The organism is Phaeobacter italicus (genome assembly GCF_019801785.1).
In the GTDB taxonomy this organism is placed as follows: domain Bacteria; phylum Pseudomonadota; class Alphaproteobacteria; order Rhodobacterales; family Rhodobacteraceae; genus Phaeobacter; species Phaeobacter italicus.
In genome coordinates, this window is sequence record NZ_JAHVIJ010000001.1 from 226167 (window position 1) to 282106 (window position 55940).

Annotated in this window: 53 protein-coding genes and 1 tRNA gene (1 of these 54 only partly in view); 19 read left to right on the forward strand and 35 right to left on the reverse strand. The window is 62.1% G+C overall.

All coding sequences use genetic code 11. The features are described from left to right. Nucleotides 1-35 precede the first annotated feature (35 nt). The 4 genes from nagZ (at nt 36) to KUV39_RS01095 (ending at nt 2903) form a co-directional block, all read left to right on the forward strand. Nucleotides 36-1040: a beta-N-acetylhexosaminidase gene (gene nagZ, locus KUV39_RS01080; RefSeq protein WP_222458705.1), complete on the forward strand. Its 1005-nt coding sequence runs from the start codon at nt 36-38 to the stop codon at nt 1038-1040. Then, on the forward strand, nt 1033-1824 hold the full coding sequence (locus tag KUV39_RS01085) for a segregation and condensation protein A (RefSeq protein WP_008562210.1): 792 nt from the start codon (nt 1033-1035) through the stop codon (nt 1822-1824). Before nagZ ends, KUV39_RS01085 begins: the two co-directional genes overlap by 8 nt. Continuing rightward, on the forward strand, nt 1824-2486 hold the full coding sequence (gene scpB / locus KUV39_RS01090; RefSeq protein WP_008562046.1) for an SMC-Scp complex subunit ScpB: 663 nt from the start codon (nt 1824-1826) through the stop codon (nt 2484-2486). Before KUV39_RS01085 ends, scpB begins: the two co-directional genes overlap by 1 nt. A gap of 189 nt (nt 2487-2675) precedes the next feature. Beyond that, a complete protein-coding gene (locus KUV39_RS01095; RefSeq protein WP_008561385.1) occupies nt 2676-2903 on the forward strand; it encodes a hypothetical protein in 228 nt (75 codons plus the stop codon). An 86-nt stretch (nt 2904-2989) separates the two neighbouring features. Here the strand turns inward: KUV39_RS01095 and KUV39_RS01100 are convergent, their stop codons facing one another. The 8 genes from KUV39_RS01100 to KUV39_RS01135 form a co-directional block, all read right to left on the reverse strand. Beyond that, on the reverse strand, nt 2990-4096 hold the full coding sequence (locus KUV39_RS01100; RefSeq protein ID WP_222458706.1) for a 2'-deoxycytidine 5'-triphosphate deaminase: 1107 nt from the start codon (nt 4094-4096) through the stop codon (nt 2990-2992). Between the two features lie 111 nt (nt 4097-4207). Then, nucleotides 4208-4284 (reverse strand) — tRNA-Pro (locus KUV39_RS01105). 102 nt (nt 4285-4386) lie between these two features. After that, nucleotides 4387-7512, reverse strand: coding sequence for a MerR family transcriptional regulator (locus KUV39_RS01110; RefSeq protein WP_222458707.1), 3126 nt, complete (start codon nt 7510-7512; stop codon nt 4387-4389). Nucleotides 7513-7541: 29 nt separating this feature from the next. Further along, nucleotides 7542-7844 carry an integration host factor subunit alpha gene (gene ihfA, locus KUV39_RS01115; RefSeq protein ID WP_008207184.1) on the reverse strand — a complete coding sequence of 101 codons (303 nt, stop codon included), beginning with the start codon at nt 7842-7844 and terminating at the stop codon, nt 7542-7544. A gap of 152 nt (nt 7845-7996) precedes the next feature. Beyond that, nucleotides 7997-8968 (reverse strand): beta-ketoacyl-ACP synthase III, encoded by a 972-nt coding sequence (locus KUV39_RS01120; RefSeq protein WP_008563073.1) that lies wholly within the window; start codon nt 8966-8968, stop codon nt 7997-7999. Between the two features lie 14 nt (nt 8969-8982). Continuing rightward, a complete protein-coding gene (gene plsX / locus KUV39_RS01125) occupies nt 8983-10110 on the reverse strand; it encodes a phosphate acyltransferase PlsX (protein ID WP_037302473.1) in 1128 nt (375 codons plus the stop codon). A 39-nt stretch (nt 10111-10149) separates the two neighbouring features. Beyond that, nucleotides 10150-10356, reverse strand: a complete 207-nt coding sequence (rpmF, locus tag KUV39_RS01130) for a 50S ribosomal protein L32 (protein WP_008561999.1) — start codon at nt 10354-10356, stop codon at nt 10150-10152. Nucleotides 10357-10572: 216 nt separating this feature from the next. Then, nucleotides 10573-11118: a YceD family protein gene (locus KUV39_RS01135; RefSeq protein ID WP_222458708.1), complete on the reverse strand. Its 546-nt coding sequence runs from the start codon at nt 11116-11118 to the stop codon at nt 10573-10575. An 88-nt stretch (nt 11119-11206) separates the two neighbouring features. Here KUV39_RS01135 and KUV39_RS01140 point away from each other — a divergent pair, with 88 nt between their 5' ends. The 3 genes from KUV39_RS01140 (at nt 11207) to KUV39_RS01150 (ending at nt 14466) form a co-directional block, all read left to right on the forward strand. After that, nucleotides 11207-11677, forward strand: a complete 471-nt coding sequence (locus KUV39_RS01140) for an outer membrane protein assembly factor BamE (RefSeq protein WP_008561981.1) — start codon at nt 11207-11209, stop codon at nt 11675-11677. A gap of 134 nt (nt 11678-11811) precedes the next feature. Beyond that, a complete protein-coding gene (locus tag KUV39_RS01145; RefSeq protein ID WP_244998187.1) occupies nt 11812-12612 on the forward strand; it encodes a GNAT family N-acetyltransferase in 801 nt (266 codons plus the stop codon). Nucleotides 12613-12654: 42 nt separating this feature from the next. Then, on the forward strand, nt 12655-14466 hold the full coding sequence (locus KUV39_RS01150) for an ABC-F family ATP-binding cassette domain-containing protein (RefSeq protein WP_074964217.1): 1812 nt from the start codon (nt 12655-12657) through the stop codon (nt 14464-14466). A gap of 274 nt (nt 14467-14740) precedes the next feature. Here KUV39_RS01150 and KUV39_RS01155 read toward each other — a convergent pair whose 3' ends face one another. The 3 genes from KUV39_RS01155 to tyrS form a co-directional block, all read right to left on the reverse strand. Beyond that, the gene (locus KUV39_RS01155; protein WP_008561310.1) at nt 14741-15496 is read right to left on the reverse strand and encodes an SDR family NAD(P)-dependent oxidoreductase; all 756 of its coding nucleotides are present in this window, start codon (nt 15494-15496) and stop codon (nt 14741-14743) included. 129 nt (nt 15497-15625) lie between these two features. Further along, nucleotides 15626-16570: a GNAT family N-acetyltransferase gene (locus KUV39_RS01160; RefSeq protein ID WP_168578786.1), complete on the reverse strand. Its 945-nt coding sequence runs from the start codon at nt 16568-16570 to the stop codon at nt 15626-15628. A gap of 282 nt (nt 16571-16852) precedes the next feature. Then, the gene (gene tyrS, locus KUV39_RS01165; protein WP_008559444.1) at nt 16853-18109 is read right to left on the reverse strand and encodes a tyrosine--tRNA ligase; all 1257 of its coding nucleotides are present in this window, start codon (nt 18107-18109) and stop codon (nt 16853-16855) included. A 232-nt stretch (nt 18110-18341) separates the two neighbouring features. Here tyrS and KUV39_RS01170 point away from each other — a divergent pair, with 232 nt between their 5' ends. After that, entirely contained in the window at nt 18342-19532 is a 1191-nt protein-coding gene (locus KUV39_RS01170; protein WP_222458709.1) for an anhydro-N-acetylmuramic acid kinase, read from the forward strand. Nucleotides 19533-19602: 70 nt separating this feature from the next. Here KUV39_RS01170 and KUV39_RS01175 read toward each other — a convergent pair whose 3' ends face one another. Beyond that, the gene (locus KUV39_RS01175; RefSeq protein ID WP_222458710.1) at nt 19603-20034 is read right to left on the reverse strand and encodes a cupin domain-containing protein; all 432 of its coding nucleotides are present in this window, start codon (nt 20032-20034) and stop codon (nt 19603-19605) included. 62 nt (nt 20035-20096) lie between these two features. Here KUV39_RS01175 and KUV39_RS01180 point away from each other — a divergent pair, with 62 nt between their 5' ends. Beyond that, complete coding sequence (locus tag KUV39_RS01180) at nt 20097-21536, forward strand: protein adenylyltransferase SelO (protein WP_222458711.1); 1440 nt, start codon at nt 20097-20099, stop codon at nt 21534-21536. 10 nt (nt 21537-21546) lie between these two features. On the opposite strand, the gene KUV39_RS01185 is transcribed toward KUV39_RS01180, so the two are convergent. Then, entirely contained in the window at nt 21547-22467 is a 921-nt protein-coding gene (locus KUV39_RS01185) for a DMT family transporter (protein ID WP_244998188.1), read from the reverse strand. Between the two features lie 157 nt (nt 22468-22624). On the opposite strand from KUV39_RS01185, the gene KUV39_RS01190 reads away from it, so the two are divergent. Continuing rightward, a complete protein-coding gene (locus KUV39_RS01190) occupies nt 22625-23353 on the forward strand; it encodes an endonuclease/exonuclease/phosphatase family protein (protein WP_222458712.1) in 729 nt (242 codons plus the stop codon). Between the two features lie 97 nt (nt 23354-23450). On the opposite strand, the gene KUV39_RS01195 is transcribed toward KUV39_RS01190, so the two are convergent. After that, nucleotides 23451-24794 (reverse strand): DEAD/DEAH box helicase, encoded by a 1344-nt coding sequence (locus KUV39_RS01195; protein ID WP_008561959.1) that lies wholly within the window; start codon nt 24792-24794, stop codon nt 23451-23453. Between the two features lie 421 nt (nt 24795-25215). Here KUV39_RS01195 and KUV39_RS01200 point away from each other — a divergent pair, with 421 nt between their 5' ends. Beyond that, on the forward strand, nt 25216-25629 hold the full coding sequence (locus tag KUV39_RS01200; RefSeq protein ID WP_008559180.1) for a Fur family transcriptional regulator: 414 nt from the start codon (nt 25216-25218) through the stop codon (nt 25627-25629). A gap of 7 nt (nt 25630-25636) precedes the next feature. On the opposite strand, the gene KUV39_RS01205 is transcribed toward KUV39_RS01200, so the two are convergent. Continuing rightward, nucleotides 25637-26965 (reverse strand): NAD(P)/FAD-dependent oxidoreductase, encoded by a 1329-nt coding sequence (locus tag KUV39_RS01205; protein WP_222458713.1) that lies wholly within the window; start codon nt 26963-26965, stop codon nt 25637-25639. A 229-nt stretch (nt 26966-27194) separates the two neighbouring features. On the opposite strand from KUV39_RS01205, the gene KUV39_RS01210 reads away from it, so the two are divergent. The 4 genes from KUV39_RS01210 to KUV39_RS01225 all read left to right on the forward strand — a co-directional run bounded on the left by KUV39_RS01210 (nt 27195) and on the right by KUV39_RS01225 (nt 30443). Next, entirely contained in the window at nt 27195-28103 is a 909-nt protein-coding gene (locus KUV39_RS01210; RefSeq protein WP_222458714.1) for a DMT family transporter, read from the forward strand. A 160-nt stretch (nt 28104-28263) separates the two neighbouring features. Further along, nucleotides 28264-29538, forward strand: coding sequence for a phosphopyruvate hydratase (gene eno, locus KUV39_RS01215; protein ID WP_222458715.1), 1275 nt, complete (start codon nt 28264-28266; stop codon nt 29536-29538). 106 nt (nt 29539-29644) lie between these two features. Next, complete coding sequence (locus tag KUV39_RS01220; RefSeq protein WP_222458716.1) at nt 29645-30097, forward strand: MEKHLA domain-containing protein; 453 nt, start codon at nt 29645-29647, stop codon at nt 30095-30097. A gap of 133 nt (nt 30098-30230) precedes the next feature. Further along, entirely contained in the window at nt 30231-30443 is a 213-nt protein-coding gene (locus KUV39_RS01225; RefSeq protein WP_037302470.1) for a hypothetical protein, read from the forward strand. Between the two features lie 519 nt (nt 30444-30962). On the opposite strand, the gene KUV39_RS01230 is transcribed toward KUV39_RS01225, so the two are convergent. From KUV39_RS01230 to KUV39_RS01320, 19 genes are all read right to left on the reverse strand, one after another. Next, nucleotides 30963-31412 (reverse strand): GNAT family N-acetyltransferase, encoded by a 450-nt coding sequence (locus KUV39_RS01230; RefSeq protein ID WP_222458717.1) that lies wholly within the window; start codon nt 31410-31412, stop codon nt 30963-30965. Then, nucleotides 31409-31972: a GrpB family protein gene (locus tag KUV39_RS01235; RefSeq protein WP_222458718.1), complete on the reverse strand. Its 564-nt coding sequence runs from the start codon at nt 31970-31972 to the stop codon at nt 31409-31411. Before KUV39_RS01235 ends, KUV39_RS01230 begins: the two co-directional genes overlap by 4 nt. After that, nucleotides 31969-32928 (reverse strand): nucleoside hydrolase, encoded by a 960-nt coding sequence (locus tag KUV39_RS01240; protein ID WP_222458719.1) that lies wholly within the window; start codon nt 32926-32928, stop codon nt 31969-31971. Before KUV39_RS01240 ends, KUV39_RS01235 begins: the two co-directional genes overlap by 4 nt. Nucleotides 32929-33109: 181 nt before the next feature. After that, nucleotides 33110-34330 carry a DegT/DnrJ/EryC1/StrS family aminotransferase gene (locus KUV39_RS01245; protein WP_222458720.1) on the reverse strand — a complete coding sequence of 407 codons (1221 nt, stop codon included), beginning with the start codon at nt 34328-34330 and terminating at the stop codon, nt 33110-33112. A 118-nt stretch (nt 34331-34448) separates the two neighbouring features. Continuing rightward, on the reverse strand, nt 34449-35759 hold the full coding sequence (locus KUV39_RS01250; protein WP_046210056.1) for an NAD(P)/FAD-dependent oxidoreductase: 1311 nt from the start codon (nt 35757-35759) through the stop codon (nt 34449-34451). Between the two features lie 113 nt (nt 35760-35872). After that, the gene (locus tag KUV39_RS01255; protein WP_222458721.1) at nt 35873-37231 is read right to left on the reverse strand and encodes a glutamine synthetase family protein; all 1359 of its coding nucleotides are present in this window, start codon (nt 37229-37231) and stop codon (nt 35873-35875) included. Continuing rightward, nucleotides 37231-37911 (reverse strand): type 1 glutamine amidotransferase, encoded by a 681-nt coding sequence (locus tag KUV39_RS01260; protein ID WP_222458722.1) that lies wholly within the window; start codon nt 37909-37911, stop codon nt 37231-37233. The genes KUV39_RS01255 and KUV39_RS01260 overlap by 1 nt, the downstream gene beginning before the upstream one ends. Before the next feature lie 134 nt (nt 37912-38045). Continuing rightward, entirely contained in the window at nt 38046-39365 is a 1320-nt protein-coding gene (locus KUV39_RS01265; protein WP_008560326.1) for a glutamine synthetase family protein, read from the reverse strand. Nucleotides 39366-39575: 210 nt separating this feature from the next. Further along, a complete protein-coding gene (locus KUV39_RS01270; protein WP_008560387.1) occupies nt 39576-40382 on the reverse strand; it encodes an ABC transporter permease in 807 nt (268 codons plus the stop codon). Further along, nucleotides 40379-41260, reverse strand: coding sequence for an ABC transporter permease (locus KUV39_RS01275; protein WP_222459037.1), 882 nt, complete (start codon nt 41258-41260; stop codon nt 40379-40381). The genes KUV39_RS01270 and KUV39_RS01275 overlap by 4 nt, the downstream gene beginning before the upstream one ends. Before the next feature lie 111 nt (nt 41261-41371). Further along, the gene (locus tag KUV39_RS01280; protein ID WP_222458723.1) at nt 41372-42079 is read right to left on the reverse strand and encodes a transporter substrate-binding domain-containing protein; all 708 of its coding nucleotides are present in this window, start codon (nt 42077-42079) and stop codon (nt 41372-41374) included. Nucleotides 42080-42115: 36 nt separating this feature from the next. Continuing rightward, entirely contained in the window at nt 42116-42895 is a 780-nt protein-coding gene (locus KUV39_RS01285) for an ABC transporter ATP-binding protein (protein ID WP_046210060.1), read from the reverse strand. A gap of 249 nt (nt 42896-43144) precedes the next feature. Further along, entirely contained in the window at nt 43145-43924 is a 780-nt protein-coding gene (locus tag KUV39_RS01290; protein WP_222458724.1) for a phosphate/phosphite/phosphonate ABC transporter substrate-binding protein, read from the reverse strand. After that, nucleotides 43921-44361 (reverse strand): tellurite resistance TerB family protein, encoded by a 441-nt coding sequence (locus tag KUV39_RS01295; protein WP_008560818.1) that lies wholly within the window; start codon nt 44359-44361, stop codon nt 43921-43923. The genes KUV39_RS01290 and KUV39_RS01295 overlap by 4 nt, the downstream gene beginning before the upstream one ends. Further along, a complete protein-coding gene (locus KUV39_RS01300) occupies nt 44358-44870 on the reverse strand; it encodes a tellurite resistance TerB family protein (protein ID WP_222458725.1) in 513 nt (170 codons plus the stop codon). Before KUV39_RS01300 ends, KUV39_RS01295 begins: the two co-directional genes overlap by 4 nt. 42 nt (nt 44871-44912) lie before the next feature. Further along, complete coding sequence (locus KUV39_RS01305; RefSeq protein ID WP_046210062.1) at nt 44913-45206, reverse strand: DUF1330 domain-containing protein; 294 nt, start codon at nt 45204-45206, stop codon at nt 44913-44915. A 306-nt stretch (nt 45207-45512) separates the two neighbouring features. Then, nucleotides 45513-45944: a YHS domain-containing (seleno)protein gene (locus KUV39_RS01310; protein WP_008562008.1), complete on the reverse strand. Its 432-nt coding sequence runs from the start codon at nt 45942-45944 to the stop codon at nt 45513-45515. Between the two features lie 311 nt (nt 45945-46255). Further along, nucleotides 46256-49333 carry a valine--tRNA ligase gene (locus KUV39_RS01315; protein ID WP_222459038.1) on the reverse strand — a complete coding sequence of 1026 codons (3078 nt, stop codon included), beginning with the start codon at nt 49331-49333 and terminating at the stop codon, nt 46256-46258. 482 nt (nt 49334-49815) lie between these two features. Further along, nucleotides 49816-50253, reverse strand: a complete 438-nt coding sequence (locus KUV39_RS01320; protein ID WP_008562940.1) for an Lrp/AsnC family transcriptional regulator — start codon at nt 50251-50253, stop codon at nt 49816-49818. Between the two features lie 110 nt (nt 50254-50363). Here KUV39_RS01320 and KUV39_RS01325 point away from each other — a divergent pair, with 110 nt between their 5' ends. The 4 genes from KUV39_RS01325 to KUV39_RS01340 all read left to right on the forward strand — a co-directional run bounded on the left by KUV39_RS01325 (nt 50364) and on the right by KUV39_RS01340 (nt 55628). Further along, entirely contained in the window at nt 50364-51515 is a 1152-nt protein-coding gene (locus tag KUV39_RS01325) for a type III PLP-dependent enzyme (protein ID WP_222458726.1), read from the forward strand. A 131-nt stretch (nt 51516-51646) separates the two neighbouring features. Continuing rightward, entirely contained in the window at nt 51647-53944 is a 2298-nt protein-coding gene (locus KUV39_RS01330) for a xanthine dehydrogenase family protein molybdopterin-binding subunit (protein WP_222458727.1), read from the forward strand. Further along, nucleotides 53922-55085, forward strand: a complete 1164-nt coding sequence (locus KUV39_RS01335; RefSeq protein WP_046210064.1) for a DUF2235 domain-containing protein — start codon at nt 53922-53924, stop codon at nt 55083-55085. The genes KUV39_RS01330 and KUV39_RS01335 overlap by 23 nt, the downstream gene beginning before the upstream one ends. Before the next feature lie 30 nt (nt 55086-55115). After that, on the forward strand, nt 55116-55628 hold the full coding sequence (locus KUV39_RS01340) for a GNAT family N-acetyltransferase (RefSeq protein WP_222458728.1): 513 nt from the start codon (nt 55116-55118) through the stop codon (nt 55626-55628). Between the two features lie 53 nt (nt 55629-55681). On the opposite strand, the gene KUV39_RS01345 is transcribed toward KUV39_RS01340, so the two are convergent. Beyond that, nucleotides 55682-55940, reverse strand: the 3' portion of a protein-coding gene (locus KUV39_RS01345; protein WP_222458729.1) for a PaaI family thioesterase. The gene runs 278 nt beyond the window's last position; 259 of the gene's 537 nt are visible here — the last part of the coding sequence; its start codon lies off the right edge, out of view; it ends in the stop codon at nt 55682-55684.

Consider the following 55940-nt stretch of genomic DNA (forward strand, 5'->3'; position numbering starts at 1 on the left):
CTGATGTATCAGCGCCCCAGCACAAGAGGACAGCAATGCCATACGGAGCCACAATTCTAGATGCCGAAGGCACCCGCCTCAGCGCCGAGGAAAAGGCGTTGTTTCAGCGGGTCAATCCCTTTGGGTTCATCCTGTTTGCCCGCAACATCGAAAGCGCTGCGCAAACGCAAGCGCTGTGTGATGAGCTGCGCGAGGCGGTTGGGCGTGACTGCCTGATCACCGTGGATCAGGAAGGTGGACGTGTGCAGCGCCTGCGCCCGCCACTTGCGCGCCAGTGGCAGCCCGCTTTGGATCACGTGCAGGCCGCAGGCGAGGGGGCAAGCCGCGCCATGTATCTGCGCGCCCGGCTGATCGCACAAGAGCTGCGCGAGGTGGGGATCGACAGCAATTGTGCACCCTTGGCGGATGTCGCCAGCGAGGACACCCATCCCTTCTTGCAAAACCGCTGCTACGGTCGCGACCTTGCAGCCGTTGTCGCCAACGCCCGCGCCACCGCTGACGGTCTGCTGGATGGCGGTGTGGTGCCGGTGGTGAAACACATCCCCGGCCACGGTCGCGCCAGCATGGACAGCCACTTTGATCTGCCCCGGATCAGCGCACCACTTGATCAACTGCGCCAGGAGGATTTCGCAGCCTTCCGCGCTCTGAACGATCTGCCGATGGGGATGACGGCCCATCTGGTCTATGAGGCCCTTGATGAACGCCCCGCCACGCTCTCTCCGACGGTGATGCAGGTGGTGCGGGAGGATATCGGTTTTGACGGCCTCATCATGAGCGACGACATTTCGATGAAGGCGCTGCAGGGGACAGCCGCAGATATTGCCCGCGACACCATCGCGGCTGGCTGTGACGTTGTGTTGTTCTGCAATGCCCCACTCGATCAACGCACCGCCGTGGCCGAGGCCGCAGGCGAGATGACACCGGCAGCTCAGGCGCGCGCTGAACGTGCCGAAGCAGCCCGCCGCAGCCCCGCCATGCTTGACACAGCGGCGGCTGAGGCCGAACTATCAGCCCTCATGGGCGGACAGGTATATGGCTGAAACACTGTTTGAAGACGACGAGGTCAGCGTCGAAGAGCGGCTCGCCGCCGAAGCGCTGATCGTGGATGTGGACGGGTATGAGGGGCCGTTGGACGTGCTCCTGTCTCTGTCGCGCACGCAAAAGGTCGACCTGCGCCGCATCTCCGTGCTGGAACTGGCCCGCCAGTATCTTGCGTTTGTGGAAAAGGCGCATGAGCTGCGCATTGAGCTGGCCGCCGATTATCTGGTGATGGCGGCCTGGCTTGCCTATCTGAAATCCCGGCTGCTGCTGCCACCCGACCCGACCGAGGAAGGCCCCTCAGGCGAGGAACTGGCCGCGCATCTGGCCTTTCAGCTGGAGCGTCTGCAGGCGATGCGCGACTGCGCCGCAAAGCTGATGGCGCGCGACCAATTGGGGCGCAACTTCTTTGCGCGCGGTCAGGGCGAGGATGTGACCCGCATCCGCACCGTCAGCTATTCGGCCAATCTTCTGGATCTGATGCAGGCATATGCCCGCATTCGCACCCGCGATGATTTCCGCCCGTTCGTGCTGGACCGCGAGGCGATCTTTACGATGGAACAGGCGCTTGACCGGATGCGCCATCTGATCGGCTACACCGGCAGCTGGACCGACATGCTGACCTATCTGCCCGAGGGCTGGCACTCCGACCCGATGAAACGCCGCTCCGCCACGGCCTCCACCTTTGCGGCCTCGCTGCAATTGGTAAAGGAAGGCCACCTGGAACTGCGACAGAGCGAGACCTATGCGCCCATCCAGCTGCGCATTCGTGACAAGGATACCTGATGGACGACCACAGCCAGAACACCGCTGGGGAAGAAACCCAAACCCTGTTTGAGGCACCGCCGATGGCCGAACAGGAGCGCATGGTCGAGGCGGTGCTGTTTGCCAGCGCCGAACCGGTCACCATCCGCGATCTCGAAGCCCGCATGCCCCACGGCTGCGAACCGGGCACCGCGATGGAGCATCTGCGCAAACGCTACGAAGGGCGCGGCGTGCATGTGGTCCGCATTGGTGACGCATGGGCAATGCGCACCGCCGCCGACCTCGGCTTTCTGATGCAAAAGGAAACGGTCGAGACCCGCAAACTCTCTCGTGCGGCGATCGAAACACTGGCGATCATCGCCTACCACCAGCCCGTCACACGCGCCGAAATCGAAGAGGTGCGCGGCGTCTCGGTATCGCGTGGCACCATCGACCAACTGCTGGAGATGGACTGGATCCGCCTTGGCCGCCGCAAAATGACACCGGGCAGACCGGTGACATTTGTCGTGACGCCCACTTTCCTTGATCACTTCGGACTGGAAAGCGCCCGCGATCTGCCCGGCCTCAAGGAGTTGCGCGCCGCTGGTCTGTTGGAAAACCGCCCACCACCGGGCAGCCTGCCGCTGGGTGGACGCGGCGACAGCGACGAGATCGAGGAACAGCCAGAACTGTTCGAAGACTAGGGTCTGCCATCAGACCCCTCAGACAGGCGGGGCCCTCAACAGGGGCCCCGTTTTGCATCTGGGTAGGGGCGGGCAGAGCGGATGACGCAGCCGTGCCTGGAAATCACCACATTTCTGGGCTAGGTCGCCTGACAGAGCCCGTCACAACGACCCGCATCAGCGGGCAGAGCAGACCAAGGAGCCCGCATCATGAACATTGAGCAGATTTTCCGCATGATCCTGCGCCGCGTTGTCGGGCGTGCCGTGAACGCAGGCGTTGATGCAGGGCTTGATGCCGTCAGCAAACGTGCGCGGGGCAAGGGGCGTGGCAAAAGCCAGCCCATGACCGAAGAAGAACGCGCCGCCATCGAAGAGCGCGAGCGCATCCGCGCGATCCGTCAGGCCCGCCGCGCCAAACGGGATCAGGGTTCTGACTGATTGCACAGCAGCCTGTAGCCAGTCGGCTGTCTCAGTAGCCTATCTCAGTAAATTGTCCCGGGTGCGCTGTCAGCTGTCAGGACCGCTCAGCTGCGAAAATGCTTCGACAGTTTCAGCCCCTGACCCTGATAGTTGGATGCAATCTCTGCGCCATATAGCTGCTGTGGCATCTCTGACATCCGCTCGTAAACCAGACGTCCGACAATCTGCCCATGCTCCAGCACAAAGGGCGCATCGTGGCAGCGCACTTCCAGAACACCGCGCGACCCGGCACCGCCAGCAGCCGCATAGCCAAATCCGGGATCGAAGAACCCCGCATAATGCACCCGGAACTCTCCCACCATAGCGAGATAGGGCGCCATCTCCGCGGCATAAAGCGGCGGGATCGCGATCGCTTCACGGCTCATCAGAATGTAGAACGCACCGGGATCCAGAATGATCTGCCCCTTGGTTGTGCGCACCTCTTCCCAGTATTCCGCCGGATCATAATGTCCCAGCCGGGAAAGATCGACGACGCCGGTGTGGTGCTTTGCTCGGTAGCCCACCAGATCGCCGCTTTCGGGGCGCAGATCGACAGAGAATCCAAGACCATCCGAAATCACCGGCGTGCCCGAGACGATCGGGGTGTCATCGTGAACGGCGCGCAAATCCGCATCGCTCAGAAAGGTGCGCCCCTGGCGAAAGATGATCTGCGTCAGCAGCTGTCCGGGCTGCACCACGACAGAGAAACTCTGCGGGCAGATCTCGGCATAAAGCGGGCCGTCATAGCCATCCGGCACCCGGTCGAACTCGACCCCCTGGTCGGTGATCACCCGTGTCATCACATCCAGCCGCCCGATCGAGGATTTGGCGCTGGCTGCAGCGGTCATGCCTTGGGGCAGGCGGATCCGCTCCATCAACGGCACAACATAAACGCAGCCTTTTTCCAGCACAGCGCCCCCTGTCAGGGCCACCTTATGCATGGTCAGATCTTCCAGCCGCTCTGCCACAGTGCGCCCGCGGCCCGGCAGAAAGGAGGCCCGCACCCGGTAGGCGCAGTCGCTCAGCCGCAAATCAAGGCTCGCAGGTTGGATCTGATCGTTCAGGATCGGGGAAGAGGCGCCAATCGCACCCTCGGTGATCATCTGCCGGATTTGCCGGTCCGACAGCACGCCCTGTGTCAGGCCGCTGCTCGTCTGTCCCTCAGATGTCATCCCATCCTCCCAACGCTTAATTATCAACACCTTGCACGAAAGGCAGATACAAAAACACCCACCCCAGAAAGGGGCGGGCGTTTTTTAGCCCCTTGCGAGGGCGGGGTATTTTGGTCGGGCTAGCAGGACTCGAACCTGCGACCTTCCGTCCCCCAGACGGACGCGCTACCAGGCTGCGCTATAGCCCGTTGCGCTGGTTTCTACCCTTTTTTCCGGCAGTGGCAAGCGAAAAACCCAAATTTTTTCGCCACATCTGCAAGTTTCTGGGCAGCACCCGCGCGCTGTTGGGATCAGCCGCGCAATGCGCGCAGGCAATTGGCAATCTCGTCCTGCAGATGGGCAGGCACGCGCTCCAGGCCGGCCAGATGGCTCAGCACGGCTGCGCGCGGTTCTGGCACACCGTCGCGAAGGTCCGGCACAATCACCACACGCGCCCGCAATGGCTGGGCCTGGGATTGGTCGCCCTGCGAATCCATCGACTCCTCCGCCGCGTCGTCCGCGACGGTCGCATCCAGTGTCTGCTCTTGCGGGGCAGGTTCTGCCGCGATGGTCTCAGGTTCCGGGTCTGACACAGGCTCAGACAGCGGCGCCATATCCGCCAGCGCGTCTGACGCAGGTTCTGCCACCAGCTCTTCGCCCAGCCCGTCTGCGAGGGTATCACCCGCGTCAGTCTCAGCCGCGTCCACCGCAACCTCACCCGTCTCGGCCTCAGCTGCCACACCCTCATCTGCGAGAGGCGCTGACATGTCGTCCTGCAGATCGCCCTTTAGATCGTCAGGCAGATCGATGGACACCTCATCGGACAGGGGTGCATCATCAGATGCGCCCGCAGGCTCTGTTGCCATATCCGCAGACATGTCTTCTGCCGGGATTTCCTCCACCGGTGCCTCGACCTCGGCCACGTCCTCAGACAAGGGCGTCACAACGGGGGCTTGGGTCTCTGCCTCGGCGTCTTGCTGCTCAGCGCCTGCCTCTGTCAGGTCAGTTTCGAACGCAACCGCGTCAGACGCCACATCCGCGCTATCGCCGAGCTCCTGTGTGGGCTCCTCTGCCGGACTGCCCGCATCCTCTGCACCTGCGATGGGCTGGCTGATCTCTGCCACCTGCTCCATCGGGGCGGCCAGATCCTGCGCAGCATCGTGCAGCGCATCATCCGGGGCAAAAGTCTCTGCCTCCGCCGTTTCTACCGGATCAACAGCAAGCACATCCTCTGCCGCGCTGTCATCCAGTGCGCTGTCCTCAGCTGCCATCGGCTCGGCTGCCGCTTCCATGTCGGCCGCGAACTCCGCTTCCGGTTCCTGCGGCGCGTCAAACATATCAAGCGGCGCATCCTCGGGCGTCGGCTCTTCGCTTTCATAGGGCGCGTCGTGAAGCGCTTGGTCCACGTCCACCCCATCAAGGGCTGCGAGATCGGGCAGGTCTTCTGCTTCGGCAAGCGGTTCGGCAAGGGGGTCCGCATGGCCGCCAAGATCATCGCCCAGTTCGTCAACCAGCGCGGCTGCGGGGGCTTCGGCCACATCCAGCGGCGCAACATCTGCCGGTTCCTGATCCAACGCGCCCGCTACAGCAAGCGGGTTGTCGTCCAGGTCGGCCTCGGCGTCAAATACCGGCGCGTCTGTGTGATCCGCCAGATCAATCTCCACCTCGGCCGGATTGGCTCCCAGATCGGGATTCATAGCCGGTGCCTGCGTGAAATCTGAACCCTCATCAACAGGTTGCGCCGCCTCAGTCAGGTCGGCTGGCGCATCCACTGCGGTCTCAGCCGCAAAGATATCTGTGGCCGGAGCCTCCTGCGGGGCAGTCTGCGCAGGCATGTCCGCCGCAAAGGCGGGCGCATCCGTGACATTGGGGGCCGGGGTCTCATCTACCGCATCGGCAAAGGGCGTCGCCGGGGCGGTATCCTGAGGCAGGGGGCTCTGCGGTGCAGACGGGGCCTCGACCGCGGCGGCCTCCACGTCCTCGGGCGCAGGGGCCAGCTTGTCCACCTCAGCCACGGGGGGCAGATCCGAAGGCAGGCTATCTGCGGCTTCGATCAGGTCGGCAGGCTCTTCGATCTGCGGCAGGTCGCCCAAGAGATCGGGCTGCAAATGTTCGCCCGCACCGTCAGACGTGGCCGGTTGCGCAGGCGGCGTGGCAACAGGTTCAGCAGAAGTGGGTGCAGCAGACACGGGTACAGCGGCGGAAGGCGCAGCAGAAACGGGTGCTGCGGGGGAGGGCGCGGGCGCCTCGGTGCTCTCGCCAAACAGGGTGCTTTGCGCAGGCTGCGGCGCGGTTGGTGCGCTGTCATAAGCAGGCACCGCAGCAGACGAGCCCGCCGCCGCGCCAAAGCTGGTCTGTGGCAATGCGGTTTCGCTCTGCGGCTCTGGCGGGTGGATGTCTCCGGTCTCGGACACCGCTGCCTGCACCGGATCCACAGAAACCGAAGGCGAAGCCGTCGGAACACTCGGCGCGGGGCCGGGCGCGGCTGGGGGTGTGACAGCCGCTGCGGGTGCCTGCGGCGCTGGTGTGTCATCGCCGGTGCCAGCAGCTGTAGGTGCTGTGGCCCCATGTGCCAAGGCGGACGGGGCTTGCGGTTGATAGCTCGGCGCGGGATCTGCAGGCGCCTGCGTGGGCGCAGCGGCCTGTGTCACGCCATCTTGAACCGGGGCGGCATAGGTCGGCGCGGTGGGCGCTGGCGTTGCTGTTGGCTGGGCCTGCTCTGCCGCATCACTTGCAGCAGCAGGAGGGGCCGCCGGGGGCTGCACTGTGGGTTGCACCTGTGGCTGCGCCTGCATCTGCGGCTGGGTCTGTACCGGCTGGGGCTGTACCGGTTGGGTTTGGACTGGCTGGGTTTGTACTGGCTGGGCCGGATCTGCCTGCACTGGAGTTGGCGCAACTTGCGGCGCCTCAGCGGCCGGGGGCATCGCCTGAGGAGCAGAAGCAGGAGCAGCGGTTGCCGGGGCGGGGGATGCGGGCTCTGCCCATGCGCCGGGGGCTGCCGCAGGGGCAGAGGGCGTTGGGGCGGGCGCTGCGGGTGGCTCAACTGGCTCGAATGTGGCCTCAACAGTGGCCTCGATCACATCACCTTGGACTGGATCAGCTGACGCATTCTCGATCGGCTCTACATCCGATGCCGCCGCACTACCCTGCGCAGCGGACGGGGCATCCGGATCTGCGAGAGAGGCAACATGCGCCGCACCATGTTCGCGCAGCAGCGCCTGCACGTCCTTGATCGCCATGCCCTGATCGTGCAGCAGCACCTTGATGCTGCCCAAGAGGTCCACGTCGGCGGGCCGATAATACCGTCGCCCGCCTGCACGCTTCACCGGTTTGATCTGGGTGAACTTGCTTTCCCAGAAACGCAGAACATGCGCCTGGATCCCCAGCCATTCCGCGACTTCACTAATGGTGCGGAAGGCGTCCGGTGATTTTGACATTGGAAATATTGTCCTGTGGTTTCAGACCGTTACTTACGGTTGCCGTCAGCCACCCGGTCCTTCATCAAATGCGAGGGCCGAAAGGTGAGAACACGACGAGGCTGAATAGGCACCTCTTCGCCGGTCTTCGGGTTACGTCCGACACGGGCTGATTTATCACGTACGCTGAAGGTTCCGAAAGAGGAAATCTTGACCTGCTCGCCGCGCACCAGTGCGTCGGACATGTGTTGCAGCATGCTCTCTACCAGCTGTGCGCTCTCGTTTCGCGACAGTCCAACCTCACGGAAGACGGCTTCGCTCAGATCCATACGTGTAAGTGTTTTTTCGCCCATGACTATCCCCATTGTTTGGTAAACCATATGGCGTGGGGAATTTAGCTGTCAATATCAATGAATTGCATCACGGCGCTGGATCGCCTGATCCAACCGTCAAATCACAATCAAAGGATGAGTGGGGCGCCAACCCCGATTTCGCGGTCTGGCGCTTACCAGCGCAGAACGACAGACCCCCAGGCAAGACCGCCGCCGATGGCTTCGGTCACGATCAGATCGCCCTGTTTGATCTGGCCCCGTGCCTTGCCCACGGACAGCGCCAGCGGAATTGACGCCGCCGAGGTATTGCCGTGGTCCTGGACGGTGACAACCACCTTGTCCATCGGCAGGCCCATCTTCTTGGCGGTGCCCTGAATGATGCGGATGTTGGCCTGATGGGGCACGATCCAGTCGACATCATCGGCGCCAAGACCTGCCCGTTCGAGCGAGGTATGGGCGGTTGAGGCGAGTTTCTCGACAGCGTGGCGGAACACCTGATTGCCCTGCATACGCAGATGACCGGTGTTCTGGGTCGATACGCCGCCATCGACGTACAAAAGATCCTTGAACCGCCCGTCAGAGTTCAGATCGGTTGCGAGGATGCCGCGATCATCACTGGTGCCTGCGCCCTCTTGGGCCTCCAGCACCAGCGCGCCTGCGCCATCGCCAAACAACACGCAGGTAGAGCGGTCGGTCCAGTCCATGATCTTGCTGAAGGTTTCCGCCCCGATCACCAGAACCTTGTCTGCCTGACCGGATGCAACCAGCGCGTTGGCATTGCTAAGCGCATAGACAAAGCCCGCACAAACCGCCTGCACATCAAAGGCAAAGCCCTTGGTCATGCCCAATTGCGCCTGCACCATGGTCGCAGCAGAGGGAAAGGTCAGATCAGCAGTTGATGTGGCCACGACGATGGCGTCGATGTCATCCGCGGTCATGCCTGCGTCGGCCAGCGCGTTTTGCGCGGCTTTGGTGGCCATGTTCGATGTGGTTTCACCCTCCGCAGCGAAATGGCGGCGCTCGATCCCGGAGCGGCTGCGAATCCATTCATCGGAGGTGTCTAGCGTGGCTTCGAATTCCGCGTTCTCAACAATGCGTTCTGGGAGGTAGTGCCCGATCCCGGCAATAACTGCGCGTCGCGTCATTCTGCTGCCTGCCTTTATAAGTCTTTTTTGGTGGTCGCCTTGTCCGCTGCTGTGTCGGACGTTTGCGCTACGTCATCTTGGGTAAGCGCAACGGAGGATGCAACCCGTGCCGCGAGTTTTTCTGCAAAGCCCTGCTGCGCCAGGCGAAAGGCCAGTTTGACCGCAGCAGAGACGCCGGTTGCATCGGCGCCGCCATGGGATTTGACCACGGTGCCATTCAGGCCGAGGAACACACCACCGTTGACACGGCGGGGGTCAAGCCGCTTGGACAGCCGCTTGAGCGAGGTCATCGCCAGAAGGGCCGCGAATTTGGACAGGATCGAATAGGAAAACGCATCCCGCAATGCAGTGCGCATCAGGCTTGCGGTGCCTTCACCTGTCTTGATCGCGACATTGCCGGTAAAGCCGTCAGTGACGATCACATCGGCCACATCACCGGGAATATCACTGCCTTCGACGAAACCCACGAAATCAAAACTCGCATCCTCAGCATAGGACGCGATCAGCCCATGGGCTTCTTTCAGTTCGGCATTGCCCTTGTGCTCTTCGGTGCCGACATTCAGCAGACCGACGCGGGGGCGGGCAATATCCATTGAGTTGCGAACATAAGAGGTGCCCATCAGGGCATATTGCAGCAGATCCTGCGCATCCGCGCGCACATCGGCCCCCACATCCAGCATGACGTTAAAGCCCTGCGGATTGAGAGACGGCCACAGAATCGCAATGGCCGGACGATTGACGCCAGGCAGCTTGCGCAGCCGCAGCATGGACAGCGCCATCAGCGCACCGGTGTTGCCGCAGGACACGGCGCCGGCCGCTTCGCCCTGCTTTACGCTATCAAGGGCCGACCACATGGACGTGCCCTTGCCGTTGCGCATCACCTGGCTTGGCTTGTCATGCATGGTCACCACATCCCGGGCGTCCCGGAACTCCACGCGCCCATCCAGGACGCGTTTCTTGGCAACCAGCGCTTTCAGCTCATCTTCCGGGCCATGCAGGATGAACCCGATGTCCGGGTTCTTGTCCGCAGACATGGCAATACCGGCCACCACAACCGCGGGGCCGGCATCTCCGCCCATGGCGTCAACCGAGATGATTATGCGGCCGGCATTCTTCTGATTTTGATGGGCATTACCCGCCATGAAAAAGCCTGCCTGACATAACTCTGATTCAGACGCAGCTTAGGCTGCGTCTTCGTCCATGTCGATCTCGTTGGCTGCTGCAACGATCTCTTTGTCGTCGTAGTGGCCGCAGGAGGGGCAAACGTGGTGGGGACGACGCAGCTCACCGCAGTTGGAGCATTCGTTCGGGTTTGCAGCAACCAGTGCATCGTGCGCGCGGCGGTTGTTGCGGCGCGACTTGGATACTTTGTTCTGTTGGACAGCCATGTCTCAACCTTTGTAACTTGGGGCCTTGGGGCTGTTCCCGCGGCGCGTTTCGTTTGTGTTTCGATCGGTCTGCCGAGCGTTTAGGCCCAGGCTAAGCCGATGTCCAACCAAAATTCCGATGAGCGCGCGAAAATACTGGGAATTATCGTCTGCGCAAGCGGTTTTTTGTCCGAACCCGCCGGGTTGGCTCGTCGGAATCGACTTCCCGCTCTCTTTTCAGTCTTCACGCCCGCCGTCAAGCTGGTCGCGCAGGGCGGCAAGCCCGGCAAAGGGGCGGGTGTCTTCGTCTCGCATCGGCGCAACGCCCGGTTCGGCGTGGACCGATTCTCCCAGAACGGCACCGTCCTTGCGGGGGTATTGCGGCACAAACAGCGCCAGCGCCTCTTCCATGATCTCCTGCACGTCAATGTGACTGCCCAGAGGTTCGCTGCTGTCGTCCTCGGGCATCTCTACCTCTTCTTCGCTTTCGGCATATTCCATGCCCGCGATAAAGCTGCGGCGCAGTTTCTGGTCGATGCGGGTGGTGACCGGATCAAGCGTGACAACGCAATCCTGCACCACTGTGGCCCCCAGTTCGGCCACGACTTCCCAGTCGCGTTTGCCCATTGCGCGGATCTCGCCGGCAAAGCGCAACTTGCGCAATTCGTTCAGCCCAAGCTCCTGTGCGAGGGCCGCCATTGCGGGGGCATCAGGGCGGATTTCAAACCGGGTCGGGCGGTTCTGGGGCAGGTCAGCGACGCGAAAAGCGGTGCTCTCAGACATTTGGGGGACTTTCGTTTCTTGAACCGGAGGCTGGGTTTAGGTAATCCGGTTGCAAGGCGTATTCAAGCCGGGGGGCATGAGAGTAGTTATGGTATCCAAACACGCACGGTCGCTGAAGGCAGCGGCAAAGGTCACGGTCTTCCTTGTTGCCGGCTTCGCCGTTACGGCCTGTGCGCCGATGTATCGCAAACACGGCTATGTCCCGACAGAGGAACAGCTGGCCGAGGTTGTGGTGGGTGTCGACACCAAGGATACAGTGGCCGAAACCATCGGCGTTCCCGCCGCAGAGGGCGTGCTGAGCGATGGCGGCTACTATTACGTCTCTACCCTGATGCGCCGTCGCGGGCCGTCCGCGCTCAAGCCGGTCTCGCGCGAACTGGTGGCCGTGACCTTCAACCAGCAGGGCGTGGTGTCGGGCATCGAACGCTATGGTCTGGAGCAGGGCAAGGTGATTCCGCTGCAGCGCCGCGTGACCAGCTCCAACATTCAGGACAAAACCTTCCTGCGTCAGCTTCTGGGCAGCCTTGGCAACTTTGGCCCCGGTGGTCTGGTCGAGTAAATCGGCCTGCCATCCCCCGTCATTTGCCTGACATGCGCTCTGTGCTAGCTGCAGGAGACCCCGCTGCCCGCGCCACGGCGTGATGGGTTGCGGTTTTCTGTGGATTTATGTGTCAGAGCCAGACCAGCGCCACCATGACCCGATCAAAGCCCGAATATTCCCTGTCTGCCTCCCTGCCATCCCCACAGGGGCGTCAGCTGCTGGCGCGCGGGCGCTACCGGCTGCGCCTGATCCCTGCCACTGCGGGCGAGGATCTGGCGCGCGCGCAGGATCTGCGGGCGCTTTGCTTTGGGCTCGCCCAGCGGGACACGGATGCGTTTGACGCCACCTGCCTTCATCTTCTGGTGGAGGAGGCGGAGACAGGCCAGCTGGTCAGCTGCTGTCGGCTGAGCCTTCTGCGCGATCGCACGGCGCTGCTGCGCAGCTATACCGGCACCCGCTACGATCTGAGCCGCCTGACCCTGGGAGAGGGCCCGGTGATGGAGCTGGGCCGCTTTTGCATCCATCCAGACTGGCGGGACGCCGATATTTTGCGACTGGCCTGGGGCGCGCTGACACAGCTTGTGGACGAAGAAGGGGTTGGGCTGCTTCTTGGGTGCAGTTCCTTTGCAGGCGTTGATCCAGGCCCCTATGCCCATGCATTGGCGCAACTGTCCCTGCGCCATCAGCCACCCGGCGGGCAGGTGGTCAGCCCGCAGACGGCAGAGCGGCGGATGCTGTGCGATCTTGACCTTCCGCCAACCCCCGATCCCAAACTGGCGGCGCTGCAGATGCCCGCCCTCTTGCGGACCTATCTGATGATGGGGGGCTGGGTTGGCGACCATCTGGTGGTGGACCGCGCGCTCAATACCCAGCATATCTTTACCGCGGTCGATATCGCCGCCATCCCCGACAATCGCAAGCGTCTGCTGCGTGCGGTCAGCGCCACGGGCTGAGCCATTCTTGACGCGCTGCCCTTGCCGGTTTAGCTGGCTTTCATGGCACGTATTCCTCTCTTACAGATGTCCGGCATTTCCCTCACGTTTGGGGGCGATCCGGTGTTCGCGGATCTTGATCTGGTGGTGCAACCTGGCGACCGGGTCGCTTTGGTCGGGCGCAATGGATCGGGCAAATCCACCCTGATGAAGGTGATGGCCGGTCTGGTCGAAGCCGATCAGGGCAGCATTGTCATCCCGCCGGGAAAATCCGTGGGCTACATGGAGCAGGATCCCAAGATGGAGGGGTTCGCCACATTGGGGGATTTTGCCGCCAGCGGGCTGGAGCCGGGCGAGCTGTACAAGGTGGAGCGCGCAGGCGAGGGGCTGAAGTTTGACCCCGCCCGCCCGGTAGAAACCGCATCAGGGGGTGAACGTCGCCGTGCGGCTCTGGCCAAGCTGATGGCCGAGGCGCCGGATCTGATGCTCTTGGACGAGCCGACCAACCACCTGGATATCGAGGCGATCACCTGGCTTGAGGACGAGCTGAAATCCACCCGCGCGGCCTTTGTGCTGATCTCGCACGACCGGGCGTTTCTGCGGGCCCTGACCCGTGCGACGCTTTGGGTGGATCGGGGGCAGGTGCGCCGGCAGGACAAGGGGTTTGAGGATTTCGAGGCCTGGCGCGACAAGATCTGGGACGAGGAAGACCAGCAGCGCCACAAGCTGAACCGCCTGATCAAATCCGAAAGTCGCTGGGCTGTCGAAGGCATCTCTGCCCGTCGCAAACGCAATATGGGCCGGGTGCGCGCGCTGCAGGATCTGAAGGCCGAGCGCGCCAGCCAGATCAAACGGCAGGGGACAGCGGAACTGGCACTGGAGTCCGGTCCGAAATCCGGCCGCAAGGTGATCGAGGCGGAGGGGCTCTCCAAGGCGTTTGGTGACAAGCCCATCGTGCGGGACTTTTCGATCAAGGTGCAGCGCGGCGACCGCGTGGCCTTTGTCGGACCAAATGGCGCGGGCAAGACCACGCTGTTGAAGATGCTTTTGGGGATGGAGCAGCCGGATACGGGCAGCGTGCAGCTGGGAACCAATCTGGAAATCGCCCTGTTTGACCAGACCCGCGACCAGCTGGATGGCGATGCGAGCCTATGGGAAAACCTGACCTCTGATCCCTTGCTGGGGATTTCCGGCAAGGCCGATCAGGTGATGGTGCGGGGCCAGCCCAAACATGTGGTGGGCTACCTCAAGGAATTCCTGTTTGACGAGGCGCAAGCGCGCGCGCCGGTGCGATCGCTGTCGGGGGGCGAAAAGGCGCGGCTTTTGCTGGCGCGGCTGATGGCGCGGTCCTCGAACCTTCTGGTGCTTGATGAACCGACAAACGATCTGGACGTTGAAACGCTCGATCTGTTGCAGGAGCTGTTGGACAACTACGATGGCACCGTTCTCTTGGTGAGCCACGACCGGGATTTTCTCGACCGGGTTGCGACCACCACAATCGCCATGGAAGGGGGCGGGCGCGCCACGGCCTATGCGGGCGGGTGGAGCGATTATCTCTCGCAACGTGGCCCTGTGGCGGGGGCGGCTGAAAAGGCTGAAAAGGTCAAAACGGCCAAGCCCAAACCCAAGCAGGAGCAGGCCCCGAAAGAGGGTTTGAGCTTTAAGGAAAAGCACCGGCTTGAGGCGCTGCCGGGCGAGATTGAACGCCTGGAGGCAGAGATCGCCAAGTTGCAGGAGCTGATGGCGGATCCCGAGCTGTTCACGCGCGAGCCGGTCAAGTTCAAGAAAGCCACCGAAGCCCTTGTGGAGCGTCAGGAAAAGCTGTCGGCTGCCGAGGAAGAGTGGCTGGAGCTGGAAGACAAAGCCGCTGGCTGAGGGCGGATAAGGGTAAACCTGTCTGACCCAATGTTTCGCACGCGAAACATTGGGTCAAAGAACGTGCCGTAAATAGCTGATAAATAACGAAACCCTGCCGCAATATGTTGCGCGGCGGTTAACGCGGCGCATGCAATGGGGCGACAGGGTATCTTGTGGCGCGGGGCCGCGTTCTACCGGATTTAGTAGCGCAGCCTGCGCCATTTGGGGGCGGGGCAGAAAGGGTTAACAATCTGCCCGGCTCCGCACGCTATGTTTTGCGGCTGGTGATGGCTCAGCGCATCCGCAATGCGCCATCAAGGCGGATCACCTCGCCGTTGAGATAACCCATCTCCACGATGAAGCCTGCAAGCCGGCCGTATTCGGCAGGATCGCCAAGGCGGGCGGGGTTGGGCACATCGGCGGCCAGCTGTTGTTGCACCTCTTCGGGCAGACCTGCGAGCATCGGCGTCATGAAGATCCCCGGAGCGATGGTCATGACCCGCACGCCCGAAGACGCCAGATCGCGCGCCATCGGCAGGCACATGCCCACAACACCCCCTTTGGAGGCCGCATAGGCGGCTTGGCCCTTTTGTCCGTCAAAGGCGGCAATTGAAGCTGTGTTGATGATCACACCGCGACCGCCATCTGCCTCGGCCTCGCATTTGGCGATTTCCACGGCTGCGAGACGGGCAACATTGAAGGTGCCGACGAGGTTGATGTCGATGGTGCGCTGATAGGCATCAAGCGGATGGGCGCCATCACGGCCAACGGTTTTGATGCCAAGCGCGATGCCTGCGCAGTTCACACAGGCATTGATCTTGCCCATCTTCTCGCTGGCCAGAGCAATGGCAGCGGCCACCGAATCCTCGCTGGTGACGTCGGTTTCGGCAAAATGCCCGCCGATTTCTGCGGCAACGGCCTGCCCGCGGTCCACATCGCGGTCCAGCAGTGTGACCTGTGCGCCATTGGCGGCAAAGTGGCGGGCTGTGGCCTCTCCGAGGCCCGACGCGCCGCCGGTGATGACGGCGGCGGTTTGCGACAATTTCATGAGGCTGTCCCCTCCCAAGGATCAATGCATGAGAACATCAGTATCTGAACGTGTGTTCAGATAATCACGTCCCCCCGGCAGTGTCCAGAGAGAGTTCCGCAGCGCCATTGGCGCCATCGGTCCCCTGGATCAGCAGTAGCCGGAGATGCCCGTGCTCATCAGGCGTTTGTCCAGCGCGGCGATGGGGCGGAGCAGGCGCCCCATCGGGGCCCAATAGGCCCATGTTCCGCCCAGCTGATGCAGGCGGGCGCCGCTGCCCAGTTTGAACCGGGCAAGTCCGGGGGCGTCTTCGGTGTTGATGACGCCAAGATCCAGCTGTTCGCAGCCCTGTTTGGCGAGCCAGTTCATTGCTTCCCACATCAACAGGTTATGTGCCGACAGCGCCTTGCCGCGCTCGGTTGTGTGGGCGATGTGATAGGTCGCACCGCGTCCGTGGCGCAGAACAAGAATGCCTGCGACGATATCCTTGCCTTCATGGGCTTCAAAAACCTTGGCCATGCCCTTGTTTTCACGGGCATAGGCGAGGGTCAGATCGACGGGCCAACTGCGATAGCCACGGCGGGCCTGTTGTGCGGCATCCGCAGCAAACAGCCAATGCGCCGGGGTTTGCGGCAGCGACTGGCGGGTGACGCGCAGGCCCTGGCGTTCTGCATGGACCAGACGGTTGCGCCATTTCTGATGCAGCCGTGCGCGGCGCTGGTCGTGGTCACCGGTCAGATCGACAAGGCCGACATATGCGGGGCTGACCAGCGGAACGGCACCATGGCGGGCGAGCGCGGGTGTGGGGGTTTCTGGCGACAGGATCACCGGGGTGCGGTGCAGGCCCTGTTCGCTGATTTGTTCGATCAGGCGCAGCGGTTTGTCGATGCGGGCGCGGTTTACCATGGCCACGTCGATGCGGCCCAAGAGCTTGCGGCGCATCACGACGGTGTCCTTCAGCTGGCTGAGCACCATCGGCTCCTTGCCGGTGGCAGCAAGGGCGCGGGCGAATTCCGGGGTTTGGGGCAGCGCGGAGATGGTCTCGTCGCGCAGAACTGGGCGGGGCATGACATCAGCAGGCATAAAATCGAACATGGCGCCATTAACCGCAGGGAAACCTAAATGATGGTTAATGGAGATATGAAAAATGCGAATAAAATTTTGAAGCAACATGCACCCGGTGCCCGAATGACACGATCCGCCGCTTTTCTGCTGGCTGTTGCGCTGTCCGTTCCGGTTGGGCTGGTCCTGCTTTTGGTTGATCTGCTGCTGATTTGAGCGGGGTCCAGCGGGGATCTACCGGGGATATGCCCATGAAAAAGGGGGCCGCTGGCCCCCTGATCCGAGTGTTGTGTGTGTCTGAGTGCGAGAGCGGCCTTAGCCGTCCAGCTGCACCAGCGCGTGGCGTTTTTTGCCCGCAGACAGTTTGATCGGGGAGGCGAGCGCGGCAGCGTCGATCATGAGGCCCGCATCTGTCAGCGGTTTGTCATCGATCTTGGCGCCATTCTCGGCGATCAGGCGCTTGGCGTCCTTGCCGGACTTCGCAAGACCCGATTTCACGATCAGCTGCACGATGGAAATACCATCGCCCAGATCCGCAGAGGACAGCGACAGGGTGGGCAGGTCGTCGCCAACGCCGCCTTTTTCAAAGACCTCGCGGGCGGTGGCCTCTGCGGCTTCGGCAGCGGCGCGGCCGTGCAGAAGGGCTGTGACCTCATTGGCGAGGATCACCTTGGCGGCGTTCACCTCAGAGCCTTCGAGCGCGCCAAGGCGGTTGCATTCATCCACCGGCAGCTCGGTGTACAGCTTGAGGAAGCGGCCCACGTCTGCGTCGGTGGTGTTGCGCCAGAACTGCCAGAATTCATAGGGCGACAGCATGTCGGAGTTGAGCCAGATCGCCCCGTTCTGGGACTTGCCCATTTTCTTGCCGTCCGACGTGGTCAGAAGCGGCGAGGTGAGGCCATAGATTTCGTGGTCCAGAACCCGGCGCGTCAGGTCGATGCCGTTGACGATATTGCCCCATTGGTCCGATCCGCCCATCTGCAGCACACAGCCATAGCGACGGTTCAGTTCAAGGAAGTCGTAGGCCTGGAGAATCATGTAGTTGAATTCCAGGAACGACAGGGACTGTTCTCGGTCCAGACGCGATTTCACGCTTTCAAACGACAGCATCCGGTTCACCGAGAAGTGGCGGCCGATGTCGCGCAGGAAGGTGAGGTAGTTCAGATCATCCAGCCATTCTGCGTTGTTGAGCATCATGGCTGAGTTTTCGGCGCCGGTGTCGTAGTCGATGTAGGCGGCAAAAACCTTCTTGATGCCTGCAATATTGGAATCGATCTGATCATCGGTCAGCAGCGGGCGTTCGTCCGCGCGGAAGGAGGGATCCCCGACCTTGGTGGTGCCGCCGCCCATCAGGGTGATCGGCTTGTGACCGGTTTTCTGGAACCAGCGCAGCATCATGATCTGGATGAGCGAGCCGACATGCAGCGAGGTCGCGGTGGCGTCAAAGCCGATGTAGGCGGACTGGCCGGGGGTCATCAGTGCCTCGTCCAGGCCCTGATAATCGGTGCAGTCGGCCAGATAGCCGCGTTCCATCATTACAGAGATGAAGTCCGATTTCGGGTGGTAGGTCATGACGTGCCTCGGCTTTCTAAATTGCGCGGTGCTGTATAAAACGCAATTTGCGCGGGGGAAAGCAGTCTGAACCGCTTTGCGGCAGAAAATCCCTGCGGTATCTTTAGGGTGTGGCGACGGGGTTGCGCTGGCGGGGGGATCTTCCGTTCATTTGTCCCCCGTGTCGCTTTCCAATGATGCGATGAAACCGCGATCCGTGAAACCGGTCGCAATGCGAGCAGGCAAGAACAGCATGTCCAGAACCTCAAACCGAGCCATTGCGAAAACCGGCCCTCTGCGGGCTCTTGGCACGATGAGCGGCACCTCGCTGGATGGTGTGGATGCGGCCATCGTGGTCACTGATGGTGTGTCGATTCACGGATTCGGAGCCAGCTGCTATCATGCCTATGAGCCGGTTGAACGCGCGCAGCTGGCCTCGGCGCTGGGGCAGTGGCATGGCCCGCAGGTGGACGCGGCGGGTGAGATCGTGACCCGCGCCCATGCGGATCTGCTGACACGCTTTCTGGCGGAACAGGTCGATGAAGATCAGGCCGAAGCAGAGGCGGGCGTGGATCCGTCGCGCAGCGCGCCTGTCGACGTGATTGGCTTTCACGGCCAGACCCTGGCCCATGCGCCACGGCAGCAGGGGACGTTGCAGGTGGGCGATGGTGCGGCGCTTGCGCAGACCTTGGGTGTGCCCGTGGTCTGGGATTTCCGCAGTGACGATGTGCGCCTGGGCGGAGAGGGGGCGCCGCTGGCGCCGTTTTTCCACTTTGCCTGCGCCAAATACCTGAAGCGGGACAAGCCCTTGTGTTTCCTGAACCTCGGCGGGGTTGGCAATATCACCTATGTCGATCCGCGTTTTGATGCGCCTGAAGAGCCCGGCGCGCTGCTTGCGTTTGATACCGGGCCAGCCAATGCGCCGATCAATGATCTGGTGCAGGCGCGCTGTGGCCAGCCGATGGACGAGGGTGGCCGGATCGCGCTTGGCGGTGAGGTGGAGACGGGGGCGTTGGAGCTGTTTCTGGCCGAACCCTATTTTGCCAGGATGCCGCCCAAATCGCTGGACCGAAACGATTTTTCAGAGATGATCGACCTTGTGTCCGAGCTGAGCGACCGCGACGCCACCGCCACGCTGACGGGCATGTGCGCCGCCGCCGTGGCGCAGGGAATGGAACATTGCCCCGAGGCGCCGGAGGTGGTGCTGGTCACGGGTGGCGGGCGCCATAATCCGGTGCTGATGGAGATGCTGCGCGTTTCACTGGATTGCCCGGTCGCCCCGATTGAAAGCGCCGGACTGGACGGTGACATGCTGGAGGCGCAGGCCTTTGCCCATCTGGCGGTGCGGGTGGCGCGGGGTCTGCCGACGTCCTGTCCCGGCACCACCGGCGTGCGCGCCTGCGTGGGCGGCGGCGTGGTGAGCGTGCCGGGATCATCGGACTGAGCCGGGGAGCTGAGCCGGGGACTGGAAACGTCTGAGTTTCTTGGCAAATGTCCCGGGGAAAAATCCGGGGTCAGGCGCGGGGGATATCAAAACCGGGTGCGGCCAGTTCAAAGCCTTCGAACTGAAATCCGGGTGACACCGTGCAGCTGACCAGCGTGTAGTCCCCTGTTGTGCGGGCCGCCTGCCAGTGGCCTTCCGGCACAATCAACTGGGGCTCTCCCTTTGTCAGGTCGGGGGACAGGAGGTGATCCTGCGCCGGGCCTGCGTCGCTGGCGGCGAGGGACAGCACCAGCGGCGCGCCTGCGTGATAAAGCCAGATCTCGGTGGCATCGACCCTGTGCCAATGGCTGCTTTCACCGGCCTTCAGCAGAAAGTAGATGCAGGTGCCGGTCGCGCGGCCTTTGTGGCTACCTGCGTTTTCGGCAATCCATGTCTGGCGATAATAGCCCCCTTCGGGGTGCGGCTGGAGGTTCAGCTTGGCGATGATCTCGTCAGCGGTCATGTCCGGGCTCCGTTTTGTCTGTTGGCTCTGGCAATTTGGTATCTGCCGCATATGTTTGGGCCATGACATTGCATATCCCCTTTGACAATACATATGCCGCGCTGCCGCCGGTGTTCTACACGAAACAGGCCCCTGTGCCGGTCAAGGCGCCTGAGCTGCTGGCCTATAACGCTGCTCTTGGGGCGGAGCTGGGCATCACGGTGGGCGAGCAGGCCGAGCTGGCAGAGGTCTTTGCGGGCAATCGTGTGCCGGAGGGGGCCGCGCCCCTGGCGCAGCTCTATGCCGGGCATCAGTTTGGCAACTACAATCCGCAGCTTGGCGATGGGCGCGCGATCCTGCTGGGCGAGACGGTTGGCGCTGACGGCGCGCGTCGCGATATCCAGCTGAAGGGATCGGGGCGCACGCCCTATTCGCGCGGTGGCGATGGGCGGGCCTGGCTGGGGCCGGTCCTGCGGGAATATGTGGTGAGCGAGGCGATGCATGCGCTTGGCATTCCGACAACCCGCGCGCTGGCAGCGGTGACAACGGGAGAACTGGTCTGGCGCGAACAGGGCGGGCTTCCGGGCGCGGTGCTGACGCGGGTGGCCTCCAGCCACTTGCGGGTCGGGACGTTCCAGATCTTTGCCGCGCGCGGTGAGACGGCGGCGCTGCGCCAGCTGACGGATTTCGCTATCCAGCGCCACTATCCAGAGGCAGAGGGTCCGATGGGGTTGCTGCGGGCGGTGCGCGATCGCCAGTCAGAGCTGATCGCGGCCTGGATGTCGGTGGGGTTCATTCACGGGGTGATGAACACCGATAACTCGTCCATTTCCGGCGAGACGATCGACTACGGGCCATGCGCCTTTATGGATGTCTACCATCCCAGCACGGTGTTCAGCTCAATCGACCGCATGGGGCGCTATGCCTACTCCAACCAGCCCGATATTGCGGTCTGGAACCTGGCGCAGCTGGCGACCGCGTTGATCCAGCAGGCCGAGGATCCGCAGGCGATGGTGGAGGAGGCAACCGAGATCGTGCATGCGATGCCCGCGCTGACAGAGGCCGCCTGGTTGCGCCGCTTTGGCGCCAAGATCGGCATTGCCGAGGCAACCCGCGAGGATATGGGGCTGATCACCGACCTGATGCAGCGCATGGCTGCGGGGCAGGCGGATTTTACCAATACGTTCCGGGCCTTGGTGGATACTGTGTCGCCAGATGGCGGACCGGCGCGGGATGAGTTTCTGGAGCCAGAGGCCTTTGATAGCTGGGCAAGCGGCTGGCGCGCGCGCCTGGAGCAGGAGGCGGATCCGGCGGCGGTGATGGCGGCGGCCAACCCTGTTTACATCCCGCGCAATCACCGGATCGAGGCCATGATCGAGGCGGCGGTGGCCGGTGACATGGCGCCATTTGAGCGGCTCAATACGGTTCTGGCGGACCCTTACACCGTGCAGGACGGCGCCGAGGATCTGCGTCGCCCGCCAGCGGAAAGTGAGATCGTCACCGCGACCTTCTGCGGGACCTGACGGCGCGCGGTTATTTCCGGTTGATCAGCACGATACCGACGGCGACCAGTGCCAGCGCGGCCCAGACCTGAGGGTAGATGACTTCGTTCAAGAGCAGCCAGCCGAGGATGGCGGCAATCACCGGTGACAGGAAGCTGAAGGAGGCGACGGCGTTGGCGCGGTAGATGCTGATCAGCCAGAGCCACAGAAGATAGCCGAGGCTGGCAATGGCGACCGACTGGAACAGAACGCCCGCGATATGCAGTGCGGTGGGGTCGCGCAGCAGTGGGCCAAACAGCGGCGAGATCGCAAGCAGGACAACGGCAGAGGTGGCAAGCTGATAGGTCAGCTGACGGATGGGCGGCACGGCCGCCAGCGGCGACAGGCGCGCACAAAGCGCAATGCCCGCCCAGGCCAGCGTTGAGATCAGCGCCAGCACATCCCCCAAAAGCGAGGCATCACCGCTGCCCCGGTGCAGGACTGCCAGCACGACGCCACCCATCGCCAGCACCAGACCAAGCATCCGGATCGGGCTCAGCCGTTCCCCTGGCAGCAGCAGGTGACCTGCCAGTGCCAGCCAGACGGGCATTGAGTTGAAGATGATCGTCACCCGTGACACCGATGACAGATCGAGGGCGATGTAGAGGCAGATGAATTCAGCCGTGAACAGAGATCCGGACACCAGCCCCCAGAAATGGACAGAGCGGCTCCAGTGGACCGGTGTCGCAGCGGTTTCAGGCGGGGTTGGCGCGGTTGCACGCTTTAGCTGGCCGCGAAACCCCAGCCATGCAAGCAGAACCGCAAGCCCGATCAAAGAGCGCAGGCCAGCCTGAAACACCGGGCCAAAGCCGCCGTTGGAGACCTTGATCACCACCTGATTGAGCCCCATCAGCCCGCTGAAGCCGATCAGCATCGCGGCGCCAAGGCCGTCCATTGCGCGTTTTTCACTCATGGCGCCACAGGAAATCCCGCCGCTGGCAGAGTCAAGGTGGCAAAACAGGTGCTTAGGCCATTTGCGGTGTGACGGGGCGTCCTCTGGTCCGGGCTTGCGATTTGCGCCATGCTGTGACCGTATCCCGCACCAAATGGCGGGGGCGGAAGCAGGTGAGATGACCAGGAAACCGGGGCAGGGCAACGAGATGGGACGGCTGAGGCTGGCCACATACAACATCCAGAAATCAGTGGGGATGGACCTGCGTCGACGGCCGCGTCGCACGCTCAAGGTGATTGAGGGGACAGGCGCGGATCTGGTGTTGCTGCAGGAGGCGGACAAGCGTCTGCCGCCGCGCCCTGCTGCGTTGCCTCATTTCGTGCTGGATGAGGCCGGCTGGCATATCGTGGATCTGGGCGGCGCGGGGTCGCTGGGCTGGCATGGCAATGCGGTGATCTGGCGGGGCGATGCGCTGCGGCTGGTGGATCAGGGCCATATCCCGCTGCCGGGGCTGGAGCCACGCGGTGCTGTCTGGGCCCGGTTTGAAACAGCGCTAGGCCCGCTGAGGGTGGTGGGGGCGCATCTGGGGCTGACCACCAGAGCGCGGCATGAGCAGGTGCATCATCTGGCGCGTCATATCGCAAGCGAGCCGGATCTGCCCACCGTCTGCGCCGGCGATTTTAACGAATGGTCGCGCCAGCCGGTGCTGGACCATATGGCGCCGCAGCTGCGGTTTGTGCCCCCAAAAGCCAGCTTTCCCGCGCTGCGCCCGATTGGTGCGCTGGACAGGATTGCTGTCAGCCGGGGATTGCGGGTGGTCGAAAGCGGGGTCTACCGCGCTCGGCCTGCGCATGTCGCCTCGGACCATTTGCCGGTCTGGGCAGACCTTGAGGCCGAGAGCGGCTGAGGGGATGCGCATTGCCTGACAGGGCATATGAAAACGCCGGGGCGGTCGTATCCACCCCGGCGTTTCTGTATTGGTCTGATCCCTTGTGGGACAGGGGTTACTGCGCGCTGCGACGCTGGCCGCCGCCTGCCTTGCCCTTGCCACGGCCCTGACCGCGACCTTGCCCGGCACCCTGTCCGCCACCTGCACGGCTTTGCTGGCCTGCGCCACCACCACCGCTGCGGCGACGGCGATGACCGCCGGGTTTGCCACCACCGGGTTTGCCACCGCCACCGCGACGGTTCGCAGGTGCAGTTGGATCCGGCATTGCCTCCCACGGGCGGCCAGAAGCCACGGGGATGGTGATCTTCATGGTTTTCTGGATCGCTTTCAGTTCGTCCATTTCATCCGGCGCACAGAAGGCCACGGCCTGACCGTCCTTGCCTGCGCGGGCGGTGCGCCCGATGCGGTGGACATAGGCGTCCGGCACGTTGGGCAGTTCGTAGTTGTAGACGAATTTCACGTCCGGGATATCAAGACCACGGGCCGCAACATCGGTTGCCACCAGGATCTTGACCTCGCCGGATTTGAAGGCCGCCAGTGCCCGCTCGCGCTGGCCCTGGGATTTGTTGCCGTGGATGGCAGCGGCGGAAAACCCAGCAGCAGAGAGGGTCTTCATCAGTTTTTCCATGCCGTGTTTGGTGCGGCCAAAGACCAGCGTGCGCTCGTCCTTGTGTTCGGCCAGCAGCTCTTTCAGCAGGGACAGTTTTTCGGCCTTGGCGATGAAATGCACCGATTGGGTGATCTTGTCTGCGGCCTTGCCGGGAGGGGAGACCTCGATCCGGACCGGGGCGTTCAGATAGGAATTCGCGATCTCGTTCATCTGCTTGGGCATGGTGGCCGAGAACAGCATGGTCTGACGTTCCTGCGGCAGCAGGGACGAGATTTTGCGCAGAGCGTGGATAAAGCCGAGGTCCAGCATCTGGTCTGCCTCGTCCAGAACGAGGAAGTCGCAGGAGCCAAGGTCCAGCGCGCCGCGGTCCAGGATGTCGAGCAGACGACCCGGTGTGGCGATCAGGATATCGGTGCCGCGCGACAGGCGGGAGATCTGCGGGTTGATCGAGACGCCGCCAACGACCAGACCGGTCTTGAGCGGGGTGCCTTCGGTCAGGCCCTTGAGCGTGGCGGCAATCTGGTTTGCCAGCTCGCGGGTCGGGGCCAGCACCAGACCGCGCACGGTCTTGGCGGCGGGCTTGCGGCCATATTGCATCATCTGCGCAATGAGCGGCACGCCAAAGGCAGCGGTCTTGCCGGTGCCGGTCTGGGCCAGACCCAGAACGTCCTTGCCATTCAGCGCGTGGGGGATTGCGCGGGCCTGGATCGGGGTGGGCTCTTTGAAGCCCATTTCGTCAATGCGGGACAGGAGCTTTTCGGGCAGCCCCATGGTTGAAAATTCAGTCACGTATCGTCCTTTCACAGCCGGAGCGGATGCCACGGCCGGTGCCGCCCCACAGGTGCGGGCGGTCTGTCGTTGGGGCAGGAACCTCAGGCGGTCTGACAGAATGTCAGCCCGCTGGTCGCTGCGAATGCCCCACGCGTGATATTGGGAACGGTGGCATATCCTGTCAGGGGTCGGTGGTGTGCCGCATGGCCGGTCAGCGTCTTGCTGGGTCTCCGGTCATGTCTGCCCCGTCTTCCTTGGGGGCGGCCCGACGCCCTCTGCTCACGCGGCAGGGAGGGATGCCTGAGCCGCAGATGGCCCTCCTGTGCGGCAAAGTCAATGGTCGTCATGTGCATATTCCTGCCAAAGTGGTGCGAAAACCCGGTTTGCAGCTGCCGCTGCTTTGTTTAAACAAGAGAGCCATGCTGAAGAAGGGACGGCTATGCGCGAGACGATTATCGCACGATGTGAAGCAAAAGGTCTGCGGATGACAGGCCAGCGTCGGGTGATTGCCCGCGTGCTGCAGGAGAGCGAGGATCACCCCGATGTGGAGGAGCTTTATGCCCGTGCCAGCGCGCTGGACGGCGCGATTTCGCTCGCCACTGTGTACCGGACCGTCAAGCTTTTTGATGAGGCAGGGATTCTGGACCGGCTGGAGTTCGGGGACGGGCGGGCGCGTTACGAGGATGCCGACCGCGAGCACCACGATCATCTGATCGACATGAACTCGGGCGAGGTGATTGAATTCTGCGACCCCGAAATCGAAGCGTTGCAGGAAAAGATCGCCGAGAAGCTGGGCTATGAGCTGCGTGGCCACAAGCTTGAGCTCTATGGCGTGCCGGTCAAGAAAAGCTGATCCGCGGTTAGCGCTCGGACCGGGCTGCGCGCCGCTCTCGTGCCGTGCGGATCCTGACGCCCAGATCAAGGAAGGGACGGGGCGGGATCAGGTTGGGCTTTGTCAGTGCCAGCGCATCTGACAGCAGATCCCCATCCTGGCGGCAGGCGAGATCGGCAATCAGCTTGCCCATGATGCTGCCGCGAGACACGCCCGAGGCGTTGTAGCCACCACACAGGAACAGACCCGGCTGGGTTTCCTCAAAGACCGGTTTTGCGTTGCGGCTGATGCAGATATTGCCGGACCAGGAATAGGCGATGGCGCTGCGGTCCAGAAAACCAAAGCGTTTTTGCAGCCCGTCCGCGTGGATGTCGATGCGGTCAGACAGCTGCGTCCTGTTGATGCCGCCGGGGCGGTATTCGGCTGTGTTACGGATCAGGATCCGGCGGTCCTGTGTCAGCCGCATGGTTGCGCCAAGCGAGCGCGGGCTGAGAATGCCCCAGCTGGCGGGGCGGTTGATGTCCTGTTCTTCCGCTTCGCTCAGGGGGCGGGTGAGCGATGCGGTCAACGCAAGCGGAAAGACCCGCAGCGATTTCAGGCCAAGGCGGGGAAAGAAGGCATTGACCGCGACGATCACCTGCGGGGCCGTCACGGTCCCTGTGGCCAGGTCAAGCTGCCAGCCATTCGCGGCCCGGTGAATGCGGCGCACGGGGCTGTTTTCAAAACATGCGACAGTGTCCGGCAGGCTGGCCGCGAGCCCCTGCGCCAGCATGGCAGGCTGCAGCAGGGCGCCACCACGGGACAAGACACCAAGACCGTAAAATGATGTGCCAAGTCGGCTGTGCAGCTCTGGCCCCTCGATGAGGCGAGCGTCAATTCCGAGGCGCTGGAAACTGTCCGCGTGCTGGCGCAGCTTTGCGAAGTTTGCGGGGTCGTGGGCGGCGTGGATGGAGCCCGTGTCCTCCCACTGGCAATCAATCCCGTGGGTCTGGGTCAGCTGGCGCAGTTCTGAAACGCCTGCGTGGTCCAGCCGGTTCATGGTGCGGTAGCTCTTGAGCCCCTGATCGGTGTGCAGCTGGGCGTGACCGGGGCTTTCGTTTGCGACGGCAAAGCCGGAGTTGCGGGCGCTGGCGCCTTGAGCGATGCGTTTTCCGTCCAGCAGCAGGATCCGGGCATTGGGGCGCAGGTTTGCCAGTTGGCGGGCGGCTGCAAGCCCGGTAAAGCCCCCGCCGATGATGGCCACATCCGCCTGCTGAGCGCCGCGGAGAATGGGGTGTTGCGGGAGGGCTCCCGCCAGTGCGCTCCAGCCGCAGATATCTTCGACCATGCCGTCTCTCGTCTTTGTCGCAAATACCATTGCGTTGAATTCCAAATATGAAAATGGCTAGCGGCTTTCCCTGTGAATGCAAGCATTTCTACTGGATGCCGGGTGATGTATCAATTTTTGTGATGGTCGGCCCAACAGCATGTCATTGGGGCGTGTCGCAAATGGTGTTGTTTGACGCTGACAGAGCATGTTTGGTGCATCGGATCCGGGTCGTGCTGCGGCCTGTTGCCACTGCGCCGAGATCAAAGGACCGACCGACATGAATAACGTTACAGCGATTTTGCTGATCATTGTCTCTATGGCGGGGTTCACGCTGGAGGATACGGTGATCAAACAACTGGCCAAGACGATGCCGGTTGGCCAGATCCTTGTGATGCTGGGGATCGGCAGTGGCGCGGTATTCGTGATCTGGGCCAAGCTGCAGGGCCATCGGGTTCTGGCGCGCCACAACTGGCGCTGGCGGCCGGTTCTGCGGGCCTCGACCGAGGCGCTGGCAGCGGTTTCATTTGCAACAGCTCTGGCAACCGTCGACATCTCTACCGTTGCGGCGGTGTTTCAGGCGATGCCCCTTGCGGTGACCATGGGGGCTGCGCTGTTTCTGGGCGAAGAGGTCGGTTGGCGGCGCTGGAGTGCAATCCTTGTCGGCTTCCTTGGTGTGTTGATGATCGTGCGGCCCGGCCTTGCCGGGTTTGAACCCAATGTGCTGCTGGTGCTGGTGGCGGTGGTTGCCGTTGCTGCGCGCGACCTGATGACGCGGGTGATGGACAGCGCGGTGCCCTCGACCGTGGTCAGCTCGCAGGCGTTTGGCTCACTGGTGGTTGGGGGGATGGTCATGCTGTGGACCCTGCCGGGAGAGCCCGTGGCGCTGGGCCAGAATGACTGGTTGCTGCTGGCAGCCGGCATCGGTTTTGGAGTGCTGGCGTATTCCTGCATCGTCACCGCGACGCGCATCGGTGATGCGGCGGTTGTGACGCCCTTCCGCTATACCCGGCTGGTGTTTTCGATTGCCGTGGGCGTTGTGATCTTTGGCGAGCAACCGGATATGATGACGCTGGGCGGATCTGCATTGATCATCGGGTCCGGGCTTTATGCCTTTGTGCGCGAACGGCGTCTGGCGCGGCGCGCGCGGGCGGCACAGATCGGGGCAGAGCCGCAGGCCAGCGCCTGAACCGCAACCCATGATCACCCTGTTGGATGGTTGCGCAAACAGCGCCGTGTTAGCCCTAACCCAGTAAAATAAGTGACGTTAGCGATAACGCTCGTGGTTTACTTTTTGCTGGTTGCTGCTATGACGCAGACGACATTTGCCAACATCAGGAACCTGAGTGATGAGCACCATTATCGATATCCACGCCCGCGAAATTCTGGACAGCCGGGGAAACCCCACCGTTGAGGTCGACGTGATCCTCGAAGACGGCACCCTTGGCCGCGCGGCTGTGCCCTCCGGCGCCTCTACCGGCGCGCACGAAGCCGTGGAGAAACGCGATGGCGATGCGTCGCGTTACCTTGGCAAGGGCGTTCTGGAAGCGGTTGCAGCCGTGAATGGCGAAATCGCCGAGGCGCTGGTCGGCTTTGATGTGACAGAGCAGGTCGCCATCGACGCGGCGATGATCGAACTGGACGGAACCCCCAACAAGGGCCGTCTTGGCGCCAACGCCATTCTGGGTGTCTCGCTGGCCGTGGCCAAGGCCGCAGCGGATTTCACCGCTCAGCCGCTGTTCCGCTATGTTGGCGGCACCTCCGCCCGTGTTCTGCCGGTTCCGATGATGAACATCATCAATGGCGGCGAGCACGCCGACAACCCGATCGACATTCAGGAATTCATGATCATGCCGGTGTCGGCAGAGAACGTGAAGGAAGCAATCCGCATGGGCGCGGAAGTCTTTCACACCCTGAAAAAAGAGCTGTCCGCTGCTGGCTACAACACCGGTATCGGTGATGAGGGAGGCTTTGCTCCGGCGCTGGAAAGCACCCGCAAGGCGCTGGATTTTGTCATGACCTCGATCGAAAAGGCCGGTTACAAGCCGGGCGATGACATCTATCTGGCGCTCGACTGTGCCTCGACCGAGTACTACGTCGACGGCAAATACGAGATGAAGGGCGAGGGCGCGTCGCTCAGCTCTGCTGAAAACGCGGACTACCTGGCCGCCCTGTGCGCCGACTACCCGATCATCTCGATCGAAGACGGCATGGCCGAGGATGATTGGGAAGGCTGGAAACTGCTGACCGACAAGATCGGTGACAAGGTGCAGCTGGTTGGTGATGACCTGTTCGTGACCAATCCCGAGCGTCTGGCAGATGGCATCCGTCAGGGTGTTGCGAACTCCATGCTGGTCAAGGTGAACCAGATCGGCTCTTTGAGCGAAACGCTGAAGGCTGTCGATATGGCCCACCGCGCGCGTTATACCAACGTGATGTCGCACCGCTCGGGCGAGACCGAAGATGCAACCATCGCTGATCTGGCCGTTGCCACCAACTGCGGTCAGATCAAGACCGGCTCTCTGTCGCGGTCGGACCGTCTGGCAAAATACAACCAGCTGATCCGCATCGAAGAGCTGCTGGGCGAAACCGCCGAATACGCAGGTCGCTCTATCCTGAAGTGATCTGCTGAGCCTGATGGGTTCACATTCTGGAAAGCCCCGTCATTTTGGCGGGGCTTTTATCGTATCCGCGGTGTAGAGCGGGGATGCCAACACACAGGAGCGCGATATGAACGAACCATCCTCGGACAATGAGTTTCAGTCGGCGCATGCGGCCTTGCTGATGGCCTCCTTTGAGGCGGCGACCGGGCGGGCGCTGTTGCCGGGGGCGGATGCGCGGCGGCTTTATCATGCGCCTTTTCCGGTGCTGTCGCATGACACGGCGGCCGATCCGGTGCTGACCTACGGCAATCTTGCGGCGCAGGCGCTGTGGGAGATGGATTGGCCGCAGTTGACGTCCATGCCTTCGCGGTTGACGGCAGAGCCCGGCCATCGGGGCCAGCGCGATGCGATGTTTGCGCAGATGCGTGAAAAGGGATGTATCGAGAACTATGCCGGTGTCCGGATCAGCGCGACGGGCAAACGGTTTGAGATCCGCGAGGCCGTGATCTGGCGTCTGGTGGACGCTGATGGGGTGCTGCGCGGCGAGGCGGCGACCTTTCGGGACTATCTGCCGCTTTGACGGGGCAGCGCAGGTCTGCGCGGCTGTGGTACGGCCGATCTGTGTGATCCCGCTCACAGACACGTGAGGAGGCGGCCCCTATCCTGACCACAGGTGCCACGGTGGTGGTGCTGGCACAGGAGGGGGAAATATCATGGCATATCTGGATCCTTGTGCATCTGCTCGCGATCTGTCCGGGCAGGCCTTGCACGCGGTCTATGTGGTTGCGGCGCTTGGGGTTCTGGCAATTGTTGCAGGCTGTGCGGACACGGCGCATTACCCGTTGTCGGGGCTTGCGGTGTCGGCCAGTGATCCGGTGCACCAGCTGTCAATGACCGGCGGCACGATGGGAATGGTCGGCTTTTGATCTGAAATCTGCAGCAGGTCGCCCGCGCAAAAGCACCTGAAGGCGCAGGCGACCTGGCTGATCGGCGGGGCCCCCATGCCCCGGCCTGGCCGCGCGCCTTACCCCCACGGAAAGGCGACTGATGCGGCACGTGTCCGGGCTTTGCCCGGTGGCGACAGATCTGTCGCGCTGTCAGGGTCGCGGCTTCTGCCGACGACGTTGCGCTGCCATACCGAATGGCTGCGCGGCTCCACCGTCCCACGGCGTAACTGTTAAAACGCGGCGCCTGCCTGCCCCTGAGATGCGGGGCGGCGGCGGAAAATCTCCTGCGCCAATCAGGGCGCGGTCATTCGGGATGGCCGACCAGTTTGATGCGGGCAGATCGTCAGGATCCGTGAGGGAGAGACTGCCTGTCCGGGTGCCGGCGCCATGCTGGTCAGCCACCGCCGATGTGAAGGGGTAACGCGCGTTGTGCCAGGTGGTTCCCGGAGTGCGCGATAAATTACCGTGAAAGCGAAAAAGTATATCCTTGCCAGATGGTTAGAGGCGTCGGCTCATCACCAGAATATCGGGGTTCGGCTGGAACCGGGCGCGGGCATAGAGGCTGCGGGCCTTTTCGTTTTCCTGGCTCACCTCAAGATGCAGCGCGGTGATCCCGGCCTCTGCCAAGGTGCGGGGCAGGGCAAAGAGCACCTCGGTCGCGATGCCGCGGCCGCGCACGGGCGGGCGGATGAACAGCTCGTCGATATAGCCGTCCATGCCGCCAAATTCGACCGACCAGCTAAAGGTGACGACGATATAGCCTACAGGCGCGCGGGTCGGGCCAATCAGGTAGATCGCGCCATATGGCATACCCGCCAACAAAGGTTCGACCCCGGCGCGGCGGGTGGCATCATCTGTGGTGATCCCCATTTCGCTGTGAAAGGCAGCGACGAGATCCAGAACGCGATCCAGATCTTCGGGGCGGGCAAGGTGCAGGGCGGCGCTCATGGCGTGTCCTTTTCAGCGGATAGGGAGGGGGCAGGGCGTTGCCCCAATTGGGTGGCATCAGCCAGGGCGCGGGCTTCGACCTTGGCGATCCAGTCGGATTTGCAGGCACCATAGCCTTCTGCGTCGCCGGGATGGAGCGCAGCGCATCGCCCCTTGACCGCGCTGTAACCCGCCCGCAGCGCGCCATTGCCCCTGAGAGCATCGCGAAAGGCCAGATGGCGGTCAATGTCGGGTGCGCCGATGACATAGCAGTGGGCGTGAAACAGGCGCGTGCCGCTTTCCGGGTCATCGCGACGGCAATACCGCCGCGCGGGCAGGCCATAAGGGCCCAACCAGTCATAGCCCAGGGCCTCTAGCGGGGCGCGGGCCTGCTCCAGTCTTTCTGTGCTGGAAAAGACCGGCAGCATGTCGATGATCGGTTTCGCGGGCAATCCGGCGACAGCTGTCGAGCCGATGTGATGGATATCGATCAGCCCCTCCACGCCCGCCGCGCGCCAGCGTGTTGCCTCCAGCTCAAACAGCGCAGGCCAGCCGGGATCGGGGGCGTGGATCTGCGTCATAGACGGCCCAGCCGTTCGGTGATCAGTGCGAAAAACCCATCGCTGTCCACATCGCCGATAAACAGGGCATTGGTCGCACGGTCCGTCACGCCCCACCAGTCTGCAACGGTCATGCCCAGCGTCAGGTCAGAGGATGTTTCGACCATGACATTGATCCTGCGCCCCGAAAACAGCTCTGGCTGGATCAGGTAGGCGATGACACAGGGGTCGTGCAACGGCCCGCCCTCAGAGCCGTATTTCTCGACATCGAAGCGTTCGAAGAAATCCAGCATCTCTGCGGTGAAATGACCGACGCGGGTGTCGAGGGCGCGGATTGCCTCGATCCTTGTGCGCGTGGCCAGGGCCTTGTGCGTCACATCAAGGGGCATCATGGTGACTGGCACGCCAGAGGTCAGAACGATCTCGGCGGCTTCGGGGTCGACGTAGATGTTGAACTCTGCTGCGGGGGTGATGTTGCCGACCTCGAAATAGGCGCCGCCCATCAGAACGATTTCCTGCACGCGCTCCACGATGTCTGGCGCCTGTTCAAAGGCGGCTGCGATATTGCTGAGAGGACCAAGAGGACAAAGCGTGACCGTGCCTGCAGGTTCGCGGCGCACGGTGTCGATGATGAAATCGACACCGTTGATTTCCGCCAGCGGCATGGTGGGCTCCCACAGCTCTGGCCCGTCCAGACCGGTCTTGCCATGGACATGTTCGGCCGTGACCAGCGGGCGGCGCAGCGGGGCATCGCGACCTGCATGGACAGCCACATCAGAGCGGCCCGCAACCTCGCAGACGCGGCGGGCATTGGTCTGGGTCAGCGCCAGGGGTACATTGCCTGCGACGCAGGTAATTCCAAGAAGATCAATCTCTTGCGGGCTACCAAGCGCCAGGAGAATGGCAACCGCATCATCCTGTCCGGGATCGGTGTCGATGATGATCTTGCGCGGGCGGCTCTGGCTTTGGTCGCTCATGGGGGATGGTCCTTGATTGGGTATTGCGCGACCCTCGCAAGGGCGGCGGCGGATGTCCAGCGTCGCTGCAGCTGTGGTCGGAATTTCCCCGCTCATGAGCCGGAGGGCGAATATGAAAATGGCGCCCCTCTGCCGAGGCGCGCCATGGGTTTTCAGCGTCTGGTTGACAGGATGGCTGCGATCAGGCGGCTGCGGCGCCCATCGTCTCTTCCATCGCAGACAGGAGAACGCCTGCGATCACGTCAAGCTCGTCCTTGCTGAGTCGCACAGGCAGGCGCACATCGCAGGCCTGCATCAGCATGGCACGGGTCTGCGGCAGTTCGGGCACGTCTTTCATGAACTGCCAGTTCCAGAAGGCGCGGGCGTTGTCCTCGGACAGGCCAAAGATCTGCACCTTCACGCCCTTGGCCTCTGATGTGGCGGCAAAGCGGGCGATGTCTTCGCTGCTCATGCCGACCAGATTAAACTGGATCGAATCCGGCGCACGCTGCTCCGGCGCCAAGGGGGCAGGGACGGTGATATAGGGCGACTGGTTCAGCTGGTCGGCGACATAGTCGTGGTTTTCCAGCCCGTCCCGGACGCGGCGGGCAAGTTCCGGCAACTGCGGGCGGATCACCGCCGCGGACAGGTTGCTCATCCGCAGGTTATAGAGCGGCAGCTGGTTCTGCCATTTGGCAAAGGCCTGGGCCAGATCGTCGGTATTGTCCCCCGGCGCGGGTTTGTGTTTTTTCCAGTTGTGTTCGTAGGCGCCCGACATGATGACGGCACGGGCCACCAGATCGGCATCATCGGTGACCAGAATGCCACCTTCGCCTGCGTTGATCATCTTGTAGGACTGGAAGGAAAAGCAGCCGATGGCGCCAAGCGTGCCAATGTTGCGGCCATGCCAGGTGGTGCCAAGCGAATGGGCGGCGTCTTCGATGACCGGAATGTTGCGGGCCTGGCACAGCGCCATGATGGCATCCATATCAGAGGTGTGGCCGCGCATGTGGCTGATGATGACTGCTTGCACATCATCCAGCTTGGTCTCGAAATCGGCCATGTCGATGCGGTAGTTGTCCTTGACCTCGCACAGGACGGGCACGCAGTCGGCATGCACGACAGAAGAGGGCACGGCGGCAAAGGTAAAGCCCGGTATCAGCACACGGGCGTCGCGCGGCAGGTCCAGCGCCTTCAGGGACAGAAACAGCGCCGCAGAGCAGGACGACACGGCCAGCGCATATTTGCTGCCCAGAAGCTGGGCGAATTCCGCTTCCAGCAGGGCCACCGGGGCATCCTGCGGGGCGGTGTAGCGAAACAGATCTCCCGATTGCATCAGTGCCTCGATGGCTGCGCGCGCGGCCTCGGGGATGGGCTCTGCCTCATGGACATTCGGAACGGTTTGCACGGAAGACTGGCTCATATTTCAAAATCCTGAAGTTGTCCTTTGGGAAATGTAAAACAAGCGGCAGGAGAATGCAAAGCCAACCGGCCAGAAATGGCCGCGCCGGCGTGGATTTTCACAGAACTGTTGCGGGGAATTAGATCCCGAGCCGATCCCTCAGCGAAAACCAGGTCATCGCCAGCACAAGGAGCGGGTTGCGCATGGCCGGGCCACCGGGAAAGGCGGGGGCAGGCACGCGCGACATGGTGTCAAAGCCATCGCTTTCGCCCTGCAACGCCAACGCCATCAGCTGACCGGCGTGGGTTGCGGTGCCAACGCCGTGGCCCGAATAGCCAGAGGCGCTGAGGATATTGGGGGCAAGACGGGCCAGATAGGGCATCCGTTTCATGGTGATGGCAAGCGTCCCGCCCCAGGCGTAGTCGATTTTCACATCCTTCAGATGCGGAAAAATCTGGCTCATGGGTTTGCGTACGGTGGCGGCGATATCAGAGGGGAAGCGATAGCCATAGCTCTCTCCGCCGCCAAACAGCAGGCGGCCATCGTGGCTGAGACGGAAGTAGTTCACCACAAATTTGCTATCGGCCACCGCAACGTCGCGGTTCAGGACGCGTGCCGTGTCTTCACCCAGCGGTTCGGTCGCGGCAATGAAGTTGTTGATCGGCATGACTTTGGCGGCCACCTGACGGTTCAGCCCGCCCATATAGCCATTGCAGGCAAGGATCAGCTGGTCAGCCCGCACATGCCCCTGTTCGGTTTTGACGAGGACGGGGCTGCCGTCTTCGATTGCGGTCACTTCGCTGGTTTCGCAGATCCGGACACCGGCTGCCGCTGCCGCGCGCGCAAGGCTGAGCGCATAGTTCAACGGGTGGAGATGAGCCGCGCCATGGTCAAGAAAGCCGCCTTTGTAGTCCGGCGAGGGACACAGCGCAAAACAGGCCTCCTCATCCAGCTGCTCGATCTGATCATAGCCATAGCGATCCTCAAGAAAGCGGCCGTAGTCATGCAGGTCGCGGGCTTCTGATGGGGACGAGCCGGTCCAGGCCACGCCCGGTTTCAGATGGCAGTCGGTGCCATGGCGGGCAATCAGCGATTTGACCAGATCCTTGGCCTCTTCCCCCAGTTGCCAGAGCTTTGCAGCGTCCTCGCGCCCCATCAGCCCCTCAAGCCCTTCCTGATCCATGCGTTGTCCGCTGCCCAACTGGCCGCCATTGCGTCCAGAGGCGCCAAAGCCCACGCGGTTGGCTTCCAGAAGGATCACCGAGCGGCCCGCCTCTGCCAGATGCAGCGCAGCAGACAGGCCCGTGTAGCCGCCGCCGATGATGCAGACATCGGCCTTTGCCTCGCCCTGCAGTGGCGCAAACGGGGCAAGCGGCGTGGCGGTGGCAGCATACCAGCTTGCGGGATACTGCCCCTTGCGGTCATTGGAGTAGAGAAGGTTCAGCGCCATTGCACACCTCAATTCCGGGCATGCCGTCCGCGGGGGACGGATATGCCTGTCATCTTTCCAGAAATACTCAAATCTGCCAGCGTCGCCCCGCAGGGCAACGCTGGACTGGGGTCTCAGACGTTCAGCAAGAGATGTTCCCGCTCCCAGGGAGAGATCACCTGCAGGAACTCTTCGTATTCGGCCCGTTTCACACAGCTGTAGACGCGGGCGAACTCCGGGCCGAGCACCTCGTGCAGGGCTTTTGCCTCTTCAAACAGGTCAAGCGCCTGACCCATCACCTGCGGGATGTCGCCCTCTCCCTCATAGGCGTCCCCCTTGAATTGGCGGGTGGGGCGTTCTTCCTGGATGAGGCCGAGATAGCCGCAGGCAAGAGAGACCGCGATGCCGAGATATGGGTTGCAGTCCATGCCGGCGATCCGGTTTTCCACCCGCCGCGCTTCGGGCCCGGACAGCGGAACACGGATGCCGGTGGTGCGGTTGTCACGTGCCCATTCCAGATTGATCGGGGCGGCGTGATCCTTCACGTAGCGGCGGTAGGAGTTCACATAGGGGGCCATCACCGCCAGACCCGCGGGCAGATGGTTCTGCAGGCCGGCGATAAAGTGGTAGAAGGCATCCGTCTCGCCACCTTGCGGGCCGGAGAAGATGTTCTCTCCGGTTTCGGTATCCAGAATAGAGTGGTGGATATGCATGGCAGAGCCGGGTTCATCGGCGATCGGTTTGGCCATGAAAGTGGCAAAACAATCGTGGCGCAGCGCGGCTTCGCGGATCAGGCGTTTGAAATAGAATACTTCGTCTGCCAGTTTTACGGGGTTGCCGTGACGCAGGTTGATTTCCAGCTGGCCTGCGCCGCCCTCCTGGGTGATGCCGTCGATCTCAAATCCCTGCGCTTCGGCAAAGTCGTAGATATCGTCAATCACCGGGCCGAATTCATCAACGGCGGTCATAGAATAGGCCTGACGGGCGGCAGCCGGTCGGCCGGACCGGCCCATCATCGGCTCAATATCGCGGGCGGGGTCGATATTGCGTGCAACGAGAAAGAACTCCATCTCGGGCGCCACGACCGGTCTCCATCCCTTCGCCTCATAAAGGCCGACCACACGTTTCAATACATTGCGCGGGCTGAAGGGGACGGGGTTGTCGTCGCGGTCATAGGCGTCATGGATCACCTGCAGCGTCCAGTCACCGGTCCAGGGCGCGGCGGTCGCGGTGGACATGTCGGGCTTGAGCGTCATGTCCTTTTCGATCCAGCCGTCTTCATCAGCCGCATCGGCCCAATCGCCGGTGATCGTCTGGTAGAAAATGCTGTCGGGCAGATGAAAGTAGTCTTGCTTGGCAAATTTCGACGCGGGCACGGCCTTGCCTCGGGCAATGCCCGGCAGGTCCGAGATAACGCATTCAACCTCGTCGAGACGACGGCCCTCCAGATAAGATTGTGCTGCTTCAGGAAGGGTGTCGAGCCAGGCTGACATCAGGTCCTCTCTTTCACGAAAAATGCATTGAGGAAGGTTGCGATTTCATCCGATTGGATGGGGTGGTGGAGCTGGTCCTTGGCGGCGTCCAGCAATGCGTCGGGAACGACGCCACGCCCGCGGCTGTCGATCAGTCCGTCGACAAAGCTGCTGGCGAATTCGGGGTGGGGTTGGGCGGTCCAGATGTGATCGCCATAGGCCAGGATGCCGTGCTTGCAGTGATCGTTTCCGGCCAGCACGCGCGCCCCCTCGGGCAGTGCGGTGACTTGATCCTGATGCCAGGCATTTAGGCGCAGGGGCTTGCCGTCCTGTTCATAGATCACCGGGCCGACGGCCCAGCCGCCAGCGAATTTCTCGACCTTGCCCCCCAGCGCCTGCGCAATGATCTGATGGCCGAAACAGATGCCGACAAGCGGCTGCTTGCGGGCGTGGATCTGGCGGATCAGATCCTCGAGCGGCGGGATCCAGTCGTGGTCTTCGTAAGCGCCATGTTTGGAGCCGGTGATGAGCCACCCATCCGCCGCCTCGGGGCCAGAGGGAAACTGGTTGTCCACGACGGCGAAGGTTTCAAACTCAAACCCGCCATCGGCCAGGAGGGTCCGGAACATCTCGTCATAATTGCCCGCGCTGTCGATCAGGTTTTCGGGCGCGTGGCCGGTTTGCAGAATGCCGATTTTCATGGTTCACCAGATTTGATCAAATTTAGCCTAGCTGAGCCTCCCCGCACAGGCAAGCACCCGTTGGAAGGCCGTGGCGCATCCCGGCCCCCGGCGCAAAGACGTTCACAGGGGGCGACGGGTTGGCCGACAGGGCTTCATACGGCTTCCAGCCACGAGAGCCAATGTGTCTCGGCCGGGCGCTCTGCAAATCCGGCGATTTCCTGACGTTTCATCATCACGAGGTTGCGGATGACGCGGTCTGGCAGGATGCGGGCGATCATCGGGTCTGTGTCGAACAGATCGACGGCGGCCTGCCAGCTGGGGGCGAGCTGGGGCAAACCCTGGATGTCGTAGATGTTGCCTTCGGATGGGGCGGGTGGCTGGGCGTTGTCTTCGATGCCGACAAGCGCGGCACCAAGGACAACAGCAAGCATCAGGTAGGGGTTGATGTCACCACCTGCGACGCGGTGTTCGATCCGCCGGGCCTTGGGACTGCCGCCAGGAATGCGGATGGCCGCGGTGCGGTTTTCATAGGCCCAGGCCGCGCTGACCGGGGCGTGGGCACCGGGCACAAGGCGATCATAGGAATTGCCGTGGGGGGCAAGGATCAGCGTGCTGGCGGGCATCGCATTCAGGCAGCCGGCCACCGCATTCAGCAACAGATCAGAGCCCCGTTCGGTGCCGTCATCAAAGATGTTGTTGCCATCCTTGTCGACCACCGAAAAATGCACATGCATCCCGTTGCCCGCCTCTTCGGCGTAGGGTTTTGCCATGAAAGTCGCTGCAAAGCCGTGTTTGCGGGCAAGGCCGCGCACCAGGGCCTTGAACAACCAGGCATCATCCGCAGCGCGCAGGGCGTTCTGGTGATTGAGGTTGATCTCGAACTGGCCAAGCCCGGCCTCGGAAATTGCGGATTGGGCGGGGATGCCCATCGCGTCGGCGCCTGCATAGAGGTCGGTGAAAAAGGCATCAAAGGCATCAAGTTCCGCCACAGAGAGCACCGACTGCTGGTCCAGTTCGCGCCCTGTCAGCGGATCGATGGGGGGGGCAGGCTGGGCACCGCTGTCATCAATCAGGCTGAACTCCATCTCGGTCGCGGCCATGACCTGCCAGCCGCGCGCCTCATAGCGGGCGAGCACATGGGACAGAACGTGGCGTGGATCGCCCATGAAGGGACGGCCATCTTCCCAGTACATCGACATCGGCACCAGCGCAGAAGGACTGGTGAGCCAGGGCATCGGCACCGGACCCCGGTCTGTCGGCAGCATGATTCCGTCGGCGTCTCCGGTTTCAAAGACCAGCGGGTTGTCTTCCACATCGCGGCCCCAGAGATCCACGTTCAGGGTAGAGATCGGCATGCGGGCTGATCCATCGTCCAGCTTGTCTGCCAGCCCAACGGGCATACGCTTGCCACGCATCTGGCCATTGAGATCGCAGGCGGCAATGCGGATTGTGCGCAGTTTCGACAGATCCATCGGAGGGCTCCCTTATTGGTTGCCACTGTTCTACTGCAGGATTTGCAAGACGCAAAGGAAATTTGATCAAAAGTGGATCTGATCGGTTGGTGTATCCGCATCAGGCTAAGAGGATTGCCTTGTTTTGCAGCGGTTTCAGGGATCTGGGCGCAAAGAAAAAGGCGCCGAGAGGGCGCCTTTTGTGATCAGGTTTTGATCAAGTGTGCGATCTTAGCGGATCAGGTTCATCCGCAACCGCATCTTGGCCTTTTTCTCCTGCGGCAGATGCGCATTCAGGCGGCGGTTGATGATGCCAAACAGCCCGATGATGCAAAGCGTCAGCAGAATGAAATAGAACGCGAGGATCGGGTAGGGCACGAAGGGGTTGAACGTCTTGTCCGCAAAATAGTTCGCGTAGTAGAGCGCATCGCCCTGCTGGCGCCAGGCCGGGAAGCCGGAGAAGAACACCAGCGTCGTGGCATGGAACAGAAAGATCGCCTCGTTCGTGTAGGACGGCCAGGCCAGTCGCATCATCGTCGGCCACATGATTCGACGAAACCGCGTCCAGCCGGACAGACCATAGGCATCCGCTGCCTCGATATCGCCCTTGGGAATGGAGCGCAGCGCGCCATAGAAGATCTCTGCCGAGTAGGCGGCTGTGTTCAGGATCAGAACAATCAGGGCGCCAAGCCAGGCCGCAGAGAACGGATCAAAGACAGATGACACCGATTTCAGCTGCAGGAACAGGAAGTAGGCAAAGAAGAACTGGATGAACAGCGGCGAGCCACGGAACAGGAAAATGAACCATTCGGCGGATTTGCGGATCGGTTTGTTGGCAGAGTTCTTTGCCAGCGCAATGCCGTTTGCCATCACGAAACCGGCCATGACGGCCAATGCACCGAAGTAGATGTTCCAGATCATGCCGGAACCGATCAGGACAAACTGGTCGCACAGGGTGAAATCGGTGCGCGGCAGCATCCGTTCGCCATAGCCAAGCGAGCGCAGGCCGTAATCCTGCAGGGTCTGAAGACAGCTCATGCCGCTTTCCTTTGTGCTTCGCCAGCAAGGGTTGCCTGACCGTGGGAAAGGCGCCGGCTGATCCGCTCAAGCACCACTTCGGAGACCTTGGTGAACAACAGATAGAACACCAGCAGCCCAAAGAAGTACCACATCCGCCAGTCGCCATGCGGGTAGTCGGTGAACCGTGCCGTCTTGGAGCCGCCCAGCTCGCGGGCCCAATAGACGATATCTTCCACCCCGAGGAGGAACAGCAGCGGCGTTGCCTTGATCAGAACCATCCACAGGTTCGACAGGCCCGGCAGCGCATAGGTCCACATCTGCGGCACCAGAATGCGCCAGAACGCCTGGCGGTGGGTCATGCCGTAGGCCTCGGCCGTTTCGATCTGGGCGCGTGGTACTGCGCGCATCGCACCGAACAGGACGTTGGCGGCAAAGGCGCCGAACACGATGGCAAAGGTGATCACCGCGAGCGAGAAGCCGTAGACTTCGTGGATCCATTGATCCGAGCTGCTCAGCGGCATCTTTGCGATATCGCAGACGACAAAATCATTGCCCTGCCGCACAGGTGCGTCCCAATCGGGGCATTTCACCTTGTGGCGCAGGAATTCGATGCCCTGATCCAAGGCGATCACGAAGAACAGGAAGAAGGCGATATCCGGCACGCCACGCACAACGGCGATATAGGCGCGGCCGATCCACGAGAGCGGCGCAAAGCGGGCGCGGGCGGCCATGGCGCCGCCAAAGCCGAACAGCAACGCTGCCGGGGCGGTGACGGCCAGCAGCAACAGAACCGTTCCAAAGGACATGTAGAAAGCAAAGTGCTTTCCGGTGGTCAGGTAACAGCTCAGCCACTGGATGCCCTCCAGAATGGCCGGGTCAGAGCAAAAGGAGAAAATGGCGGACCTCTTTCAGATTGGGACCGGGAGAGGGGCGCAACAGCGAAACCGGTCAAGGGTGAAGGGGGGCACGCAGCCCCCCTTCGATAGTTTGCAGGGTCTGGCCGTGGCTCAGAACTTGCCTTCGATTTCCCACTTGTCCAGCAGCGCGTTCAGCGAACCGTCTGCTTTCATGGTGTCGATCGCTGCGTCGAACTTGGCGCGCAGTTCGTCGTCGGACTGGCGGAATGCCATGCCGATGCCGTCGCCCAGGAACACGTCTTCTGCGATGAACTGCAGGTCGGTTTCTTCAACGATCGGGGTCAGGAAGTCCTTGTCGGCCATCACGGCGTCGACTTCGCCCGCGGTCACGGCTGCGATGGTTTCATCCGGAGTCGGGAATTCAACCAGGGTCGCACCGGTGGAGGCCACGTGGGAGGACTGGATGGTGGAGGCCTGAGCGGACACCACAGCGGAGTTCACGTCAACATCGGACAGAGCCGCGTAGGCGGAGGGCGACGGACGGGTGTAGCCCTGGGTGAAGCTGACGACTTCCTTGCGCTCTTCGGTGATCGACATGCCTGCGATGATGGTGTCGTAGTTGCCGGACAGCAGGTTGGGGATGATGGAATCCCAGTCGTTGGTGACCCATTCACAGTCCAGCTCGGCGCGCTTGCACAGCTCGTCGCCCAGCTCGCGCTCAAAACCGTCCACTTCGCCTGCATCGTTGAGGAAGTTGTACGGAGGGTAGGCGCCTTCGGTGCCGAGACGGACGGTGTCTGCCATTGCAACGCCGGCTGTCAGAGCCAGGGCAGCGGTGCCGAGGAAAAGAGATTTCATGTGATAACTCCCGTTTAGGTTGGTTTTTGGTTTTGGTTATTTGCCATGATGCGTCGAGGCAAGGAAGCCGCGAAGACGTTCGGATTGTGTGTTTCCGAACACCTCTTCTGGCGGGCCTTGTTCCTCGATCAGACCTTTGTGCAGGAAAACGATATGGCTGGACACATCTGCGGCCATGTTCATGTCGTGGGTCACGATGATCATGGTGCGCCCTTCGGCAGCCAGATCCTTGATGACGCGGACCACTTCCTGCTCCAGCTCAGGGTCGAGCGCGGATGTCGGTTCGTCAAACAGCAGTGCCTCGGGCTCCATGCAGAGCGCCCGTGCGATGGCCGCGCGCTGTTGCTGACCGCCAGAGAGCTGCGCGGGATAAGCATCGCATTTGTCACCGATGCCAACCTTGTCGAGATATTTGCGCGCAGAGGCTTCCACCTCGTCGCGGTCGCGGCCCAACACGGTCAGCGGGGCCTCCATCACGTTTTCGAGGATGGTCATATGGGCCCAGAGATTGAACTGCTGGAACACCATCGACAGGTTGGTGCGGATGCGCAGCACCTGTTTGGGGTCAGAGGGGCGTCGATTCAGGCCGCTGCCGGCCCAGCTGATCGGTTCGCCCTTGAACAGGATGTCGCCCTGCTGGCTGTCTTCGAGCAGGTTGCAGCACCGCAGGAGCGTCGACTTGCCTGAGCCGGAAGAGCCGATCAGAGACACCACATCGCCGCGACGGGCGGTGATGTCGACGCCCTTGATGACTTCCAGCTCGCCATAAGACTTGTGCAGGCCGCGGATTTCCAGAACTGGGCTCGTGTCGGTCAAGGTGTCTCTCGTACAATTGTCGTTGAATTGGTCCTTATTGGACCGAAAAAAAGAATGGATGCAACGTGCAAACCGATTGGTGCGGGACGTAATTCGGCATTTTGACAGGTGAACTGGTCGAATTGTTCGGATTTTGATGCCTTGCTCGTCACTCCGCAAAGGGGCAGAGGCAGGGGGTATGGCCCTGCGCGTCAGCAGCGCGGGGGAAAACGGCAAGCGGGGTTCGCGCAGCAGTGGCGCGATTTCGCGTTACCGGGCGGCGGACTGGCGGATGGTCTGTTCTGTCAGCACGGGACCAAGAGGGGTGGAAACCGCCAGATACTCTGCTGCGGGAATGTCGCAGACGCCGCGCAGATGCAGCGTTTTGCGATGGTCATCTGCGAGCTGGTCGACGGCGCGGGAGAGCGCTGCGCGCAGCGGGGCGGGGTCGCGGTGGCGCGCTGTAATCAGCGGCAGGCCCGGGGTTGCCCTGGTTCGGTCGATCACAACCAGATCCCCGGCAAAGTCGTCATATTCCTGCATCAGCGCCCAGCTCATGGCATCGAGCGCGGCAAAATCGGCGCGCCCCTCGGCCACGGAACGGGCAGAGGCCACATGGGCCCCCGTCGCGATCAGCTCTCCTGGCAGGATACCAAGGTCGCGCATATGGTGCATGGGCGCGGCCCAACCTGACTGCGACAGCGCCTCGTTATAGGCAAATCGCGCACCTGCCAGCTGCGACAGCGATGGGGTGCCCTTGTCGCGATGGGTGACGATGACGCTGTTGTAATGCCCGGGCGGTGCTTCGGCTATGCCATGATCCAGCGTCGCAACCAGGGTCACCTGGTCATACAGGCGGGTGCGAAACGGCATGCCGCAGGTCTGGCCAAGCAGCAGATGGGGGGAGGTCCAGACCTCCCACAGATCCATGCCCCGTGTCAGCGTCTCAGGCGCCTCGCTGTCGTTCAGCTCTGCCCGGATGGCCTGCCACAATGCATCAAGCGCCGCGGTGGTTTCGGGGCGCTCGTACATCGTGAGGCTTGCGATCATAGGGCTTTCTCGGCGCGCTGGCGGGCGCGGGCGCTGTCAACGTCGCTGACGCCCAGAAGGTTGGTCGACAGTCGCAGCAGCGCGTCTTCGGCGGCGTCGCGTTCACCATCGGCCAGAACCACCTGCCAGAGCGCCTCAACAACGCCCATGCGGTTTTCGTAAGGAACGGCATCCTTGATTGCGCGGGTAAAGCGGACCGTGTCGGGGGCCTCTGCCTCCAGTGCTTCGGCCTGTTCACGCAACAGGATGGCCCCGCCCACATCCAGACCGTAGCGGGTGCGCAAAATACGGTCGATGCGGTCGCGTTCCACATCAGAGTAATTGTGATCAGAGCGGCCAACCCGGACCAGCAGCGCGCTGAGCGCGAGGCGGGCATCCTGATCGTCCAGTGGAGCAGGGGCCGGGGCCAGCAACTTGCCCAGGAGTTCCTTGATCATGATTGCGGCTCCTGTGGGGTGGTGTCGTCTGTGGCGATGGCTGAGGCAGCGGTGGTGTCCGGCACGGCCAGCAGCTTGTCTTGTGCACGTTTTCGGGCTTTGTCGCTGTCGTTGCGCGACAGCCCCATGGCCTTGCGGGCATCTTCGACGATGCGGATTTCGCCGGGGTGTTCGCGTTCGTCTGCCAGAACCACCTCCCACAGGGCATCCAGCGCGGCCAGACGTTCCTCCAGCCCAGTGGTCTCGCGGATCAGCTTGCCAAAGGTGTCGGTTTCGGGCGCGGCAGCGTGCAGTTTTTCACAGGCCGCGCGGACCTTGGCGGCCTCGATGGCGTTATGCTGGTACAGTCGGGCCAGAATGCGGTCGATCAGGCTGATCTCTTCCAGCTGATAATCGCGATCCGACTGTGCGACACGCACCAACAGCGCGCCAAGCGCCAGTTCCGCATCAGGATCGGGCGTCGCCGGGGTTTGCGGTGGTCGAAAGACCTGAAAGAGTTTTTTCAGCATGGCAACAGTCTATCCCTGAACAGCCCCTATACCAAGTGGCCCTTAGCCACCGTAGCCTTCGACGATTTCCATGTCCCCCGTCGATACCGGATCCCGCAGGGCCTTGGCCTCTTGATAGGACACCGAGTCGTAACAGGCTTTGGCGGTGGCGAAATCCTTGAACTCGATGACGACGGTGCGGGCGCGGGTCTGACCTTCGCGCACCTCCTTGGGGCCGCCGCGGACCAGAAAGCGGGCGCCGAACTCTGCAAAAGGGGCTGCGTTGGCGGCGATGTAGTCCTTGTAGCGCTCCATATCGTCCACATCGACATGAGCGACCCAGTAACCTTTGGGCATGGTGGTTCCCCTTGCGCGTCTGAAAGGCGTGATTTGCGACAGGCTGATACAGAATGCGATCAAAGGCAATGACTGCATTTCGGGGATTTTCCCCTTATGCTGCAGATTTCATGGAGAAATTGCCGCATCTTGGCGGATTTGTGCAGGCTGCGCACAAAGCTGCCGGTCAAGGCTGATGCCCAACCCGCCCTCTGGGGAGCAGGCCTGTGGGGTAGCGGTATCAATGAAGGGGGAGGAAGCATCCGTCCCCCATCAAGAAAAGCAGCGACCGTTGAAGGCCGCTGCGGTCTCTGAGGTGATGGGCGATCAGAAGGGTTCGATGCGGACCCAGTTGGCCTCGCCATCGGCGATGTGTTTGGCAACATCTGCACGCCATTTGTCCCGCGCGCCTTCATGCACGAAGGTATAGAGCTTGCCGTCGACCATTTCGGTGACGTTCGGATCGCCCGGGCGCTTGTAGCCCTGCGACGCGGCCCATGCGCAATAGGCGTCGAACTGGGGGGCGTAGGCCGCTGGATCCGCCTTGAAGGTGTCGCGATTTTCCTCGGAGCTGAAGGTCCAGAGGGCGCCATCCCATAGGTGGAAGAATTTTGCCTTGCCGTGCTCCGGCGCGCCCTGGGAATAGGTCACGGGATCATAACCGCCAAATGCTGTTCCAAGGGTGTTCCCGGCAAATGCGGGCGCGCTGAATGCTGTTACTGCGGCGGCGGTCATCGCGGCAAAATAGGTCTTCTTCATTGGGGTGGATCCTCCATCAGTTTCCCGACCTGCCAGGGTTGTTCCGGCAGGAATGCCCTCAAGTTAGCGAAGGTTCGCAAAGACTGAAGTAACGTTATCTCACCGTAATTTCAGGAGTTTTGCCTAGGCGCAAAGACCGCCTGCGTTTCGCCTGTGTACAAGCAGGATTGGCACCACGGCGCCGTGATGTGGGGGGTTCAGGGATGGGAAATCAGGTGCCGGATGTCGCGGGATTGGGCCAATTGGCTGCGAAGCATCCGAAAGTGGTGACAGGGCCGGATCTTCGCCGGCCCTGTCAAATCACGCATGTGTCAGCCGATTTCGGCAAGGCGGGCCAGCGCCTCTTTGATCTTGGCTTCTTCTTCCTCGCGCAGGGCGAGGTTTTCACGGGCTTCCGCCACGACCTCTTCGGGGGCGGAGGCTGCGAATTTGGGGTTGTTCAGACGCCCGCGCAGGCCACCCAGCTCCTTGGCGAGCTTACCGAGGGTTTTCTCAAGCCGTGCCTTTTCCGCTTCGACGTCGATCACGTCCGCCAGCGGCAGGCCGAAGGAGGCGCCGGGGGCCGCAACGCTTGCGCAGCCTTTGGGGAAGCTCTCGACCTGCTCCAGCGTGGTGATCCGCGCAAGTTTCTGGATCATCGCCTCGTTCTTTTCCCAGGCGGTGCGCGCCTGATCTGAGAATTCGGTCACCACCATCGGGATCTTGGCACCGGCCGGCACATGCATCTGTGCGCGGGTGGAGCGGATGTTCTCGATCGCGGTGATCACCCAGTTCATTTCGGCGTCGGCATCGGCGTTGACCAGCTCGGTGCCGTAGGTCGGCCAATCGGCATGGGCCAGCATGGTGTCGCGCTTGGCGGTATTGCCCCACAGCTCTTCGGTGATGAACGGCATGATCGGATGCAGAAGGATCATGCACTGATCCAGCACCCAGCCCAGCGTCTGGCGGGTCTCGGCGATCACTGCCTCATCATCAGAATTGAACAGCGGTTTGCTGAGTTCGATGTACCAGTCGCAGACCTTGCCCCAGACAAAGGCATAGAGGCCGAGGGCCGCATCGTTGAAGCGGTAGGCGTCCAGGGCGGCATCCACCTCGACGCGGACCTTGGCGGTCTCGCCGATGATCCACTGGTTCACGGCAGCCTTGGCATCGGGGATGTCATAGGCCGGGGTGTCGGCGTCATAGACGTTGTTGAAATGGGCGAAGTTCACCGCATTCCACAGTTTGGTGCCAAAGTTGCGGTAGCCTGCGATGCGCTGCATGTCGAGCTTCAGCACGCCACCAAGGCTGGCCATCGCCGCATTGGTAAAGCGCAGCGCGTCGGCGCCGTATTCGTCGATGATATCCAGCGGATCGACGACGTTGCCGGTGGATTTCGACATCTTCTTGCCCTTGGCGTCGCGGACGAGGCCATGCAGGTAAACCGTGTCAAACGGGATGCGTTGTTCGACCGGCAGATCCTGATCCAGAACCGCCAGCTGCATCATCATCATCCGGGCAACCCAGAAGAACAGAATGTCCTGACCGGTGACGAGGGTCGAGGTCGGGAAGTATTTCTGCATCTCGGCGGTATCTTCGGGCCAGCCCAGCGTGCCGATCGGCCAGAGACCGGAGGAGAACCAGGTGTCCAGCACGTCGGGGTCGCGGCGAAGCAGAACGAAGTCGTTGTTACCCTTAAAGCCGGCGGTTTCAACGGCATCTTCGAACATGTCGTTGCCGTCGACATGTTCGATTGCCTCGGAAACTCCATAATACTGCTTTGCCAGTTGCTCTGCTTCAGCAAATGAGGCGGCGCAAAAGGGGACAAATTCAAGGGCGTCATAATCCACACCGAACGACTTGTTGGAGGCGTCTTTCTTCGGCCCATACCAAACCGGGATCTGATGGCCCCACCACAGCTGGCGCGAGATGCACCAGGGCTCGATGTTTTCCAGCCAGTGGTAATAGGTCTTCTCGCCACTTTCCGGCAGGATCTTGACGGTGCCGTCTTTCACGGCGTCCAGCGCCGGGCCGACGATCTTGGCGGCGTCCACGAACCACTGGTCAGTCAGCATCGGCTCGATAACCACTTTGGAACGGTCGCCAAAGGGCTGCATGATCGGCTTGTTTTCGACGTAGGGCACGGTCTCGGTGACCTCGCTCTCGTTGCCGTCTTCATCCTTTACCTTGGTGGTAACGGTGGTCATCACGGCAAGACCTTCGGCGGTGATCTGATCGACCACCAACTTGCGCGCCTCGAACCGGTCCAGGCCGCGCAGATCGTCGGGCACCAGGTTGATGGCGTCGGTCTCTGCCTCGGTCAGGGTTTTCTCGCCTTTGGCGACGGCCATCGCAATGGTCGCGGCCTCATCATAAGACGCGCCATCTGCGCGCATCGCGCCTTTGGTGTCCATCAGGCGGTACATCGGAATGCCACCGCGTTTGGCGACCTGATAGTCGTTGAAATCATGCGCGCCGGTGATCTTCACGGCACCAGAGCCGAAATCCTTGTCCGGGTATTCATCGGTGATGATCGGGATCAGGCGGCGGTGTTCCTTGGGGCCGACGGGGATTTCGACCAGCTTGCCCACGATGGGGGCATAACGCTCGTCCGATGGGTGCACAGCCACCGCGCCGTCGCCCAGCATGGTTTCGGGGCGGGTGGTGGCGATGGAGATATAATCGCGCTCTTCCTCCAGCGTGACGTTGCCGTCCTCGTCCTTCTCCACATAGGTGTAGGTCGCCCCACCTGCGAGCGGGTATTTGAAGTGCCACATGTGGCCTGCGACCTCGATATTCTCTACCTCAAGGTCGGAGATCGCGGTTTCGAAATGCGGATCCCAGTTCACCAGCCGCTTGCCGCGGTAGATCAGACCCTTGTTGTACATCTCAACAAAGACCTTGATGACGGCGTCGTGGAAATTGGGCGAGTTCTCGTGCCCGGTGCGGGTGTCGCCCTGGGCGCCTGCCATGGTGAAGGCGGTGCGCTCAAAATCACAGGAGGCGCCGAGACGCTTCAGCTGTTCGATGATGGTGCCGCCGGATTTCTCTTTCCATTCCCAGATCTTCTGAAGGAACTCGGGGCGGGAGAAATCGGTGCGCTTCTTGCCGTCCTTGGCCAGTTCACGCTCGACCACCATTTGGGTTGCGATGCCTGCGTGGTCGGTGCCGGGCTGCCAGAGCGTGTCATAGCCCTGCATCCGCTTCCAGCGGATCAGGATGTCCTGCAGCGTGTTGTTGAAGGCATGACCCATGTGCAGGACGCCGGTAACGTTCGGCGGGGGGATCATGATGCTGTAGGTGTCGCTGCGCTTGGCGTTTGCGCCCGCGCGGAAGCAACCGGCCTCTTCCCAGGCCTTGGAGAGCCGGGTTTCGGCTTCGGCTGCGTTAAATGTCTTGTCCATCGCCATCGGATTGTCCTGCCTGCGTATCATCTGATCGGCCTTTCCCATACCGAAAGGGGAGGGAAAGGGAAAGGCTCCTTAACGGATCTGCGCTGTGATCCGGACCGCGCAAGGCGGGCAGTGGGCGCGCGCAGAACCACGGGGCAATGCTGACAGATTGAAAAAAATCAAAAACGAATGGAACGAACGCGCTGCTAACCGCGTTTTAAGCACAAGTTGCCACGGTGGGTGGCAGGTGGGGACTGCGCATATGGTAGTGAGTGATGCCGCGCAGCACCTTGCCGGGGGGTATTCCAAGACCCCTTAAATGTTTGCCACTTTGGGATCGCACTGCTGCGGTGTGGCACTGAAGTGTTTGTCCGGCCTTCTCCCTCGGGCCGGTGTGCCGATGGCTTTGGTTTCAAGTCGCCCGGCTGCCCTTGATGCGGATACCGCAGGGTGGGCCGGGCGCACGATTTTCCCGACATGACAGTGCAGGTGCTCTGACCCTAATGCCCCTGACGGTCCAGTTTTGTTGCGAGGTGGATCAGGCTTTCCGATGATCTGACGCCGCGCGCTTCACCGATGCGGTCGATGGTTTCGTCCAGCTCGCTTGTGGTATGGGCCACAACCTGCGCCAAAAGATCAAACCGGCCTGATGTGGTGTGGACCACCTCGACCCCCGGCAGGCTGCGCAGACGGGCGAGCACCTCTGGTCCGGTGCGAGGCTCGATTGAAATCAGGACAGTGGCTTGCAAGGGGGGGCGTGCATTGACCGATGTGCGCAGCGTGTAGCCGGTGATGACGCCGGTTGTTTCCAGACGTTCCAGACGGGCCTGAACGGTCGTCCGCGCCAGCCCCAACCTGCGGGCCAGATCCGCCACCGGGCGGCGGGCGTTTTCCCGCAACAGCGCGAGGAGTTGCTGATCTGTCTCGTCGTTCTGCATATTTGGCCTGCGATATGTCGTGTGTTTTCGTCACTATAGTCATTGTGCCGAGCGATATCGACGGGAAACTGGCCGAAACTGATAGAAACACGATGACAGGGCCTTTTTCCATGCAGCAGATTCCACCTCTCTGGCTTTCTCCCGAAACGCATCTGGCGCGCAGCACACCGGATCATCCGATCCTGTATTTCTCGCCGCGCGTTCTGCATGAGGTGGCAAATCGGTTTCAGACAGGGTTTCCGGGTCTTGTCACCTATGCGGTAAAGGCCAATCCACATCCGGCGGTTCTGTCCAATTTGGTCGCCGCAGGGATCACTGCCTTTGACGTGGCTTCGCCCGCAGAGATGGATGCGGTGCGTGCAGCCAGCCCCGATGCGGTCATGCATTACAACAACCCTGTACGCTCCGACGCGGAGATCGCGGCAGGGATCGACCACGGGGTGGCGAGTTGGTCGGTGGATGACGCGAGCGAGCTGGCCAAGCTGGCAGATGTTCCCAAGAGCTGCGAGATCGCCGTGCGTTTTGCCCTGCCGGTTGCGGGTGCGGCCTATGACTTTGGCAGCAAGTTTGGCGCAAGCCCAGATGAGGCGGTCGCGCTATTGAAAGCGGTGGCTGAGGGTGGCTGGACGCCGGCCCTGTGTTTCCACCCCGGCACCCAATGCGAGGACGAAAGCGCCTGGGTCGAGTATATTTATGCGGCCAAGGACATCATTGCTGCGGCGGGTGTCGAGATCGCGCGCCTCAATGTTGGCGGCGGATTTGCGGCCAACCGCGATGGCGTTGCACCGGACCTGGAGCGCGTCTTTGAGGCCATCGCCCGCGCAGCTGATGCCGCGTTCGGCGACGACAAACCGTTGCTGATCTGTGAGCCCGGACGGGCAATGGTGTCTGAGAGCTTTACCCTCGCGGCCCGCATCAAGGGGATGCGCAAGGCGGGCGAGGTCGTGTTCCTGAACGACGGGATTTACGGCGGCCTGGTCGATATCCGGGACATGGGGCTTCCGGGTCGGGTGGAAGTGGTTGCCGCGAATGGCACCAGTCGGCAGGGGGATCGGCGCCCGCGGGTTGTCTTTGGTCCGACCTGCGACAGCCTTGACCGGCTGCCGGATGGCCTGCCGCTGCCGGAGGAAACCCGGATTGGTGACTATGTTCTGTTTCCGGGGCTTGGTGCCTATTCTTCAGCCATGAGCACGCAATTCAACGGCTATGGCCTGTCTGATGTGGCCACTGTGATCGAGCTGTCTGGACAAGCCAGTTCCTGAAGCTACTGTCGCATTTGAACGGATCGAACGGTGGGCCGACAGAACGCGTCAGCCCGCCGTTTGGTGTGTCGCCCGATGTGCTGCCAATTGCGGGAGTGCTTGGTCCAACGACGACAGAAGCAGGTGCGAAGATGGAAAAATTCGGCAAGAGCCAATCGGTTAAGCGGGTGGAAGACGTCAGGTTCCTGACCGGTCAGGGCCGCTATATCGACGACATCGCACCAGACGGCGCGTTGCGTGCCTATGTTCTGCGCAGCCCTGTTGCCCACGGCACCATCACCGGACTTGATTTGGAGATGGCGCGCGACAGCGATGGGGTTCGGGCTGTTCTCACGCTTGCCGATCTTGAGGCTGCAGGGCTTCGGGTTGGAATGGATGGCGCGTTGGTCAAGAACCGCGACGGCAGCGATGCTGCGTCTCCGGAACGTCCGATCCTTGCCCGCGACAAGGTGCGTTATGTCGGCGAGCCTGTGGCGGTCGTGATTGCCGAGACAGCGACACAGGCCAGAGATGCCGCGGAGATGATCGAGCTGGAGATTGACGATCTGCCAGCCAAGACCGATCTCGCTCCCGGTGGCACAGCCCTGCATCCGGAGGTGCCTGACAATCGCGCCTTTGACTGGGGTCTTGGGAATGAGGCCGAAACCGAAGCGGCCTTTTCCGCGGCGGCCCATCGTGTGTCGTTGCAGGTGGACGACAACAGGATCATCGTCAATTCGATGGAGCCGCGCGGCTGTTTTGCTGATTGGCGCGAGGGCCGTTTGCATTTCACCTATGGTGGGCAGGGCGTCTGGGCGATGAAGCGCCAGCTGGTCGAGAAACTGAACCTGCCGGAGGACGCCGTTCATGTCAGCACGCCTGATGTGGGTGGTGGGTTCGGCATGAAGGCGATGCCATATCCGGAATATTTCGTCGTGGCCCATGCCGCGCGCATGCTTGAGCAGCCGGTGGTCTGGGTTTCAGACCGGAGCGAAGCGATGCTGAGCGACAATGGCGGGCGTGATCTGACGTCTCTGGCAGAGCTGGCCTTTGACGAGGATCTGCGGATCACAGGCTACCGTGTGCACACGCAGTGCAATCTGGGGGCCTATAACTCGCATTTCGGCCAGCCCATCCAGACCCAGCTGTTCAGCCGTGTTCTGGCCGGTGTTTATGACATTCAGACCACCTGGCTGCGGGTTGAAGGGATCTATACCAACACGGTTCAGGTCGATGCCTACCGGGGGGCCGGTCGCCCCGAAGCGATCTATGTTCTGGAACGGGTGATGGATCAGGCGGCCCGCGAACTGGGCGTCGATCCGTGGGAGCTGCGCCGCCGCAATTTCATCCGTCCGGAGCAGTTTCCCTACAAGACGGCAACCGATGAGACCTACGACGTGGGAGATTTCCATCACGTGCTCGAACGGATGGGGGTCGCCGCAGATCTTGATGGCTTTGCTGCGCGCAAGGCGGCGGACGCAGCCAAGGGCAAACTGCGCGGCATCGGCTTGTGTTACTATATCGAAAGTATTTTGGGTGATCCTTCAGAAAGCGCAGACGTCGCCTTTGAGGAGGATGGCCGGGTGAGCATCTATGTCGGAACGCAAAGCAACGGGCAGGGCCATGAAACGGTCTATGCACAGTTTCTGGCGGACCAGACCGGCATTCCGGCGGAAGATATCACCGTCATCCAGGGCGACAGCGACCGGATTGCACAGGGCGGCGGCACTGGTGGGTCGCGCTCTGTCACCACGCAGGCCAACGCCACATTGGCAACCGTCGACAAGATGGTCGAGGCATTTACGCCGTTTCTGGCCGACCATATGGGGGTTGATCCCCAGACCATCACCTTTGACGCCGAAACCTTTAGCGCACCAGGAAGCAACCAGCGCCCGAGCATGCTTGAAGCCGCAGAGCTAGCGCGACAGCAGGGGCGTCAGGATCTCCTGCGTCACAAGGCGACCGCGAAACTGCCCGGGCGTTCGTTTCCCAACGGCGCGCATGTTGCCGAAATCGTGATTGATCCCGACACCGGCATCAGCACCATTGACCGCTACACGGTCGTGGATGATTTCGGAAATCTTATCAATCCGTTGCTGGCCGAAGGTCAGGTGCATGGCGGGGTGGTTCAGGGCATCGGACAGGCCATGATGGAGCGGGTTGTCTATGATGAGGATGGACAACTGCTCACGGCATCGTTCATGGATTATGCCTTGCCGCGCGCGGCGGATGTGCCAATGATCGAAGTAGGCTTTGCTCCGGTGCCGTCCACCGAAAACCCGATGGGGATGAAGGGCTGTGGCGAAGCGGGCACCGTGGGTGCGCTTGCCGCTGTTGCCAATGCCGTGCAGGACGCTGTCTGGGCGCGCGGCGTGCGGCAGGTTGAAATGCCGTACACACCACTGAGACTATGGGAAGTGTTGAGGGATGTCGCTGACGCAGCTGAGTAAACGGATACTGGGATGGCTCGGTCGGCCACTGCGCTCCGAGCATTCTGCGGAAGCCAAGCTGCGCGGGCCGGTGGCCCATGTCATCATTCTTGACGGGACCATGTCCACGTTGGAACCGGGCCGCGAAACCCACGCAGGCCAGCTGTATCGTTTGTGCCGGGAAATGGGCGCGCAGGTTTCTGTTTTCTACGAAGCGGGCATCCAATGGCACAGTTGGCGCACCACGCCCGATGTGATGATCGGGCGCGGGATCAACCGTCAGATTCGGCGTGCCTATGGTTACCTGGCTTCCCGCTACCGTCCGGGAGATCGCATCTATCTGATGGGCTATTCCCGTGGCGCCTATGCCGTGCGCTCGCTTGCCGGGGTGATTGACGAGGTGGGGCTGCTGACGGCGGAACATGCCACCGTGCGCAATATCCGCACGGCCTATCGCCATTACCAATGTGGCAGCCCTGCGGTTCAGGGGCGCGTTGAAATCAGTGCAGAAGATGGCGCAACCCGCGATGTGTCTGTTGATGCCACCGACGGGGCGCCGATCGGGCAGGGGGGCGCTGCTGCCGCCTTTGCCGCGCGCTACTGCCACAAGGATGTCGAGATCGAAATGGTCGGCGTCTGGGACACGGTCAAGGCGCTGGGCCTGCGGCTCCCCCTGTTGTGGCGCTGGGCGGAGCGGCGACATGGCTTCCACAACCATCAGCTGGGTCGGCACGTCAAACATGGTTATCACGCCCTTGCGCTGGATGAGACACGTCAGGTCTTTGCGCCGGTGCTTTGGGAATGCCCCCACGGCCATGATGGGAAAGTTGAACAGGTCTGGTTTCGTGGCAGCCACGGGGATGTGGGCGGCCAGCTTGGCGGATTTGAGGAGGCGCGCCCCCTCGCCAATGTGTCGCTGATCTGGATGCTTGAGCGGGCAGAGGACTGTGGCTTGCCGCTGCCGCGCGACTGGCGCATGCGCTTTGCAGTCGATCCCGGGGCGCCATCCGTCGGGACCTGGCGGGGGTGGGGCAAGATCTTTCTTCTGCGGGGCAAGCGCCGCGTTGGTCTGGACAACAGCGAGCGGCTGCACAGCAGCGTGGGTGCCAATTCCAGCAGCAAGAAACTGGCAGACTGGCAGTCGGCGCTGTCTAGGCCCTAGGGGGAACTCTAGGCCCTAGGGGGATCTGCTGTGCAGACGCAGTCTGACATCCGCATCCGAGACCTGTCGCCAGATGCTGATCTGGAGCTGGTTGCGCAGTTTTACCGGGACGCGCCGGATTATTGGCTGCTGGCCGAGGGGCAGGCGCCCGATCTGGCCAAGGCTGCGGCCTTTTTCACCGACGGCCCGCCAGGTTGCGACCCGGAGCTGTCCTATCGATTGGGCCTTTTCCTTGGTCCGAGATTGTCCGGTCTGGCGGAGGTGTCATTTGGGTTCCCCGACCCGGAAGATGCCTATCTTGGTTTCATGATGCTGGGGCCTTGGGCGCGGGGTGCGGGGAATGGAGCGACCTTTTTGCGCGCCGCAGAGCTGCGCGCCCGGACACGGGGCGCGGCTCGGATTTATCTTGCTGTCCTTGATGAAAACCCGCGGGCACGGGCCTTTTGGCTGCGTGAGGGTTTTCGCGACACCGGGGTGCGCGGCGAGATCGACATGGGGCGCAAGCGCCAAAGCCTGCGCAGGATGTCCAAAAACCTGCTGTGAGCGGACCAGCGTGTGGAAGACCCGGCTTTATTGGTCTGCGGCTGTGTCGCGGATCAGTCTGCGGCGACTTTCATCACGATGCAGGTCGTAGAGCCGGTTGCATAAAGACGACCATCTTCCACCCCACGCAATTCGCCATGAGCGACCCCGGTTGAGCGGCCGACGTGATCGGTGGTGCCGACACAGTCAATGGTCGTGCCAAGTGGAATGGATCGCAGGATGTTTACCTTGAATTCCAAGGTTGTATAGACAGATCCCTTGGGCACGCGGGTCATCACGGCGCAGGCCATCGCGCTGTCCAGAAGGGTGCCG

What these genes read in the sequence shown, in the direction of transcription:
- nagZ (WP_222458705.1), top strand. Translation starts at nt 36, where the DNA reads ATGCCATACGGAGCCACAATTCTAGATGCCGAAGGCACCCGCCTCAGC.
- KUV39_RS01085 (WP_008562210.1), top strand. Translation starts at nt 1,033, where the DNA reads ATGGCTGAAACACTGTTTGAAGACGACGAGGTCAGCGTCGAAGAGCGG.
- scpB (WP_008562046.1), top strand. Translation starts at nt 1,824, where the DNA reads ATGGACGACCACAGCCAGAACACCGCTGGGGAAGAAACCCAAACCCTG.
- KUV39_RS01095 (WP_008561385.1), top strand. Translation starts at nt 2,676, where the DNA reads ATGAACATTGAGCAGATTTTCCGCATGATCCTGCGCCGCGTTGTCGGG.
- KUV39_RS01100 (WP_222458706.1), bottom strand. Translation starts at nt 4,096, where the DNA reads ATGACATCTGAGGGACAGACGAGCAGCGGCCTGACACAGGGCGTGCTG.
- KUV39_RS01110 (WP_222458707.1), bottom strand. Translation starts at nt 7,512, where the DNA reads ATGTCAAAATCACCGGACGCCTTCCGCACCATTAGTGAAGTCGCGGAA.
- ihfA (WP_008207184.1), bottom strand. Translation starts at nt 7,844, where the DNA reads ATGGGCGAAAAAACACTTACACGTATGGATCTGAGCGAAGCCGTCTTC.
- KUV39_RS01120 (WP_008563073.1), bottom strand. Translation starts at nt 8,968, where the DNA reads ATGACGCGACGCGCAGTTATTGCCGGGATCGGGCACTACCTCCCAGAA.
- plsX (WP_037302473.1), bottom strand. Translation starts at nt 10,110, where the DNA reads ATGGCGGGTAATGCCCATCAAAATCAGAAGAATGCCGGCCGCATAATC.
- rpmF (WP_008561999.1), bottom strand. Translation starts at nt 10,356, where the DNA reads ATGGCTGTCCAACAGAACAAAGTATCCAAGTCGCGCCGCAACAACCGC.
- KUV39_RS01135 (WP_222458708.1), bottom strand. Translation starts at nt 11,118, where the DNA reads ATGTCTGAGAGCACCGCTTTTCGCGTCGCTGACCTGCCCCAGAACCGC.
- KUV39_RS01140 (WP_008561981.1), top strand. Translation starts at nt 11,207, where the DNA reads ATGGTATCCAAACACGCACGGTCGCTGAAGGCAGCGGCAAAGGTCACG.
- KUV39_RS01145 (WP_244998187.1), top strand. Translation starts at nt 11,812, where the DNA reads ATGACCCGATCAAAGCCCGAATATTCCCTGTCTGCCTCCCTGCCATCC.
- KUV39_RS01150 (WP_074964217.1), top strand. Translation starts at nt 12,655, where the DNA reads ATGGCACGTATTCCTCTCTTACAGATGTCCGGCATTTCCCTCACGTTT.
- KUV39_RS01155 (WP_008561310.1), bottom strand. Translation starts at nt 15,496, where the DNA reads ATGAAATTGTCGCAAACCGCCGCCGTCATCACCGGCGGCGCGTCGGGC.
- KUV39_RS01160 (WP_168578786.1), bottom strand. Translation starts at nt 16,570, where the DNA reads ATGTTCGATTTTATGCCTGCTGATGTCATGCCCCGCCCAGTTCTGCGC.
- tyrS (WP_008559444.1), bottom strand. Translation starts at nt 18,109, where the DNA reads ATGACCTACCACCCGAAATCGGACTTCATCTCTGTAATGATGGAACGC.
- KUV39_RS01170 (WP_222458709.1), top strand. Translation starts at nt 18,342, where the DNA reads ATGTCCAGAACCTCAAACCGAGCCATTGCGAAAACCGGCCCTCTGCGG.
- KUV39_RS01175 (WP_222458710.1), bottom strand. Translation starts at nt 20,034, where the DNA reads ATGACCGCTGACGAGATCATCGCCAAGCTGAACCTCCAGCCGCACCCC.
- KUV39_RS01180 (WP_222458711.1), top strand. Translation starts at nt 20,097, where the DNA reads ATGACATTGCATATCCCCTTTGACAATACATATGCCGCGCTGCCGCCG.
- KUV39_RS01185 (WP_244998188.1), bottom strand. Translation starts at nt 22,467, where the DNA reads ATGAGTGAAAAACGCGCAATGGACGGCCTTGGCGCCGCGATGCTGATC.
- KUV39_RS01190 (WP_222458712.1), top strand. Translation starts at nt 22,625, where the DNA reads ATGACCAGGAAACCGGGGCAGGGCAACGAGATGGGACGGCTGAGGCTG.
- KUV39_RS01200 (WP_008559180.1), top strand. Translation starts at nt 25,216, where the DNA reads ATGCGCGAGACGATTATCGCACGATGTGAAGCAAAAGGTCTGCGGATG.
- KUV39_RS01205 (WP_222458713.1), bottom strand. Translation starts at nt 26,965, where the DNA reads ATGGTATTTGCGACAAAGACGAGAGACGGCATGGTCGAAGATATCTGC.
- KUV39_RS01210 (WP_222458714.1), top strand. Translation starts at nt 27,195, where the DNA reads ATGAATAACGTTACAGCGATTTTGCTGATCATTGTCTCTATGGCGGGG.
- eno (WP_222458715.1), top strand. Translation starts at nt 28,264, where the DNA reads ATGAGCACCATTATCGATATCCACGCCCGCGAAATTCTGGACAGCCGG.
- KUV39_RS01220 (WP_222458716.1), top strand. Translation starts at nt 29,645, where the DNA reads ATGAACGAACCATCCTCGGACAATGAGTTTCAGTCGGCGCATGCGGCC.
- KUV39_RS01225 (WP_037302470.1), top strand. Translation starts at nt 30,231, where the DNA reads ATGGCATATCTGGATCCTTGTGCATCTGCTCGCGATCTGTCCGGGCAG.
- KUV39_RS01230 (WP_222458717.1), bottom strand. Translation starts at nt 31,412, where the DNA reads ATGAGCGCCGCCCTGCACCTTGCCCGCCCCGAAGATCTGGATCGCGTT.
- KUV39_RS01235 (WP_222458718.1), bottom strand. Translation starts at nt 31,972, where the DNA reads ATGACGCAGATCCACGCCCCCGATCCCGGCTGGCCTGCGCTGTTTGAG.
- KUV39_RS01240 (WP_222458719.1), bottom strand. Translation starts at nt 32,928, where the DNA reads ATGAGCGACCAAAGCCAGAGCCGCCCGCGCAAGATCATCATCGACACC.
- KUV39_RS01245 (WP_222458720.1), bottom strand. Translation starts at nt 34,330, where the DNA reads ATGAGCCAGTCTTCCGTGCAAACCGTTCCGAATGTCCATGAGGCAGAG.
- KUV39_RS01250 (WP_046210056.1), bottom strand. Translation starts at nt 35,759, where the DNA reads ATGGCGCTGAACCTTCTCTACTCCAATGACCGCAAGGGGCAGTATCCC.
- KUV39_RS01255 (WP_222458721.1), bottom strand. Translation starts at nt 37,231, where the DNA reads ATGTCAGCCTGGCTCGACACCCTTCCTGAAGCAGCACAATCTTATCTG.
- KUV39_RS01260 (WP_222458722.1), bottom strand. Translation starts at nt 37,911, where the DNA reads ATGAAAATCGGCATTCTGCAAACCGGCCACGCGCCCGAAAACCTGATC.
- KUV39_RS01265 (WP_008560326.1), bottom strand. Translation starts at nt 39,365, where the DNA reads ATGGATCTGTCGAAACTGCGCACAATCCGCATTGCCGCCTGCGATCTC.
- KUV39_RS01270 (WP_008560387.1), bottom strand. Translation starts at nt 40,382, where the DNA reads ATGAGCTGTCTTCAGACCCTGCAGGATTACGGCCTGCGCTCGCTTGGC.
- KUV39_RS01280 (WP_222458723.1), bottom strand. Translation starts at nt 42,079, where the DNA reads ATGAAATCTCTTTTCCTCGGCACCGCTGCCCTGGCTCTGACAGCCGGC.
- KUV39_RS01290 (WP_222458724.1), bottom strand. Translation starts at nt 43,924, where the DNA reads ATGATCGCAAGCCTCACGATGTACGAGCGCCCCGAAACCACCGCGGCG.
- KUV39_RS01295 (WP_008560818.1), bottom strand. Translation starts at nt 44,361, where the DNA reads ATGATCAAGGAACTCCTGGGCAAGTTGCTGGCCCCGGCCCCTGCTCCA.
- KUV39_RS01300 (WP_222458725.1), bottom strand. Translation starts at nt 44,870, where the DNA reads ATGCTGAAAAAACTCTTTCAGGTCTTTCGACCACCGCAAACCCCGGCG.
- KUV39_RS01305 (WP_046210062.1), bottom strand. Translation starts at nt 45,206, where the DNA reads ATGCCCAAAGGTTACTGGGTCGCTCATGTCGATGTGGACGATATGGAG.
- KUV39_RS01310 (WP_008562008.1), bottom strand. Translation starts at nt 45,944, where the DNA reads ATGAAGAAGACCTATTTTGCCGCGATGACCGCCGCCGCAGTAACAGCA.
- KUV39_RS01315 (WP_222459038.1), bottom strand. Translation starts at nt 49,333, where the DNA reads ATGGCGATGGACAAGACATTTAACGCAGCCGAAGCCGAAACCCGGCTC.
- KUV39_RS01320 (WP_008562940.1), bottom strand. Translation starts at nt 50,253, where the DNA reads ATGCAGAACGACGAGACAGATCAGCAACTCCTCGCGCTGTTGCGGGAA.
- KUV39_RS01325 (WP_222458726.1), top strand. Translation starts at nt 50,364, where the DNA reads ATGCAGCAGATTCCACCTCTCTGGCTTTCTCCCGAAACGCATCTGGCG.
- KUV39_RS01330 (WP_222458727.1), top strand. Translation starts at nt 51,647, where the DNA reads ATGGAAAAATTCGGCAAGAGCCAATCGGTTAAGCGGGTGGAAGACGTC.
- KUV39_RS01335 (WP_046210064.1), top strand. Translation starts at nt 53,922, where the DNA reads ATGTCGCTGACGCAGCTGAGTAAACGGATACTGGGATGGCTCGGTCGG.